The sequence below is a fragment of the Nocardia heshunensis genome, from assembly GCF_054782115.1.
Genome location: NZ_BAAGTC010000024.1, coordinates 1 through 56431, shown reverse-complemented (window position 1 = coordinate 56431; position 56431 = coordinate 1). Strand labels below are relative to the sequence as shown.

Here is a 56431-nt window from a genome sequence, read left to right as displayed (position 1 = left end):
GGAGGCGGCGCAGCAGCATAGGACCGAGCATGCGGCCAACTGGCATGCAATCGGTAGAGCCAGTTGCCAAATGCTGGACTTGTATCTGGATATATTGTTTCGTACTAGAAACCGCGCAACGCCGGAGTTACGACGCGCGGAGCGTCGTTGACCGATGACCGGACCAGCAGTAATTTTGGTTCTCCGATGCGCCGGCGTTCTTATCGGCGCGATGTGCGAGTCCGTGGCTTGGAGCGTCGGTGATACGACGCTGGAGGGCGTTATGCGGCGGGATGACGCATGGTTCGGGGCACCGGGGCGGGCAAAGACGGGGCACGCGAGGGGAATTCGGCACTGGTGGCGCATCGGGTTGATCGGCGCGGTCACCCTGCTGGCGGCGGCGGTCGTGGTGCCCAGCACGCACGCCGACATCCCCTACCCCGATGACGATCCGTTCTACACGGCCCCGATCTCGTTGGGAGAGTTCGACAACGGCGCGATTCTCGGCTCCCGGTCGATCGCGGTGTTCGGGCTCCCGCTTCCCGTGGCCGGCTGGCAGGTGCAGTACCGCACCACCGACTCCGCCGGGGCGGCGGCCGCCGACATGGCGACCGTGATGTCGCCCCTCACCCCCTGGACCGGCCCCGGGGATCGACCGCTGCTGTCGTATCAGATCGCCGAGGACAGTCTCGGAACCCGTTGCGCGCCATCGTTCGCGCTGCGCGGCGGCCGCGACTTCTCGATCGCCACCACCCTGCTCGACGTGCCGTTCCTGGCCGAGGCGCTGCGCCGCGGCTGGGCCGTGGTGGTCTCCGACTACGAGGGCCCGCAGTCGCGCTTCTTCGACGGCGTGAACTCCGGCCGGGCCGTGCTGGACGGCGTGCGCGCCGCCAAATCCTTTGCCCCGCTGGGCATTACCGAAGCCAGCCCGCTCGGCGCGTGGGGCTACTCGGGCGGCGCGTTCGCCACCCTGTGGGCCATGCAGCTGCGCGCGAGCTATGCGCCCGAACTGCGGTTCGCCGGTGTCACCTCGGGCGGTGTGCCGACGAATATCCCCGCCATCGCGCGTGGTGTGGACGGCAGCTATCAGGCCGGGCTGGCGGTGCTGATTCTGCTCGCCTTGGCGCGCAACGATTCCGGGTCCGGACTAGCGGACGATCTGAACGACAGCGGCCACGCACTACAGGCGTCGGAGGCCACGGCCTGCGGTGGTGATCTGGTATCGCGGCATCTCTACGGCCACGTGGACGACTACTCCGCGGTCGGCGACATCCTCGGCAGCCCGGAATTCCTGGCGGCCACCAATCGTGAAGAGCTGGGCGGCTGGGCCCCGGACGTGCCGCTTTACCTGTACCACAGCAACAATGACGACGTGATCCCGTCGGCCGGGTTCAGCGCCCTCGTCGACCGCTACTGCGCCCTGGGCGCGAACATCACGGCCGTGCATTCCGCGATCCCCGGCCACAATCCGGCGGCCATCGTGGAGGCGTGGGGAGCCATGAACTATCTGTCCGACCGCTTCGCGGGCGTTCCGGTGGTTGCCGGGTGCACCGTGCGGTGATTCAGCACGGTGCACCCGACGACTCGGGGGTTACCGGTCTTACGGGTGCGCCCACTTGGTGGTGCCCGGTGCGGCGGTCAACGTGCTGATCAGATCGACACCGGCGATCAGCAGCGCCGGGCCGCCCACCGCCAGGGTGCCGATGACCGCGCCGATGCCCGCTGCGAGCGGCACCGTCGCCAAACCGAAAGCGCCGCCGAGGAATCCGATGGCGCCGATGCCCGCGCCGATCGCCAGGCCGACGAAGCTACCGATGGCGGTGGCGATGCCGAACTGGCTGTTGAACGCCTGCATCGCGAGGGTGTTCTCCTCGAGAGAAGCGACCGGATGCAGCACCGGCGTGGCCGCGGCGACATCCTTGACCGCCGTCATGCTCAGCGTGGAGCCGTCCGCGCTGACATTGCTCGGCAGCGGGTAGCTGAAGCCGTCCTGCTCGAAGGAGAGCGGCAGGCTGAGCACGGTGGCGCCGGAGGCGTCCTTGATGTTCACGTCCCCACCGGTCAGCTCGAAGCTGCCGTTGGTGAGGGTGGTGACGACGGTGTTGCCGACCAGTTGGGCCTGGTAGCCGATGTCGGGAACCGTCGAATCAGCGTGGGCCACACCGGCTCCGGCGATGGCGACCGCGGTGACAATCGGCGCGGCGACTGCGGTGAACTTGCGCAGCATCATGGGTCTTCCAATCTTCATCAGGTTTTCGGGGCAACACATGGCTCGGCCGAAAGAATTCCCCCTTTGCGAAATAGCCGAGCCGTGTTGCGTTCAGCAACGCGTTCTACTGGAGATCACCGTAGCGCGTCACACCGACATACCGAATAATTTTCGGCTCGAGCGTCGTTAAAACAGCAGTTCGACACCCACACCCAGCGCGCACATCAAGGTCATCACCAACAGCGCGACCAGGTCGCCGCGGCCGGGAGCGCCCGGGCGTGCTGTCAATTCGCCGGTGCCGCCGCGGGTGGTGATGGCCTCGCCCAGTTCGGCCGCGCGGCGCGAGGACACCGCCATGCTCGCGGTCAGAATGTCGACCAGCGGATTCTCGACCGCGCGCTGCACCAGCGAATCCTTGGGCCGCAGCCGGCGGGCCGCGCGCAGCACCCGCATCTCCTCGAGCAGCAGCGGCAAGCCGCGCAGGGTCAGTGCGACCACCACGGCCCACTCGTCGACCGGGACGGTGTGCCGGACCCCGTTGCGGGTCCAGCCGATCCGTTTCAGCGGCGCACCGAGTTTCGCCAGCGCGGGCGCGATCTCACCCATCGGCGTGGTCCAGGCGAGCATGAACGACGAACCGAGCAGCAGGAATCCGAACAACACGACCTGGGCCGAGCGCAGGACGGCCGTCATACCCACGGGCGCGACGATGGCCATCCCGATCGCGATACCGGCCCACAGCCACCACGGGAAGCGCGGCAGGGTGCCCAGCGGCAGCCGCGCCAGCAGGAAGACCCCGACCAGGAACAGGGTGCCCAGGCCCAGCAGCCACCAGGACGGGATGAACATCAGCAGCAGGCTGAAGACGAAGACGCCGATCATCTTGGTACCGGCCCAGAGTCGATGCACCGGGCTGTCGGTGGGTACCTCGCGCAGGACGACACTGCTCATCGGACGCCTCCGCGGATATCGTGATTCGGGCTGTATTCCGTTGCCGGGGAGTCGTTGTCGACCAGTCGGCCGTCGCGCAGGTGCACGGTGCGGTCGCAGACCGCGGACATATCGGCGACGTCGTGGGAGATGACGATCAACGTCAGGCCCGAATCACGCAGCCGGGCAAGCAGTTCCACCACTCCGGCGCGGCCCTCCGGATCGAGTCCGGCCAGCGGCTCGTCGAGCACCACCACCTGCGGGTGACCGGCGACGAGCGCCGCCAGCACCACCCGTTTGGCTTGGCCGCCACTGAGTTTCTCCACCGATTGCGAGGCCAGTGCGCGGTCGAGTCCCACGGCGTCGAGGGCCTTGGCGACCGCGTAGGTGCCGCTCCCGCCCCAGTCTTCGATCTCCTCGCCGACGCTCTGCCGCTGCAACTGCAGCCGGGAATGCTGGAAAGCCAACTGCACGGCCCCGATTCGCTTGTGCACCGGGCGGGTTCGGGTGAAGTCGCGGAGTTCGCAGGTGCCCGCGGTGGGGACGGTGAGTCCGGCCATGATCCAGGCCAGCGTGGATTTTCCGGAACCGTTGCCGCCCACCACGAGTAGCGCCTCGCCGCGCCGCACGGTCAGGTCGATGCCGTGCAGGGCGGGCGCCTCCCACGGGGTGCTGCGGTTGTAAGTGTGTGCGACACCGCGCAATTCGAGGACCGGGTCGCCCATGGGCCGCCGTCGCGGATCGCGGACGGGTCGCGGCCAGGCGGGGAGGTGATCGACGGTGCGGCCTTCTCGAAGATGGATCACCCGATCGGCGGCGGCCGCGTCGGCCTCGTGATGGGTCACCAGCACCACGGCCATCGGATGCCTGCGCGGCAGGTCGGCCAGCAGCGCCACCAGATCGCGGCGGCCCTCGGGGTCGATCATGGAGGTGGCCTCGTCGGCGAGCAGCAGCGTGGGGCGGCGGGCCAGGGCGGCCGCCACGGCGAGCCGTTGCTGCTGACCGCCGGAGAGGGTGGAGGTTTCGCGCCCGCCCATCCCGGCCAGTCCGACCTCGGCCAGCAGGCCGTCGATATCGACGTTCGCGGCGTCCGCGGTGGGCAGGCCCCACACCACATCGTCGGCGACGAGGACGCCGAGGGTCTGACTCTCCGGGCGCTGCAACACCATCGCGGTGCCGCCGCGCACGCCCAGTCCCGCCGCGCCCGGCCGGGTGACCGTGCCGGAGGTGGGTGGGCGGCCCGCGAGCAGCCTGGTGAGCGTGGATTTTCCGGAACCGTTGTGGCCCACGATGGCCACGAATTCCCCGACCTCGATGGTCAGGTCGATGCCCTGCAACGCGTCGGTGCGCGCCTCGGGATAGCGGAAGGCGGCCTGCCGCAGGGTGACCGGCAGCGGCGCCACTGGCCGGTCGTCGGCGGGCGCGTCCAGCAGATCGTCACGGCCGGGCAGCCAGGCCAGCCGATCCAGCACCGAACCCAGCACGAACCACGAGAACACGCCGCTGACCAGCATGGCCGCGACGATGCCGCCGCCCACGAAGACCCACCACCAGTGCAGCACGGTGTCGGTGCTGCTCGCCGCGAACCGGCCGATCGGTTCCAGCGAGGATTGCCGCGCCGCAAGGTTTTCCACGCCCTTGGCGAGATTGCGGATGTTGTCGAACAACAGGTGCCGCGACTGCGCGAGCGCGAGCAGCATCCCGACCGTCAACGCCGCCATGATGGCTCCGGCCAGCGTCGAGAGCCCGATCACCGCGGGCAGCCCGCCGCGCCGCCGCTTGACCGTCCCGATGATCCCGCCGATCACCGCGACCCCGACCAGGTTCTCCGCCGACAGCAGCCCCGCCGCCACGAACGTCACCAACGTCCCCGCGATGGTGGTCGCCAACTGCGCGCGGAATCGATGCCGATGCGCCAGCAACCCCATCGGCACCGCCGCTACCAACTGCAGCGCCGCCGCGAACGGCACCAACGACCCGAGGGTCACCAGCCCGACGGTCGCCCCACCGAGCACCGCCCCCGCCGCCAGCTCGATCGGCCGCAACGGCCCGCTGGGCAACGCCCCCTCGGTACTTCTCCCGGCGCGGGCCACGCCGGCCTGGTCGGCCACGCCGCCGCGAATCCGGTACGAATCGGTCACGCCTACCAGTCTGCCGTGTCCCGCCCCCTCCCCACCGCCACCTCTCAACATCTCCACAGAGTCCGGACACGCCGATCACAATTGATCGGGCCGAACCGCCCACCCAGGCTTGCCATCAACCCAGACCGCAGGTTCGGGAATCCGGCCCTGCCTGATCCGCAGCCAGAGGCCCGCAGTGCTGACGGAATGATCGCGGCACATAGCCGTTGTGTCGGCGTGAACGATTGTGGGCTCCGGCCACTGGAACGGCACCGGACCGCAGCCCGCGATCAGATCGGGCCGCCAGTACTCGATCATCGGAAGCGGCCACCCCGGCCATCGGCCGACGGTGACAACGGGGTCGGGGACCCACACCGGTCCGTTCAGCCGCCAGCGTTGTAACCGTTCGTATGGAATGCCGGTCTCCACGGCGAATCGCCGCAATCCGAGGTAGTACCGGACACCCACATCAAGATCGGTTCGCGGTGGATGAACCGACGCTGACGTCGTTGTCAACGGATCCTCATCTCGCAGGGAGCATCCGGCGGAATGATCCACCGCGCGAAGGTTTCGTGCGGATCGACGGTGATCAGATCCGCCACCGCCACCAGCGTGGCGGGAGCGCTGCCGTCGACATGGTCGAGCGAAGGGATGATCACCGCCTCGACGCGACTTCTGGTGGCGATCACGATCAATCCGTCGATCGGATTCGCCATGACGTCCGTGAACACCACGATTCTCGTCACCGAGTAACCGAGACGACTTGCCAGACTACGGATTCGACACGAATCCCATTCCTGGCGAGGCCCGCTGATGTCCCGGCGGAGATAGCCCAGCGCGATCGGTTTCGATCCCATGCCAACAGCGTCGCCGTCGAACCGGTCTCGGCGCGGCACCGCTGAGGTTCCTTGCTCGACAGGAATGTCTCTTCTATGTCTCCTCGTGGGAGTAGGATTTCGCATATCACCGGTACTGCATCCCGAGGCGGCTCTGTGGGTACTGTTCTGAAAGCTCTACTGCAACAGCGTCATCTGCAGACCGTCACTGTGTTCAACCGGGAATACGACCGATTTGCGAAGAGGCTCGATCCCGAGTTGGTGGGGTGCGGCCCGAAGAAGGCACAGTTCTACCGATGGTTGGCGGGAGGGTTGACCACCCTTCCCTATCCGCACCACCGTCGGATCTTGCACGCGATGTTTCCGGACTGGTCGATAGATGAGCTCTTCGAACAGTATTCGGGCCCCATCAACGCTCTGGTGCCTCAGATTCCTCCGTCGCAGATGGCTGCGAAGGCCGGTTGCAGATCCGATGTCGCGGACATCGAGGCCGTGTTTCCCAATCGGATGGAATTCCTGCGCGCGCTGCCGCCACAGGAGCTGTTCAAGGAGGCGCGCCGAATCGACATGGTGGGGCTGTCCCTGAACCTACTGTGTCAGCAGTGTTCTGACGCCGACATACTGAGACTTGTGCAATCCGGGGCACACCTCAGATGTCTGTTCCTCGAACCGAGTGGCACTTACATCCGGCTTCGGGAGCGCGAGGAGGGGCATCCGTCGGGGGTTCTCACCAGCCTTACGGATCTGAATATGCGGACCCTCCGTCGGCTACGGGTGCGGGTTCCCGACAGTGCGACGGGTTCGATCGCACTGCGTACTTACGATGCCCCACTCCGATACAACATCACCATCGTCGACACGAATGTCTGTGTAATGCAACCGTATCTGCCGACCGCAAGGGGAATCGATTCCCCGGCGTTCGTGGCGCGCAAGTCCGGCATGCCGGGGATCTTCGACACGTTCGCGGCTGTTTTCGAGTCGATGTGGGCGGATGCCCGTGAGGAGTCGAGCGAATGAGAGAGAAGCCTTTTCTCCTGGAAGTTGCGCGTTCCGCTGTCGCGCTCGGAGGCAAGCTGTTGGGCACGACGGAACCAGGTGTGGTGAGCGCCAAGGGGGATCGTGACCTTGTGACCGAACTGGACGTCACGATCCAGCAGACGGTGCGCGCTTACCTTGCCGACGAGACCCCGGAGATCGCGTTCATCGGTGAGGAAGGCGGGCCTGACGGGCTGGAAGGCGGCACACAGGAGCTGTCCTGGGTACTCGATCCGATCGATGGAACATCGAACTTCATTCACGGTCTGCCGCTCTGCGCTGTATCCCTTGCCTTGGTGCAGCGGGGGATTCCGATTGTCGGTGTGGTCGGCGCGCCATTTCTCGGGCTCGAGTACTACGCCACCGAAGGGGAGGGTGCCTTCGTCAACGGTCGCCCGATGCAGAACAGTGGAGTCGAGTCGCTCTCGGGTGCGATCGTTTCCCTCGGCGACTACAGCGTGGGGGAGGGAGCGGCCGGCAAGAATCGAGTCAGGCTCGCAGTGACGGCCGGGCTTGCGGACAGGGTCGAGCGGATTCGTATGTTCGGTTCGGCGGCACTGGATTTGGTATGGGTGGCAGAAGGGCGTACCGATGCTTGCATTCTGTTGTCGAACAAGCCGTGGGACACCGCCGCAGGCGTCCTGATCGCGCGTGAGAGTGGAGCGGTGGTGACCGACTCGAACGGCACACCGCACAGCTCGACCGCCGTTCATACGATCGCTGCCACGCCATTGATTTCGGCCGCTCTGTTGGACCTTGTCGGGAAGGCGGCTATCGGGCGGGGGTGACCGTGTAGTCCGGGAGGTGGAGCTTCCTGGTGCGGCGGCGGTAGCTGCGGGTGGTGCCGGGCCAGTTGTTGGTGATGCGGCCCGACGGGGTGCGGTACCAGCTCGTGCAGAAATTCCACGGGGTGCGGGAAAGGCGTTGTTGGAGGGCCTCGTTGAAGGCCTGCTCGGTTTCGGGGCGGACCTCGAGGGCGGTGCCGGGGCGTTCGGCCAGGAGTTGGACGGCGTGGCGGATGTAGCGGGCCTGGGATTCGATCATGTAGATGATGGAGCCGACGCCGAGGTTGGTGTTGGGGCCGTAGACCATGAACATATTGGGGAATTCGGGGACGGACAGGCCCAGGTAGGCGTGGGCGCCGCCGTCCCACACATCGCCGAGCGCGCGGCCGCCGCGGCCGCGGATCTTCATGGGCCACAAGAATTCCGTGCCCTTGAACCCGGTGCCGTAGATGATGACGTCGGCCTCGTGCAGGACGCCGTCGGCGGTGCGGACACCCTCGGGGACGATTTCGCTGATGGACGTGGTCTCGACCGCCACATTCGGTTCGCACAGCGCGGGGTAGTAGTCGTTGGAGAACAGTCCGCGTTTGCAGCCGATCGGATAGTCGGGGGTGAGTTTGGCGCGCAGCACCGGATCGGTGACCTGCTCCTCGAGATGGTTCTCGGCGATCCGCGCGACCCCGCGCACGATGCCGGGGAACTCGACCAGCCCCAGCGCCACGAATTCGGCGATGATCCACCACGAGAACCGTTCGGCCACCGGCATTCCCGGGATCGAGACGAGCACGCGCTGATGGACCGGCTTGTAGTCGGTGTCGAATTTGGGCAGCACCCAGGCGGCGGTGCGCTGGAACACGGTCAACTGCGCTGCCTGCGGCTGGATTTCGGGAATGTACTGGATGGCGCTGGCCCCGGTGCCGATGCAGGCCACGCGGCGGCCGTCGAGTTTCACCTCGTGATCCCAGCGCGCGGAGTGGAAGGATTCCCCGGCGAAGCGCTCGATGCCGGGTATCGGCGGCATGGCCGGGCGCGAGAGCTGCCCGACCGCCGAGATCAGCACGTCGGCGGTGCGTTCCACGCCGTCGGCGGTGCGGACGGTCCACTGCCGGGCGGTCTCGTCGTAGTCGGCCTCGGTCACCTCGGCCCCGAACACGATGGACTCGGCCAGGTCGTGCCGCGTCGCGACCCCGTGCATGTACTCCCAGATGTCCGCGCGGGTCGAATAGCGCTGCCGCCACCGGGGTTTGGGTTCGTGCGCGAACGAGTACAGCGGTGACGGCACATCGCAGGCTGCCCCGGGGTAGCTGTTCTCCCGCCACACCCCGCCCAGGTCGGCCGCCTTCTCCAGGATGGTGAACTCCCGGAAGCCGTTGCGCTGCAACTCGATCGCCATGCCGAGTCCGCCGAATCCGGCGCCTATGATGATGACCGACGGCATTGTGGTGCTCCTCACATAGCAGACTCCTCTCACTGTAGGAGCGAGGTCCCGATTTCGTGGGCGACCTGATCGAGAATTTCGGCCATAATCAGGGGATGGGCACCGTGCAGGAGGCGAGCATCCGGGATTGGGATTTCCCCCGCGGCGTGGCGAGCGTCGCGCTCATGGTGGGGTTCGCGCGCGAGCACGGGGTGGTGACGGCCCGCATGCTGCACGGCAGCGGTCTCACCGAGAAGCAGCTCGCGGATCCGGACGCGCAGATCGACGCGCACACCGAGCTGGCGATCATCCGGAATCTGGTGCGTGAGCTGGGCGTGCGGCCGAATCTGGGGCTCGAGGTGGGGCGGCGGTATCGCATCTCCACCTTCGGCATCTTCGGCTTCGCCTGCGTCAGCAGCCCCACCCTGGGCGAGGCCATCGCTTTCGCGCTGCGCTTCCTGGAGCTGAGTTTCACCTTCTGCATTCCGGCGGCCCGCTGGCAGCCCGGCGAATTCGTGGTGCACGACGAGCGGGTGCCCGCGGATGTGCGGCGCTTCCTGGTGGAGCGGGATGTGACGGCCATGCATCAGGTGCTGTCGGATCTGCTCGGCCACCGGGTCGAACTGCTGCGCGCCGACTTCGCCTTCCCGGCCCCGCCCAACCTGGACCTGTACATCGAAATCTACGGCCTGCAGCCACATTTCGAGCAGCCGCACACCACCTTCGCCCTGGATCCGACCCTGCTCGAGCAGCCGCTGCCGCAGGCCAACGACCACACCTGGGCCATGTGCCTGGCCCAGTGCCGGGATCTGGTGTCGCGCCGCCGCGCCCGCACCGGCATCGCGGCCGAGGTGCGCGGGCGGCTGGTCCCGCGCGGGGGCGTGGACGGATTCGCGGTGCCACCCGGAATCGACACGGTGGCAAGGGATCTCAATATGAGCACCCGCACCCTGCGCCGTCACCTGGACACGGCGGGCACCAGCTACCGGCAGCTGCTGGACGAGGTGCGCCGTGCGCTGGCGGAGGAAATGCTCACCGCCACACCGCTATCGGTGAGCGATGTGGCGATTCGGTTGGGCTACGCGGAGGCGTCGACCTTCATCCACGCCTTCAAGCGCTGGACCGGCACCACGCCGTCGGTGTACCGGCGCGGCGCGGTGGTCACTCCGCCGCTTCGCTGAGCCGACCGGCCATCCCGATCGGGCGGAACATCGACAGCAGTCCGGCCTCGGTGATCGAGTGGAATACCAGCGAAGGGTCGGGCGCGAAGTCGATCGGCACGTGTCCCGGTGCGCGCGTTTCCCATTCGCAGCCGATGGTGGAGGACACGCTGGGCGCCACGATCAGCGGCTTGCCCGCGAACGCCGTCATCAGCCCGGCGTGCACGTGCCCGGTGAGCACGGCCGCGATGCGGGTGTCGCCGGACACGATCTCGGCGAGGCGTTCCGGATTGGTCAGGCGGATCGGGTCCACCACGGTGGACTGCACCGGCACCGGCGGGTGATGCATGGCGATCAGCACGGTGTCGTCGGCGGCGGTCTGCGCGAGGGCGTCCTCGAGGAAGGCGTAGGTCTCCTCGTCGAGGCGGCCCTCGGGCTTGCCGGGAATGCTGGAATCCAGCAGCACCACGGTCACGCCGTCGCCGCGGTGCACATTGTTGATGGGCGCGTAGCCGGGGTCCTGGTCGAAGAGGATCTGCCGCATATTGCCGCGGTCGTCGTGATTGCCGGGCAGCACCAGCACCGGAATCTCGGAGGTGAACGCCAGCCGGGCCTGCCGATATTCGTCGAGCTCGCCCTCGTCGGTGATATCGCCGGTGACCAGGATGAGATCCGGTCGCTGCGGCAGCTCGGCGAGGAAACCCATCACCCGTTCGGCGCGTTCGACATTGCGGGTGCCCATATTGAAATGGGTGTCACTGAGCTGAGCCAGCAGAACCATCGGCGTTCGCTTTCTGTGAAGGGCCGCATCGTCGCGCCCCGGCTGTGCCGCCGCACCGCGGTCACCTCATTGAGGCTAAATGACCTGCCCCGATGTGGATCGGTGAGACCCGCCACGCAATATAGCGAATTGCCATCACTGCGCGGTCGGGGTGGCCTGCGCCATGAGTTCGCTTGCGCTGCTCAATAGTTGCTGTGGTGCGTCGGTGAGCGTCACCGCACCCGGTTGCCAGAAGTCCGCTCCCGGTTCCGCCTCGAGTTCCAGTAGACCATTCGGACGCCAGGGCGCGTCGAGGGTCAAACGCCACGAATGCAGATGCGTGCGCGGAAATTCACCGGTGCGATCGAAGAGCGGATCGCCGACGATGGGATGGCCGATCCAGGCCAGGTGCACGCGAATCTGATGCCGCCGCCCGGTGAGCGGGCGCAGCGCCAGCACACTGTGCGACTCGGTGCGGGCGACGGTGACGAATTCGGTGACCGACGGATAGTTCTTGCCCGCGAGTACATCCGAGGCATCGACCTGCCAGGTGTCGGCGACACGGTGAATCGTTTCTCGGGGAGCCGCGATCCGCACCCGGTTCTTGCGTCCGACGCTCAACGGCAGATCGATGACACCACGGTCGGGCAGGTCGATGCCGGAGACGACCGCCAGGTACGCCTTCGCCACCGTGCGCTTGTTGAACTGCCGGGTGAGCGGCCCGTGCGCGGACAGCTCCCGGGCCAGCAGCACCAGCCCCGAGGTCACCTTGTCGATGCGATGCACCGGGTACAGCGTCTCGCCCTGTGCCGCCGCCATTTCCACGATGTCGGTGTCGTGACGTTCCCCGGTCACCGAGATTCCGGCGGGCTTGTTCAGGGCCAGCACCGCCTCGTCCTCGAGGATCAGGCACTGTGCGCGCAGTTCGGGCCACTCCATCACGTGGCCAGCCTAGTAAGTGGTCAGGCGGTGGCCTTTTCCAGCTCGGCGAGGCCCGCTTCCAGATGGTCGATCATGCGATCCAGGTCCGGCACCGTGCGGCGGCAGCCCACCAACCCGAAATCGAGGTTGTCGCCATTGGTGGTCAGCGTGATGTTCATGGCCTGCGATTCGAAGGGAATCGAGAGCGGATAGTTGGCGTCCAGCCGCGCGCCCTGCATGTAGACCGGTTTCCGAGGTCCCGGCACATTCGAGATCACCAGGTTGAACGGCATGCGCGGCAATGCTTCGAAGCCCGGTAGTAGTGACACCCCGAGCGGCGTCATCAGGGCGGCCGACAGCAGCATGGCCTCGAGCTTCGGCAGCTGCGTGAACACCTGCTTGGCCTCGCGCATGGAGGTGCTGATGGCCGCGAGTCGTTCCACCGGGTCCGCGAGATGCGTGCCCAGGTTGGCCAGGCAGGCCGCGACCATATTGCCTTCGGAGGTGTCGGATTCGGCATTGCTGCGAATGTTGACCGGCACCATGGCGATCAGCGGTTCGTCGGGCAGCGCGTCGCGTTCGAGCAGGTAGCTGCGCAGCGCCGCGGAGCTCATGGCCAGCACCACATCGTTGACCGTGGCGCCGGTGGCGGTTCGTACATTGTTGATCCGCTCCAGCGGCCACGACCGCACCGCGATGCGTCGGGCCCCGCCGATGGAGGTGTTGAAGATGGTGCGCGGCGCGGTCATCGGCATGGTGAGCCGACCCTCGATCGCGCCCCGCACCGGCGCGGCGATCGATCCGGTGGCGCGCAGGATGCGCGGCACCGAGCGCCGCACCTGCGCCCACGGGCTCTCGGGTTCGACGCTGTCGTCGCGCGGCACCGGCGGGGTGCCCCACGGCACCGACAGATTGGTGTCGAGCGGATCGTCGGTGAGGGTGCGCTGCAGCAGCCGCATGGCCGAGACGCCGTCGATGAGCGCGTGATGCATTTTCATGTAGATGGCGAAGCGGCCGTCGGACAGCCCCTCGATGAGGCGGCCCTCCCACAGCGGCCGATGCCGATCCAGCAGGATGCCGTGCAGCCGCTCGGTGAGATCGAGTAGATCGTCCAGGCCGCCGGGCGCGGGCAGGGCGGAGCGGCGCAGGTGGTAGCCCAGGTCCACGCTCTCGGCATGCGACCAGGCCAGGCTGGAGAAACCGCCCAGCAACCGGCTGGGCTTGCGCCGGAAGCGGGTGCGCACCTCGGTCTTCGCGGACATGGCCGCGAAGAGTTCGTGGGTGTAGTCGGGGCCCGCGTCGGCGGGCGGCTCGAACAGCTGCAGGCCGCCCACGTGCATGGGGTGTTCGCGGGATTCGATGGCCAGGAAAATGGCGTCGAGCGGATTGAGAAGATCCATGGGAGTCGCCTAAACCGGGTGGGCAGGGTTGAACCGGACGGCAAGAGATCTGCCCGAAGTTGATGACGGGTGCGGCGACACTGCCCCCCGCTGCGTGAACGTGAATCAAGTTATCACTCTCTGCGATTCGCCCGCAGCGAATGAGCGACAGCAAACCCCCGGCAGGCTTGCTAGCTGGCTGCCCTGTGGGCCTGTTCCCGCTCGGCCCCGGTGCGCGAGGCGAAGGCCATGCCTACGGTCGTGCGGCGGCCGTTCACGAAGGGGTGCACCCGGTGCAATGTGGTGTCCGTGCGCATCAGATACAGGTCGCCCGGATGCAGCTCCCAGGAGTGAATCGGGTTGCGCGTCAACGTCCGGTACACGTCGTCGTGGTCCCAGTCGCGGTGGGTGTGGGCCACCGTCTGCACGAAGCCGCCGTCGGCCAGCGGCGGGCACTCCACCACCAGGACGAGGGCGAAAGCGTAGTCGTCCCAGTGCCATTGGCCCGCGACATCGTCGTGGTGCAGGCGGTTGACCCGGTAGCGGCGGTCGTCGGTGCGGCCCAGCACGGGTTCGGCGGCGATGAGGGAGAGGTTGTGCCGCAAGGGTTCACAGTCGTAGAGCGCCGGGATGCAGGCGGCGTGCGCGGCGACCTCCGGTTCGACCAGTTCCACCTGCTGCCGGGCGCCGCCCTCGCCCTCGGGCAGCAGTTCACCCCACTGTCGGTGATGGTCGAGCAGGGTCAGCGCCTCGGCGGCCAGCACCCGTTTGACGCGATGCGGCAGCAGGAAGCTCAGGCGCGCTATTCCGGTCTCCGCCAACCGGTTCCGCGCGTGCGCCAGGGCGGAGGGATCCACCGCGCGCAGATGTTTGTGGGCCGACTCGATCGTGCTGTGAACCTGCACCGCGCACGTCCCTTCGAAAAGACCTGCCCTCGCCCGGGAGGGCTCGACTCCGATTGTAATTCGTTGCCCGGCAACGACTATGGAATCGGATTGCCGGTTGATCACGATCTGAAACGGGGTCGGCCGCACGGAATCGCCGAATCGACGCGTAATTGCCCGCCCGCACCCGGTCACGCGGTAACTTGATATTCGCTATGGCGGATTACGGGCATGAGCTGAGGTTCGGGATCTTCGTTCCGCCCGAGGCGGCGCGCGGGCGTTCGCTGCTGCGCCTGGTCCGCCAGGCCGACGAGTCCGGGCTGGAAGTGCTGGCGGTGCAGGATCATCCGTACCAGCCCGCCTTCCTGGACACCTGGACCCTGCTGTCCTTTCTGGCGGGCATCACCCGCAATCTGACCCTCATGCCCGCGGTGGCGAACCTGCCGCTGCGCCCGCCCGCCGTGCTGGCCCGCAGCGCCGCCAGCCTCGACCTGCTCAGCGGCGGCCGGATGGAACTCGGCCTGGGCGCGGGCGCGTTCTGGGATGCCATCGAGGCCATGGGCGGCACCCGCCGCACCCCCGGCCAGGCGCTCACCGCGCTACGCGAGGCAGTCGGCGTGCTGCGCGCCCTCTGGGGCGAGGGCGAACGCACCCACCTACCCGGCGACTTCTACCCGTTGCGCGGCGCGAAACCCGGTCCGCCCCCGGCACATCCGATCCCGATCTGGCTGGGTGTCTACGGCCCCCGCGCGCTGCGCATGACCGGCGAACTGGCCGACGGCTGGCTCGGCAGCGTCAGCTACGCCCCGCCCGAACACCTCGCCGACCTGATGGCCGCCATCGACACCGGCGCCCGCGAATCCGGCCGCATCCCGGCCCTCATCCGCCGCGCCTACGTCATCGACCCGACCATGACCCCACCCCAGCTCACGGATCTGGCGCTGTCCCACGGCATCAGTGAATTCCTGCTCCCGGTCGACCCGGACGGCGAGGGGCCCACCCACCACTTCGTCACGGAGACGGTCCCGGCGGTCAGGGCGGCCGTAGCAGCGGCCCGCGCACGGCACTGACCTCTCGTCATTCCGGCGTGCTCTTGGCCGGAATCCAGCCGGTTCGTGTGGATCCCGGCCAAAAACACGCCGGGATGACGGAGACTATCTAGCCCCGAAGAATCGGTTGTGCATGATCTGGCGCAGCGGTGACAGGATGCCGTCGAAGCTCACCCGGTCCGCGCGCACGGTATGCATGCTGGTGTCCCCGCGCTTGGGATCCTCGCAGATCACCCGCAGTTTCTTATTGCTGCTGCCGTGCCCCGCGCCCAGGGCCAGCGTGACCGTCCCGTCGGAGCCGACGGTGCCCCACGGACCGCTCACGTCCGCGGCCGCGATCTGGCACTTGTTGTCCGGCTTCTCGCCGGAGACGCGGGCGCTGATCTCGGAGCGGCCGTGGATGACGGCCTTGGGTTCGTCGGTGGCGGTGGCGGCGCCTGCGGCGAGCAGGGTGCCGAAGATGCCGACCACGGCGACGGTGGCAATCCTGGTGCGCAGTGAGCGAGACATGGTTCTGATAGTGAATCGCGACTTATGAGGTTTTCGTGACGTCGTTGGATGAACTGACGTTGAATAACGCGTCAAAATTGTTTGCGGCCGGTCTGTTTCACCGGACGTCGAGCGATCCCCCACGGTCGAAGACCCTAGCGGATCGACCGCCGCCCGCAATCTTCCATTTCGATCCCGGTACTGGTGATGCGGAGTGTTTTCCGCGAAGATCGGTTTGCTGTAGGTACGCTGTGCGCCGTTCTATGTGCCCCGATTGGTAGAGCTGGACGGAACCCCTCCCGAGGAGGATGTGGTGACAGCAGTTGCTCCAAAGCCCGAACACGAACTCGAATGGTCCCGGCCGTTCCCGGCGCGCAGTGGCCTCAAGGGCTCGTTCATCTACAAGGCGATCACCACGACCGACCCCAAGATGCTCGGGATGATGTATCTGACCACCGCCATCACCTTCTTCCTGATCGGTGGCATCATGGCGCTGCTGATGCGCGCCGAGCTGGCCCGGCCGGGGATGCAGTTCCTGTCCACCGAGCAGTTCAACCAGCTGTTCACCATGCACGGCACGATCATGCTGCTGTTCTATGCCACGGCGATCGTGTTCGGTTTCGCGAATGTGGTGCTGCCCTTGCAGATCGGCGCACCCGACGTCGCGTTCCCGCGGTTGAACGCGTTGAGCTACTGGCTGTACCTGTTCGGCGCGAGCATGGCCACCGGCGGCTTCCTCACCCCGGGCGGCGCGGCCGACTTCGGCTGGACCGCCTACACGCCGCTCTCGGACATCGTGCACTCGCCGGGCGTCGGAGGTGACCTGTGGATTCTGGGTCTGGCGGTCTCCGGTCTGGGCACCATCCTCGGTGGCGTCAACATGATCACCACCGTGGTCTGCCTGCGCTGCCCGGGCATGACGCTGTTCCGCATGCCGGTGTTCACCTGGACCATCCTGGTGACGAGCTTCCTCATCCTGGTGGCCTTCCCGATCCTGACCGCCGCGCTGTTCGCGCTGGCCTACGACCGGCACCTGGGCGGGCACATCTACGATCCGGCCAACGGCGGCAGCATCCTGTACCAGCATTTGTTCTGGTACTTCGGGCATCCCGAGGTGTACATCATCGCGCTGCCGTTCTTCGGCATCGTCTCGGAAGTCTTCCCGGTCTTCAGCCGCAAGCCGATCTTCGGTTACACCACGCTGGTGTACGCGACCTTCGCCATCGCGGCGCTGTCCATCGCGGTGTGGGCGCACCACATGTACGCGACGGGAGCCGTTCTGCTGCCGTACTTCTCGTTCATGACCTTCCTCATCGCGGTCCCGACCGGAGTGAAATTCTTCAACTGGATCGGCACCATGTGGCGGGGGCAATTGACCTTCGAGACGCCGATGCTCTTCGCGGTCGGCTTCATCGTGACGTTCCTCTTCGGTGGTCTGTCGGGCGTCATCCTGGCCTCCCCGCCGATCGACTTCCACGTCTCCGACTCGTATTTCGTTGTCGCGCACTTCCACTACGTGCTCTTCGGCACCATCGCCTTCGCCACGTTCTCGGGCATCTACTTCTGGTTCCCGAAGATGACCGGCCGCATGCTCGACGAGCGCCTGGGCAAGTGGCACTTCTGGACCACGTTCATCGGCTTCCACACCACGTTCCTGGTGCAGCACTGGCTGGGCAACAAGGGTATGCCGCGTCGCTATGCCGACTACCTGCCCGAGGACGGATTCACCACGCTGAACACCGTTTCCACCATCGGCTCGTTCATTCTGGGCGCGTCGATGCTGCCGTTCGTGTGGAACGTCTTCAAGTCCTACCGCTACGGCGAGGTCGTGACCGTGGACGACCCGTGGGGCTACGGCAACTCCCTGGAGTGGGCGACCTCCTGCCCGCCGCCGCGGCACAACTTCTACGAGCTGCCCCGGATCCGTTCGGAGCGTCCGGCTTTCGAGCTGCACTACCCGCACATGGTGGATCGCATGCGCGCCGAGGCCCACGTGGGTTGGGGCTCGAAGCATCACGCGGTGGTGGAGCACGAGAACGCCACCACCTAGCCTGTCCCGCACTGCTGCGCGGCGGTCGTCTTCGGACGGCCGCCGCTTTTTTTGGCTTGACACGATTCATAGATCGGAGATAATTTTAGGACCATAACAAGTTCAATCGAAAGGTCGTAGCAGTGCACAAGATTCAGTTCTCCGGTCGCCGTCCCGTCATCACCGACGTGGCCGAGCTGACGCCCGGCCCGGGGCAGCTGCTGGTGCGCACCGAGCTGGTGGGAGTGCATGTCGGCCTGCTGCGCATGTTGGAGCGCGGCGACGGCGGGCCCGACGGCGGCGAGATCGTCGGCACCGTCGTTGCGGCCGGACCGGACCTGACCGACTGGATCGGCAAGCGGGTCGGGGGAGTGGTCTTCGAGGGTGCGTATGCCGAATACGCCACGGCCATGCCGCCATTGATGACCGAGATCCCGGCCGGTGTGGCCACCGCCGATGCGCTGGCGCTGGTGCGCGGCGGCGTCATCGCGCTCGGTCTGCTGCGCACCGCGCGTTTTGCCGCCGGTGAATCGGTGCTCGTGACGGGCGCGGCCAGCGGCGTCGGCCACCTGGCGATCCAGCTGGCCAAGGCTCTCGGCGCGGCCCGCGTGATCGCGGCCGTCAGCACCGACGACAAGGCCGATTTCCTCCGCGACTGCGGCGCGGACGAGGTCGTCACCTACGACGAGACCTGGGCCGAAAAGGTGGATGTCATCCTCGACGGCGTGGGTGCGGACATGGTGCAGCGTGGGGTGGAAACCCTTGCCCCGCACGGCCGTCTGGTCGCCTTCAGCGCCTACGGCGGCAGCGTGGACGCCAACACCCTGCTCGGTGAGCTCAAGACGGTCACCGGATTCTCCATGGGCCTGCTCAGCCGCACCCGCGCCGACCTGCTCGACGCCTGGCGCACCGAGCTGTGGGAGCTGCTGGCCGCGGGCCGGATTCGCCCGCGCCACACCGTCTTTCCGCTGGTGGAGATGGATGCCGCACTGGACCTCGTGGCCACCCGCCGCAATCTGGGCCGGGTCGCGGTGAGCCCGGCGTGACGCCGCCGCATAGTTACCGCGCGGTTGGGGCAAATGACCGATACCGCTGCGCGGGCGCGGCGACTACCGTCGATGCCGGAAGCCGGTCTCACCGTCCGGCTTTCGTGCCCGGATTCCCTCTCCGGGCGTTGCCGGCCACTGCCCGGTCCGGCGAATGGCATCGGCCCGATACGGATCTCCTGTCCGTATCGGGCCGATGCCATTGTGATCGGAACTGATCAGGGCCGGGGCCAGGGTCGCCCGTCGAGGCGCTCGATATCGGTGTTGAAGCGGGCCAGGAAATTCGCGAAGGTCGCGACATCCTCGGATGACCAGTTGGCCATGACCCGGTCCAGGCCCTCGGTGTTCGCCCGCCGCTCGTCCTCCAGCGCGGTCTCGCCCGCCGCCGCGATCCGGAACTTCCGCGCGATGCCGCCGACCGGATCGGGGATGCGATCCACGAGCCCGCCGCGCAACAGCGCCGCGGTCTGCCGGTTGACCGTGGAGGTGTCGAGCCCGAACGCCTCGGTGAGCTCGCCGATGGACATCGGTCCGTCCACGGCCAGGCGGCTCAGCAGCACGTAGGCGCTGCGATCCAGGCGGCTGCCGTCGCGGCGGTAGCGGGCATTGATGGTGTAGCGACCGAGCAGCATGGTTTCGAATTCGACGCGGGCCGTGGGTTTTTCGGCGGGCTGTTCCATGCCGTCCTTTCGTCGCACAGAAGAATCTGTCTATCACGGGTGAGCTGGGTCACATCATCTATGTGCATTATGCACAGATTATGTAGCGTACACATGCATGTCCCAGCAGAACCCACACCGGCCCGGCGGCATCGTCGGCGTCCTCGCCCTGGCGGGCATCATCGCCGCCGTCATGCAGACCCTGGTGGTCCCGTTGCTGGGCGAACTGCCGCAGCTGCTGCACACCTCCGCGTCCAACGCCTCCTGGGTGGTGACCGCGACCTTGCTGGCCGCCGCCGTCACCACCCCGGTCGCCGGGCGGCTCGGCGACCTCTACGGCAAGCGGCTCATGCTGCTGGTCTCCACCGCCCCGCTGATCGCGGGCTCGGTGGTGTGCGCGCTCGCCGACTCGGTCGCGCCCATGGTCATCGGCCGGGGTTTGCAGGGCATGGGGATGGGCATTCTGCCGCTGGGCATTTCGGCCCTGCGCGATCTGCTGCCCGCCGAACGGCTGGGACCGTCGATCGCCATGGTGAGCGCATCGATGGGCATCGGCGGCGCGCTCGGCCTGCCCATCGCGGCGGCCGTTGCGCAGCACGCGGATTGGCGGGTGCTGTTCTGGGGCGCGGCCGGATTGAGCCTGCTCATCGCGATTCTCATTGCCGTGCTGGTGCCCGCCGTGCCGGTCAGCGCCACGGGACGCTTCGACGCGATCGGCGCGGTCGGGCTGGGCGCGGGACTGGTCTGCCTGCTGCTGGCGGTGTCCAAGGGCTCGACCTGGGGGTGGGGCAACACCACCATCGTGGGCCTGTTTGCAGCGGCCGTGCTGAGCCTGGCGCTGTGGGCGTGGTGGGAGCTGCGCACCGCCGACCCGCTGGTCGACCTGCGGGTGACCGCGCGCCCGAAGGTGTTGCTCACCAACGCTTCCTCGATGGTGCTCGGCTTCGGCATGTACTCGGCCTCGCTGATCGTGCCGCAGCTGCTGCAGCTGCCGAAGACGACCGGCTACGGGCTCGGCCAGTCGATGCTGGCCATGGGTCTGTGGATGGCCCCGGGCGGCGTGATGATGATGCTGGTGTCGCCGCTGGGCGCGAAGCTGTCGGCGGCGCGCGGCCCGAAGGTGACGCTGGTGTCGGGCGGGCTGGTGCTGGCGGCGGGGTACGCGCTCTCGACGGTGCTGATGGGATCCACCTGGGGACTGCTGGTCGCGGTCTGCGTCTGCAATTGCGGTGTGGCGCTGGCCTACGGCGCGATGCCCGCGCTGATCATGAGCGCGGTGCCGCTGTCGGAGACCGCCGCCGCCAACAGTTTCAACACCCTCATGCGATCCATCGGCACCTCGTTCTCGGCCGCGGTGATCGGCGCGGTGCTCTCGCAAATGAGCACGAGCCTGGGCGGGCGCACGATTCCGACCGAAAGCGGTTTCCGGACGGGTCTTTTCATCGGCTGTGGAGTGGCGCTGGCGTCGGCGGCCATTGCGGCGTTCATCCCGCTCGGAAGCGGTGGCCTGCGTGGGTCCGCGCGTGCGTCGGAGCGGCTGGCCGCGGCTTGATCGCTTGACCACATAACGCCTGGTCATTCGTCCATTTGCGGCACGAAGGGAATAGCAGCAGACTTGCTGCTTCGGTGCTGTACTGTCCGCAGTCGGAGCGCGAAACCGCCGCGTTCCGGCGCAATCCGCAGGTCTCGACTTCGGGAGGGACAATGCTCGCCGATTCTCCGGATGTTTGCGATACCGCACCGGGCTTCGCTGGCCGCACCGCCGAGTCCGCCGTCGGCGACTCCACCGATTGGCGGCGGCAGCTACGCCGATGGAACGACACCAGCTCCGCGGTCGCGCTGACGCTACCCCAGCTGCTCACCCGCGCCGCCTCCTACGATCCGGAGGCCGCGGCCGTACTGTGCGGCGGCGTCGCCCTCACCTACCGGGAGCTGACCGAGCGGGCGAACCGCCTGGCGCGCAGGCTCATCGGCGCGGGCCTCGGCCCGGAGGACGTGGTGGCGATCGCGCTGCCCCGCTCGCCGGAATGGGTGGTGGCGGTGTGTGCGGTCGCGCACGCTGGGGCCGCCTTTCTGACCGTGGACCCCGACGCCGCGCCCGTTCGCATCGCCCCGATCCTCGCCGATTCCGGTGCGGTCGCGGGGATTACGACCGAGCTGCGCCGGGACCTGCTGCCCGCCATGGCCTCCGGCGACTGGCTGCTCATGGATCCCATCGTGCCGTCGGACCGGTCCGACGAGCCCGAGCTGCTGGACGCGCGAGTGCGTGAGCTGATGGCCGGGGGTGCGCCGCTGCGCCGGACCAGCGGCGAGAGCGCGCCCGGCGCGGCCGGTGTCTGGTCGGCGCCACTGGCGGCCCCGGTCTCCGACGCCGAACGGGTGCGGCCGCTGCGGCTGGAGCATCCCGCGTACGTCGTCTATCCGCCCGAGTCGAGCGGAATCATGCGGGGCGCGACCATCACTCACGCCGGACTGGCCAACCTGGTGGTGACCCAGGCGCAGCGCTGCGACTCCGATCCGGACGCCCGGGTGCTGGCCGCCGCCACGCCCGGCCGCGACACCGCCGTCTGGGAGCTGTTGCTGGCCTTGGCATCCGGGGCGGCGCTGGTGGTGGCCCCGCCCGGCCCCTACGCGGGCGCGGACCTGTACGAGCTGATGACCGACGCGCAGGTCACCCACGCCGTGCTCACCCCGCACATTCTCGCCACCCTGCCCAGCGCCGAGCCGCTGCCGCAACTGCGCCTGCTCGCCACCACGGGCGCGGCCTGTCCGGCCAAACTGACCGGAATCTGGTCGGCCGGGCGCTCGTTCGTGAGCGGTTACGGCTGGCCGGAGGCTGGCCTGTGCGCCACCATGAGCCGCCCGCTGGACCCGGTCGCCCCGCACGCGGCCGTCTCCATCGGCGGCCCGGTGGTCGGCACCCGCTGCTATGTGCTGGACGAGAAGATGAACCCGCTGCCCCCGGGCGTCCTGGGTGAAATCTATGTCGCCGGTGCGGGTTTGGCGCGCGGCTACCGGCATCGCCCGGGCCTCACCGGCGCCCGCTTCCTCGCCGACCCGTACGGCCATCCGGGCGACCGCATGTTCCGCACCGGCGAGCTGGGCTGCTGGCGCGGCGACGGCGAACTCGACCACCACGGACGACTCGGCTCACAGCCGATCGGGCAGCAGGTGGCGCCCCGATACTCGCGGGTGGGATCGTCCGGGGCGTTGTAGGTGGTGGGGGAGGCTGTCGGCTAGGGCAAGGCGACGGTTCTGGAAACGGTGGCGGTGCTGTCCTGACGGAAGTAGCGGTCGTCCGGCAGTGGCGGCAGGGCGTCGAGATGGGAGTCGGGCAGCCAGGAGTTGTCGGCCAGCCGGAGGGCGAGCGGTCCGGGCGAGGCGATCAGATCCACGTCGATGCCTTCGGGCGGTACGGCGTAGAAGTGGAAACCCTTGGCGGGCACCGGCGTAATCTCGCGCCCGGCGATGCGCAGGGACGTCGGTGCGGTGTCCCAGTTCAGGTCGATGCGGGTCGCGGCACGCGGCGACGTGAGCCGCAGCCGGACCGTCCGGGTGCCGGAATCGGTGGTGTCGGAGACGATTTCGGCGGCGGGCGGCAGCAGCTGCTGGGCCGGGGCCGGACCGAGGAGGATGCGGGTCCAGTCGTCCGGCGGCAGCTCCGAGATCCACCGGGCTTGCCCATGATCCGCGTCCAAGGAATAGGCGAGCTGGGTGCGGCGCGGATGCTGATCGTCGAAGCGGTCGACGCCCAGCCCGGCCGTGCACAGCGCGGCGACCAGCAGCAGCGCCGTGAGCGGGATCGGCCAGCTCTGCCGTTTCGGCCACGACGGGGTCAGCACGAGCAGCAGCAAACCGCCGAACAGCACCGTGGCGGGCGCGGCCAGGAAGGGCGCGGTCCCGAGCCCGGCCCGGACTCCAGGCCAGGCGGTCGCGCCGAGGAAAACCGCGGCGGGAAACAGGAATACGGCCAGCATGGGCAGTCGCCAGCGCTCGGGCGTCACGAACGTGAGCGCCACTCCGACGGCAGCCGCCGACGTCGGAACGACGACCATCTGGGCTGCGGCGGGCGCGAAACCGGTGAACGCCATGCCGATCGCCGCGATACCGGTCAGCAGGCCGACCGGGGCGGCAGTGGGGCCGAACACCCTGCGGGCGAACGCATACCAGGCCAGCAGTACCGCGACCGACAACGTCAGCACGGCGAGATGGAAGAACTCGGGACGGAACGGGTCGACCCCGGCGCTCGCGTACTCCGGTCGGATGGTTTGCAACAACGCCCACAGGCCGTAGGTGGCTGCGACGGCCAGCGGCACCGTCAGCAGTGCGGTAATCGCCGCGAGCACAACGGCTTTGATGCTCGCCTCACCGGTGCAGCGCACCTGCCGGATCGTCCAGACCGCGGCGAACACCAGCATCACCGCCAGGGCGATGATCACCCAGATCGGCACGACGACCAGCGTGCCGAAGGGCAATGCGAAGTACGCGGGATTCGAGCGGTCGCCGGTGTCGCCGAGATCCCGTCGCCCGAATTCCCTGGCCTGGGCGAGGGTGTTCGCACCGAGTTGTTGCAGCGTAGCCAGATCCACGTGCTCCGGATCGTCCATGCGGCTGTGGTAGTAGGCGCTCTTGTCGGTGTACGCCCAGTCCAGCACGCGCAGCCCGCCCGGCGCGAAGGACGTGAAATCGGTAGTGCTGCTGGTGGCGTCGCCCGCGAGGGCAGTGGTCAGCGAATCGCTGGTGGGATTCGGCACGCCGTCGGCGATCGCCCGGATGAGCGCGCCCTCGGGCTTGGTGAGCCGCCACAGTAGGGGCGAGCCGCCCGCGCCGCGCGCATCATGATTGATGACGACACCGTGCTCGCGGTCGTACTTGCCCTCTGCCACAAAGGCTTCCGCGCCGAGCAGGCCAGGCTCCTCGCCATCGGTGAACAGCACGACCAGATCGTTGCGCAGCGCACTCGGCTCCGAACGCAGCGCCCGCACGGTCTCCAGAATGGCCCCGATTCCGGAGCCGTCATCGTTCGCGCCGGGCGCGGAGGGCACCGAATCATAGTGGGCCACCAGGTAAACCGTGCCGGTCGACGCATAGCCCGGGATCCGGCCGACGATGTTCTGGACCCGCCCGAGATTGATCTCCTCCTGGCCGGGCGCCACGGGGAAGCGTCCGATGCCGGTGCGGATCTCGGTGTCCACACCCCGGTCCCGCAGTTGCTGTGCGAGATAGTCGCGGACCCGGTCGTGCTCGGCGGTGCCGACCGGATGCGCCCGCGTCGCGATCTCCCGAATGTGAGTGAACGCCCTTGCCGCACTGAAGGTGTCGTCCGGGGCTCGCACGTCCCGGTATCCGTGCGGCTGCTGCGCCCACGCGGTGGCGACCACCACCGCGATCAGTAGTGCGAAAGCCAGGAATCCTCGAAGCCCGCGTCCCACCCGCATGCCCCGATCCTAGGCGGGTGAGCGTCGGGAGAGCTCAAGCCTGCTGGGTCGGCAGGATGATCGCCTGCCGCAGGTTCACCCGGGCCGGGCGGCTGGTGGTGTAGGCGATCAGGTCGGCGATGTCCTCGGGCTGCAGCGATTCCATGAACTGGAACATGCCGTCCAATTGGCCGCTGAGCTCGGCATTGTCGACGTGATTGCCGAGCTCGGTGTCGGTCAATCCCGGCTCGATATTGGTGACCCGCACCTTGCGCGGACCGAGCTCGGTGCGCAGGGTCGCCGAGAGCTGGGTGATGGCGGCCTGCGTCGCCCCGTACACCGCGTAGCTGGGGAACGGCACGTGTGCGCCGATGGAGGAGATATTGACCAGGTCGGCGCTGCGGCCCGCGTCGGCGGCGGCCAGCAGGTCGGGGACGAAGGCGCGGATCATGCGCAGCCGCCCACCCACATTCGTCTCCAGCATGCGGGTCCACTCGTCCTCACGGCCGTCGGTGATCGGGTTGGGCAGCATGACGCCCGCCGAGTTCACCACCAGATCGACCGGACCGAATGCGGCGTGCACGGCCTCGGCGGCCGCGGTGACGCTCGCGGAATCGGTGACGTCGACGGTGACCGCCAGTGCGGTCCCGCCCTCCGCCTCGATCTTGGCGGCCAGGGTCTCCAGCCGATCGGCCCGCCGGGCCAGCAGCGCCACCCGGGCCCCGTTGCGGGCCAGCAGCAGTGCGGTGGCCTCGCCCATGCCGCTGGCGGCTCCGGCGATGACGGCGGTCCGGCCGGTCAGGTTCTCGTAGCTCATGTCCGAAAGCTCCTTCGCTGTTTTGCTTGTGAACTCATCCTGCAAGCGCGCGAAGGGCCCAGCGAGGGCACCGGTTTTCCTGGGTCTGGCAGTACCAGGATGGTTTCGTAGGCTGGTTGCCATGCAGACCGACCTCGGCGATTTCCTCCGCTCCCGCCGCTCCCGCATCCGCCCCGAGGACGCGGGCCTGCGCGAATACGGCCGCCGCCGGGTCTCCGGTCTGCGCCGCGAGGAAGTCGCGCAATTGGCCGGCGTCAGCGTCGACTACTACATCCGGCTGGAACAGGGCCGCGGCAAACATGTCTCGGACGCCGTGCTCGACGCGGTCGCCCGTGCCCTGCGCCTGACCGATCCCGAACGCCTGCACCTCTACGCCCTGGCCCGCCCGAACGGCACCGTCGACGCCCACCCCACCACGACCACCGGCGTCTACCGCGACACCTTGCGCCCGGGCGCCCGTCTCATCCTCGACGCCCTCACCGCGCCAGCGTTCATCCTCGGCCGTCGCATGGACGTGCTGGCCTGGAATGCCATGGGCGACTTGGTCTCCGGCTTCTCCCGGGTCCCCGCCGCCGAACGCAACCAGGCCCGCTATCTCTTCCTAGAGCCCGCCGCCCCGACCTTCTACCCCGACTGGGAGAACGTCGCCGCCGAAACCGTCGCCTACCTGCGCCGCGACGCGGGCCTACACCCGGACGACCCGAAGGTCACCGCCCTGGTCGAAGAACTCTCCACCCGCAGCCCGGACTTCCGCCGCCACTGGGCGGCGCATCCCATCAAGGAAAAGACCTTCGGCGCCAAGCTGATCCATCACCCCGAGGCGGGCCCGCTCGACCTCGGCTACGAAACCCTGCTGCTCCCGGGCGATCCCGACCAACTCCTGGTCGTCTACACCGCCCCGCCCGGCTCCCCTGCCGCGGCCGCCCTGGCGAACCTCGCCGAACGGCATGCCGTGAGTGTGTGAATCTCAGCTCGAGGCAATGGTTTTGCGGTGCACCGGGCCGTGTGGCTCGGCGCAGTGCGGCTCGTGGTCGTGATCGTCTTCCGGGCATTCGTCGTGATCGGTGAAGTCGACCTGCAGCACCGCGTGATCGATGTGATGGGTCTCGGCCAGCATGTGGGCGACCGATGCGCGCACGGCCTGGCTGTCCGCGCCCGGCGCGACCAGGATGTGCGCCGAGAGTGACGGGACGCCCGAGGTGATTTCCCAGATGTGCAGGTCGTGCACCTCGACCACGGAATCGACATCCGCCATCTCGCGGCCGATAGCGACCGGATCCAGGTAGCTGGGCGCGGCCTCGAGGAAGATGCGGCCCGAGGCGCGGACCAGGCCGACACCGGCCTTCACCATGAGCACCACCACGATCAGGGTGGCGATGCCGTCCGCGCGGGCGAAGCCGGTGACCATGATGATCAGACCCGCGATGGCGGTGGCGATGAACGCGAACAGGTCGTTGAGGATGTGCTGGTACGCGCCCTCGACATTGAGACTGGTCCGGTTGGCGCGGCTGATCATCCAGCTGGCCAGCACGTTCACCACGATGCCGATCAGGGCGGTGACCAGCACCAGGCCACCGGTCACGTCGGGCGGGTCGATGAGGCGACGGATCGCCTCGTAGGTGAGCCAGGCGGCCAGGCCCAGCAGCGTCAGACCGTTGGCCTGCGCGGAGAGGATCTCGGCGCGCTTCCAGCCGTAGGTCATGCGGCCCTCGGCGGGCCTGGCGGCCAAGCGGATCGCCCACAGCGCCAACACGATCGAGGCCGCGTCGGTGAGCATGTGCGCGGCGTCGGACAGCAGTGCCAGTGATCCCGCGACGAGGCCGACCACGACCTCACCGAGCAGGAACACCACGATGACCGCCAGTGCGCCCGCCAGCCAGCGCTTGTCGCTGTCCGCGGTCGCGCCGTGCGAATGCCCGTGATCGTGCCCGTGCTCGTGCGTATGCCCGCCCATAACCCTCCTTGGTAGTGCCCGACGAACACCATATGCATGAATCGCTATGTATGCAATATTCAGCCTAGGAAAGGTCCCGGAAGGTCATGAGGAACCCCGCACAGGCAATGAGGAACAACGCCGTGAAACCGATCGCCCGCAGCCACGGCCAGGGCCAGTCCCGGACCCACAGCCCGGTGAGCATGACCCCGACCAGCATCAACGCCCCGTAGAGCGGTGTCCGCTGCGGATGGCGACCCATAACTCCTGCATACGCCTGTTTCGGTGATGAGTCATGCGCGCCGCGCTACAGCCAGGGGATCTCCTCGGCGGCATACCGGTAGGCACGGAAGATCGCGTTCGAGACGCCGGGGAAGACCGCGGCCGTATCGGCGTCCGGGTACTCGGTGAACGACGGCACCACGTACTCCCAGACGATCCGGCGGTCCCGGGTGACCTCGAAGATCCGCCCGAACGCCGCCTCGGTGACGAGGGTATTGCCGTTCGCCAGCCGCTGCGCCCCGCCCATGTACGGGGTGAAGAACGCCTCGCGGGGCGAATCCTGATACGTCCACACGAGTTCGCCGGTAGCCAGGTCGATTTCGAGGACGCGACTGTAGGTCACCGATTCGCCGGTGCGGAAGGTGCCGTTGTCCAGCAACAGGATTCGGCCGTCACCGACGGGTGTCGCGTGATGCTGCTGCGCCACGGTGCCGCGATCGGCGAGCAGCCGGTAGCCGCCGGTGCCGCGATCGATCACGATGACCGCCGACACGCTGCGCAGGCTCGCCACCACGGTGTTCTCGTCGAGCGGGTACACGCTGTTGATGAGCGGCCAGTGCTCACGCCAGTAATGCGGCTGCAGCACCGCGTCTTCCGGGTCCAGGTGCGCGGCGGCCTGCCACTCCCACCGCAGCGTGCCGTCGGCGTCGACCTCGCGAATGACGTCCGCCCACACCACGCCGTCGGCCTCACTGCCGGGCACGCCGCCGCGAATGCGGGCGGCCGCGGCACCGGTCAGCGGCTCGACCGCGGTGTAGAGGATGCGCCCGTCGTCGTAGTGGTGGGCGTCGTGGTGCTGCAGGTCGTCGCGATGCTCGGCGAGCAGAGTGCCGTCCGGGGCGTACTTGCCCAGCGAACCGCCGCTGTACTTGCGCCACATGGGAAACAGCACGCCCGCCGCGAGCGTCGCGCCGTTGTAGGCCAGCGTGCCGTCGGGCAGCAGCCGGGCGTGACGGCCGGGGCGGTGGGGCAACTGCCAGCGGTGCACGCGTTCGCCGGACAGGTCGACCAGATCGACGATGCCGTTCCCCGCCAACGGCGCGTACAGGGTGTAACCGGGAAAGGCCAGCTCAGGGTCGCTGCCGATGAGTCCGATGCCCCGGCGCTTGAGGGTGTTCTGCTCCACGATTTCCTCCAAATATTCAGACTCACTGAATATTCAGTAGATTGAATCCGGGCTGAAGGGTTCCGATCGGCTCGAGGCAAACCCTGGGCCCGGCACGGGCGCGGGCGAGAATGGCGGATCGGAGAAAGGCGAGGAGTGGATACCGAACACGGACGTTGGCGGCGACTGGGCCAGGTCGTGCACGCGCGGCGGCTGGACTCGGGGCTGACGCTCGCCCGGCTGGCCGAATTGACCGAGCTGTCACAGTCTTTCCTGAGCCAGTTCGAGAACGGGCACAGCAATTCGAGCCTGCGTTCCCTGCAACGCATCGCGGATGCGTTGGGCGCCACCGCGACCGAGCTGCTGGCCGCCGCCGACGAGGCCCCGCGCTCGCCGGTGGTGCGCGCCGACGAGGACACCCGGCTGCCGCAGTCCGATCCCGCCGACGGCTCGGTGCGGTCACTGGTACACGGGGAACGCGATCTGCGGGCCCTCGAGTTCACCGGCGGCGCGGCACATGGCGAGCGCGAATTCACCCACGCCAACGACGAATTGATCTATGTGGTGCGGGGCGCGATCACGGTGGTGGCCGCAGGCGTGGAGCACGAGCTCACGGCCGGGGACACCTTCTATTGCATGGCCGGCGTCTCCCATCGCTGGTGGGCGCACACGCCGCAGACCACGACACTGCTCGTGTCGGTCGCCGACACGCTGGCGATCCGCCGCCGTCCGCATCGAAAAGCCTAGAATCACAGGCGTGGACGCACTTCTCAGCACCATCGGCATTGTCGTGGTCATCGGCGTGGCAGGGGCCGCCTACGCGGCGTTCCTGGTGCTACGCGGCCGCAAATAGCCTCGCGGGCACCGGTTTCCGCCGCTCGCGGTCAGTTGGCGACCACCGGCCAGGGGTAGAAGGCCAGGTGGATGAGCAGCACCACGAGTCCGGCCAGCAGGATCGCCGCCACCGGGTGGGCGCGGCGTTCCAGATAGCCCACGGTGCGAAACAGCGTGGGGAACGGGACATCCCGGGTGAAGAACAGGGCCAGGATGCTCGGGACGATCACCCACATCAGGGCGATCAGACCGTAGAGCACGTACGCGCCCAGGTACGAGTGCGGATGCATGCCCCGATCCGCCGCGGCGAACAGGACCGCGAAGACGTAGGTCCCGACGGCTGCCAGCAGGTAGCCCGCGCCCAGTAGCGTGATCCGCGAATCCGTCTTGGTCACACGGCCGTTCACGGTGAGGGTGCGGCCACCGACGGTCTCCACGACCGGATCGGCCGACCTGGTGAATTGGGGGACCGCGTAATAGGCGAGCAAGACGATCACCGCCACCACGACCAGCCGGACCCACGCGTGCTGCGTTTCCAGGTGCCCGATCGTATTGGAGATGGTCGGCCAGCTCGCCAACCCGAATACCGAAGCGAGTTCGGACACGGCGATCGCCAGCCCTGCGAGGCCCCACATGCAATAGCCCCAGAATTCGAGCGAGCGTCCCGCCGCCGTGGGTACGGCGTCGCTGCCGACATCCTCTGTCATACTGCCGGTTTATCACCGAAAACTGGCTCTACCTGCATCCATACCCAGTCGATATCGGGTTGGAACGACCTCGACATCTCCGGGTACCGGATGGTCGGTCCGTCGTCAGGTCCGGTCGAAGAACGCCGCGATCGCCTTGGTGAAACCCGGTCCGTCCTCGAGCGGCAGAGCGTGACCGGCCTCGAACTCGAGGTACTCGGCGGCGGGAACGGCATCGGCGACCTCGCGCTGTTCGGCGATCGGAACGACCTGATCGTAGGCGCTGCCCAGTACCAGCGTGCGGGCGGCGATGCGGGGCAAGAGGTCTCGGATATCCGCCGAGCGGTCGGCGGCGATCTGAACCGCTTTACCCGGATCCAGCAGATCGGTGAAGGCGGCGACGGTTTGCTCGAAATCCTCGGCGCTCCACGCCGCGAGGGTCTCCGGGCGCAAGACCGTCAACGGCAGCAGGCGCGCGAGGGCGGCGGGATCGTTACGCAGCAGGTGCTGCCACAGATCGAACACGGCCGCCGCGCGGGTGCCCGTCACGGACCAGGGTGCGTGCAGCACAAGCGATTCCACCCGGTCGGGATGGCGGGCCGCGAGTGCGGCCGCCGTCACCGCGCCCAGTGAATGCCCGGCCAGCCGGAAGGCGGTCAGTCCGGCGTGGTCGGCGGCGGCCAGCACCTGCGCGGCCAGATCGTCGACGGTCACCACGTCGGGTGCGGTGGTGGCTCCCGAACCGGCGTAGTTGGGGGCGACCACCGTGTAGCGATCGCTCAGTTCGGCGATCGACTCCGCCCAGTTGGCCTCGGCATGGGCGAAGGTGCCGTGGACCAGCACCACGCCGGGACCGGTTCCGGTGACGAGGTATTCGACGGTGCTCGGGCCGTGGCTCAGGGCGACGGGTGCGAAGGGCATGAGTTTGTTCCGTTCTCGATCGGTCGGGCTGCCAGCAGCGTGCAGGTGCGGGCTGGCAGCCCGCTGTCAGGCGCGTGTCGCTATTTGCCGTCGGCGGTCAGGCGACCGGCGGTGCCCCAGCTGTCGGCGGGGGTCTCGTGGATCCAGACCTGCACGGCCTCGGCCGGGATCTGGTAGGCGTCGACGAAGGCGTCGGTAATGCGGCGCACCAGGTCGCGCTTCAGCTCGACGGTGCGGGGACCCTGCTGCACGGTGACGATCGGCATGACTGTTCTCCTTGCGAAAAATGATGGGGTGCAGGCCGTTTGCCTTTCCTGGCCTGAGAACAGTTCACCGGAATTCCGCGCCGCGACCAATGAGCAGGTCGCTAGCGCAGCGATAAGTGATCCTTATCGTGAAGTCGGCTCGGCGAGCAACGCCCCGAGCAGGCGCAGATTCGGCGAGGCGGCATCGGCGCGCACCGCCAGCGCGATCGGCAGGGTCATCCCCGGATCGGCGAACGGCAGGAAGGCGACCCGGGAGTTGTGCACCTGCCGGGCATTCGACTCGTAGACCACCGTCCACATGGGTGATCCGGAGCCGATCGCGGCCAGCGTGTCCTGCAGCGTGGTGGAGGTGGGCGCGGGCACCGGCTCGAATCCCGCACGCACACAGGCGTTCAGCACCAAATCCACCAGCGCGGGATGATTGCGTCGCTCGGTCAACCGCAGCGGCACCGCCGCCAGATCCGCCAGCCACACCGAATCCGCTTTCGCCAGTGGATGTTTCGCGGGCAGCGCGACCACCAGTGGGTCATCCCAGGCGGGCAGGAAGTCCAGCTCCGGACTCTCGCCGGGTTCCGGCGACCGCACGAACGCCGCATCCAACCGCCCGTCGGCCACCTGTGCCAGCCGCTCCCGCACCGGCATCGCCATCAACTCCACCTGCACCTGCGGCGCCTTCTCGGCAAACGCATCCAGCACCGCGTCCAACCGCTCCCCGAGCCCGGTCACCGTCCCCAGCCGGAACACCTCGGCCCGCCCACCCGCCAACTCCGCCACACTGGCCCGAGCCTGATCCGCCGCCGCCAGCACCGCTCGGGCCGCAGGCAGAAACCGCAACCCCGCCTCGGTCAACCGCACCCGCCGCGGCGACCGATCCAGCAACTGCACCCGCAGATCCCGCTCCAACCGCTGCACCTGCTGACTGACCGCCGGCTGCGCAATATGCAACCGCTCCGCCGCCCGCCCAAAATGCAACTCCTCGGCAACCGTCACGAAATACCGCAATTGACGCAACTCCACCGTTTCATCCAAACACCACGGCCCCGCTCACACGCTCACGGCATGCCGTTCGTCTTGGTGGATGGCAGATCCCTCCGCGGTGGGGAGGCATGACGGGTGTGGACGTCTTCTGGGCTCTGAGCTGGGCCAGAGCCGGTCGTCCGGAGTTCGGGTCGTACACGACCATGCCGGAAAAGTCGTAGCCGAGTCGATTCGCCAGCCTGCGGATCTGTGATTCGTCCCAGAGCTGGGAGATTCCGGATACGTCGGTACGGATGTACCCGAGAGCCGTTGGCCTGTAACGCATTACCGCCCTCCGCTTTCGTATCGATCGAGTGCCGTGGTTCCCTGAACCTCCAGGTAGAACCCGGCATTACCGTCCGGCTCGGAGCTGTCCGACTGGAGTTCGAGAACGCCGCCGGGAAACGGAAACAGCCGTGTGCGCGGCGCGATGCTCAGAGCGGGACTCGGCTCGGCAGCACTTGCCGCAGCTGTCGGAGTAGACGTCAAGACTGTGAATCGGTGGCTGGCGGGGCGAGTGCCGCATCGTCGAACCCGGCTCCAGGTGGCCGATGTGCTCGGGGAGACGGAAGAGGCATTGTGGCCGACTTCCCGGCCGGATACGCAACCAGGCGCACCTGCGACTGCCGAGGTACTGGCTGCTTACGCGCATCGCGCCGAGATACCGAGCGATCTCTGGGTTTCACTGGTGCACAAGGCGACCGAGCAGATAGACATCATCGGCTACGCCTACCCGTTCGTCTTCGAGCTGCTTCCCAAGGCCGCTGATCTCATTGCGGCCAAGACAAGTTCAGGGTGTGTGGTCCGGCTCGGGTTCGCCGACCCCGATTGTGATCACGTGATCGAGCGGGACCTGCTGGAGCAGATGGGAGGAACGCTAGCGGGCCGGATACGCAATGCGCTGTCCATGCTGGGACCCTTGGCCAGCACTCCGGGGTGTTCTGTGGGACTTCACGCGACGCACCTGTACAACTCGGTGTTTCGGTTCGACTCGGAGATGATCGTCACCCCGTACCTGTTTCGGGCCAGGGGTTATCAACACACTGCGCTATACCTGCGAAGGTTGTCTCCGCACGGCATATTCGAGTCATTTGCAGACCAGTTCGAGCAACTATGGGGCACGACCACTCCGTACACGACAACGCAAGGATTCGGCCATGGGCACACGCCGTGACTACTACCGAGACCCCAACGCACCCAAGCCGAACTCGCTCAAGCCCGGCGGGTCGGCGCTGGTCGTGGACGCGGGCGGCCGGGTGTTGATGCAGCGGCGAGGCGACTCGGGGAATTGGTCGTTGCCCGGCGGGATCATGGAGGTTGGGGAGACCCTGGAGCAGTGTGTGATCCGGGAGACTCACGAGGAGACCGGGCTGGATATCGAGATCACCGGGCTGCTCGGAATTTATACCGACCCAGAGCATGTCATCGAGTACTCGGATGGCGAGGTCCGGCAGGAGTTCGCGATCGTTTACCGCGGCCGGGTGGTGGGTGGCGAGATTCGGGTTTCGCACGAGTCGACCGAGGTTCGGTTTCTTTCCCTGGAGGAATTGGCGGGTTTGCCGGTGCATCCGACGGTTCGGTTACGGCTCGAGCATTATCGGGAGCAGCGGCACAGTCCGTGGCTGGGTTAGGGGCTCAGGCCAGATACTTTCCGTACCAGTCGATTACGCGCTTCCAGGCTTCGGCGGCGGCGGTTGGCTGGTAGCGGGCGCCGGTGTCGTTGAAGAAGGCGTGGTCGGCGTTGTCGGCGACGTAGGTGTCGTGGGGGAGGTGTGCCTGGTCGAGGGCGGATTCGGCGGCGGCGCGGGTGGCGTCCACGCGCGTGTCGAGGGCGCCGTAGACGGCCAGGACCGCGGCCTTGGAACCGGTGAACTGGCCGCCGTCGGGGAAGGGGCCGTAGAACGGGGTGGCGGCGGCGAGCTCCGGGGTGGCGGAGGTGAGCAGCAACCAGGTGAGGCCGCCGCCGAAGCAGAAACCGGTGGCGCCCAGCTTCTTTCCGGGGACGCGGCGACCGAGTTCGGCCAGGCCCGCGCGCAGGTCGGCGACGAAGCGGTCGTTGGGGATCTTGCTCAGCGCTGCGGTCGCGGCGGCGTCGTCGGTGAAGGTGGCGGTGCCGCCCTCCTCGGAGAGCAGGTCGACGGCCAGTGCGGAATAGCCGACACCGGCGAAACGGCCTGTGATGGAACGGATGTGGTCGGTGAGACCCTTGTTCTCGTGGATCACCAGCACGCCACCCTTGGGTGCGGACGCCTGCGCCCACGCCGCCTGCAAGGTGCGGCCGTCGGGGCCGGGCAGGGTGATCGCGGTGGACGGCACCGCTGTCGCCTTCCCGGGTGGCGGAGCCGACGGTGACGCGGAAGGCGCTGCCGTCGTACTCGGCGCGGCTTGCTTGGCCGATTCCCCGCAGGCCGCCAGCAGCGCGACCGCCGCGGGTGTGCCGATGCCCATCAGGCCCAGTCGTCGCAAGGCTTCCCGGCGGCTGAACAGGCCCTCCGCGTGGTCGGTGGCGATTTCCTCCGCGATATAGCGCTGCAGCGGCGTCATGGCCCTCAGCCTAGGCCGACGCTCGCTTCCGGTCTCGGCGAAAACCCTGTGGATATGCTCGAGCCGTCAAGCCCGAGGAACCATGGGCTCTTGTGCAAGCTAACGATTTGCATGCTTCGCGCGAATGTTCTTGTGGGCGAATCGAATTGCCGGCCATTCCCGATGACTGAAAGCGATGTGATCATGCGTGCGTTCCTTGCCACCGCGGCGGCCCTGCTACTCGTCGGCGCCCTGTCGGGTTGCGACCCGAACACCAGCACCCCCGGCGCGGCACCGACCACCCAGCCTGCTCAGGTGACCCAGCCTGCCCAGGGCGGCACCCCGCCCACCACCGCAGCCAAGACCACCACCCTCCCCAACCGCGACGACGTGAACGTCGACGCCCGCGACTTCGAAGCCCAGGGCCACTACTACTTCCAGTCGCCCAGCAAGAACATCAAATGCGGCATCTACGTCGACGACCTGCACACCGTCGGCTGCCAGCTGAAGAACGCCACCGTCATCCCCGCGGGCCTGGACTGCGCCAACAACCCCGCGCACGAGGTGGCCGCCAGCTTCCAGAACGGCAAGCCGCAATTCGTCTGCCTGAACCAGGGCGTCTTCGTCGGCCCGCCCACCGACGGTTCGACCGCCCCCGGCAATCACGAGGGCGGCGGCAAGATCCTGGAATACGGCCAGACCATCGGCGTGCGCGGCGTCATCTGCGAATCCATGACCTCCGGCGTCCGCTGCACCGTGGACGGCCACGGCTTCGTCATCGCCGCCGAGAGCCAGTCGCTGTTCTGAGTCCTACGATGGGCGGCGTGACCATCGATCCTTTGTCGGTGAACAGGCGAAACTGGGACGCCCGCGCGGGAATTCACGCCGCCAGCCGGTTCTATCGGGACCGGGATTCCGGCTACTGGTTCGCGCCCTTCGAGTGGGAGACCCTCGGCGAGGTCCGCGACCGCGACATCCTGCACCTGCAATGCCATCTGGGCACGGAGACGGTGGAGTTCGCGCGGCGCGGGGCCCGCGCGGTCGGCCTGGACTTCTCGGCGGAGTCGATCAAGCACGCCCGCGAATTGGCCGGGGACACAGTCGAATACGTCTGTGCCGACGTCTACGACGCTCGAACAGCCTTGCCCAGCAAGCAGTTCGACATCGTCTACACCGGCAAGGGCGCGCTCTGCTACCTGCCGGAGCTGACCCGCTGGGCGCAGGTGATCGCCGACCTGCTGCGCCCCGGCGGCCTGCTCTACCTGGTCGAATTCCACCCTCTGCTGCACGCCCTGGGCCCCACCCCGCCGCCCGGCGTGGACCCGGATCAGCTACTGCTGCACGACGATTACCTGTCCGGCCGCGGCCCACAACGTCGCGACAGCACCCACACCTACACCGACGGCCCGGACCTCACCACCGACACCACCGCCTACGAATGGCGGCACGGCCTCGGCGAGGTCATCAACGCCCTGCTGTCGGCCGGACTGTCCATCACCGGCCTCACCGAATCCGAGACACTGCCCTGGCCGCGCTGGCCCGGCATGGTGCAGACCGCCGACGGCTGGTGGCGGCTGCCGCCGCCGGCCCCGATCATCCCGGTGCTCTACGGCCTTTCGGCGGTCAAGGACCAGCGGGTCTCGACCTTCGCCAGCCGCCAGTAGAGCAGCGCGATCGCCCACACCGCGACGAACAGGCCGACGATCACGAATCCCACATTGTTGAGGTCGATCCCGGCGATCCACGCGGTGACCGGGTCGGTGAGATCCAGCTTGCTGTGCAGCACGCCGACCAGTTCGATGGTGCCGATGAGGAACGCCACCGCGATCGAGAGCCCGGTGATGGTCAGGTTGTAGTACACCTTGCGCACCGGATTCGAGAACGCCCAGTGGTAGGCGAAATTCATGAAAGTCCCGTCGAGCGTGTCGAACAGGCTCATGCCGGAGGCGAACAGCAGCGGCAGGCAGATGATCGCGTACCAGGGCAGTCCCGCGGCCGCCCCGGACCCGGCCATCACCATCAGCGTGACCTCGGTGGCGGTGTCGAAGCCGATCCCGAACAGCAGCCCGATCGGATACATCTGCCCCGGCCGGGTGATGGAACGGGTCAGCCGCCCCAGGATCCGATTGATGAAACCCCGGCTGTCCAGGTGCTTTTCGAGCTCGTGCTCATCGAACTGACCGGAGCGCATGGCCTTGAACACCCGCCAGATCCCGGCCAGCGCCACCAGGTTCAGCGCCGCGATCAGATACAGGAAGCTGCCCGAGCTGAGCGTGGCAACCAGGCCGAGATCCTTGCGGGTCGCGGAGTCGTCATCGGCCAGCGTGGTCGCGAACCGCGCCCCGGCCGCGATGCCCACCGCCAGCAGCACCACCACGGTCGAGTGCCCGAGCGCGAACCAGAAGCCCACGGACACCGGACGTTTCCCGTCGGCCATCAGCTTGCGGGTGGTGTTGTCGATGGCCGCGATGTGGTCGGCATCGAAGGCGTGCCGCATGCCGAGGGTGTACGCGGTGACGCCCAGCCCGACCCCGAACACCTGGGTGCCGACGGTGTAGTGCGCGGGCAGCACCAACGCGAACAGAATCCCGAATGCCACCACGTGCATGACGGCGATGGTTGCGAGCAGTCCGCCGGTGCGGAGCCAGTCGCGGCGTTCCCAGCGCAGCGCGGGAACAGGGTTGGGTACAGACACAGAGCAGCCTTCCAGCACCTCGTGGAACGGTTCAACGGTGCCGTGGCCGGTCTCCTGGCTGACGGGTCGAACACCGGCGCGCCTGGCCTTCCGGGACCGAGATCCCGTGACCCCTGCCCGCGAGGACAGGACGACGCACCGACTAACCGATCACAGTGGCGAGGGCCGTGCCGGAATTACACCGGCTTCCCGAACACCACGGCAGCCCTCACAGTAAGGGCCGCCGTGGTGTTGCGGACAGCCGGGCTCAGCCCAGCGTGATGACGGTCAGGCTGCCGTCCGCGTGCTGGGCGCGCAGCCGCTTCTTGTCGAACTTGCCGACGCTGGTCTTGGGCACTTCCGCGATGAAGGTCCAGTGCTCCGGCAGCTGCCACTTGGCGAACTTGGGGGCCAGGAAGTCGCGCAGCTCTTCGGGTTTCGCCTCGGAGCCTTCCACCAGCACGACCGCGACCAGCGGCCGCTCGTCCCACTTCGCGTCCGGGATGCCGATGACCGCGGCCTCCGCGACGGCCGGATGCCCGACCACGGCGTTCTCCAGGTCCACCGACGAAATCCATTCGCCGCCGGACTTGATCACGTCCTTGGACCGGTCCACCAGGGTCAGATAGCCGTTCGGGCTGATCTTGCCGACATCGCCGGTGCGCAGCCAGCCGTTGTCGAACTTGTCGGGATCGACCTCGGCACCGGTGGGGGAGTAGTACGACCCGGTGATCCAGGGTCCGCGAACCTCCAGCTCGCCCAGCGCTTCTCCGTCGTTGGGCAGCACGCTGCCGTCGTCGCCGACCAGTCGGGCCTGCACACCGGCGGGGAAACGGCCCTGCGTGTAGCGGTAGGCCCACGCCTCCTCGCCCTCGGCCCCGGCCGGCGGGTGGCCGACCGAACCCAGCGGCGAGGTCTCGGTCATGCCCCACGCGTGCAGCAGCTTCACATGGTGAAGCTCTTCGAAGGCCCGCATCATCGACGGCGGCACCGCGGCACCACCGACCACACACGTACGCAGGTACGAGATGTCCTGCGGCTGCGCCTGCAACGCGGCCAGCACGCCGCCCCAGATGGTGGGCACGGCGGCGGCGAAGGTCGGCTTCTCCTGCTCCATCATCTGCAGCAGCGGGGCGGGCTGCAGGAAGCGGTCGGGCATCAGCACATTCGCGCCCGACATGAGCGCCGCGTACGGGATGCCCCAGGCATTGGCGTGGAACAGCGGCACGATGGCCAGCACGGTGTCCGCGGCAGTGAAGCCCATGCCGTTGGGGGAGATCACCTGCATGGCGTGCAGCCAATTGGAACGGTGCGAGTAGACAACGCCCTTGGGGTCGCCGGTGGTGCCGGAGGTGTAGCACATGCCCGCCGCCGACCGCTCGTCGATGACCGGGAAGTCATAGCTGTCCGATTGCGCGGCAAGCAGTTCCGCGTACGCGTGCACGGTGACGCCCTCGGGCGCGGTCACGGTCGCGACATCCCCGTTGGCGACGATGACGTGGCGCACCGTCTTCAGATTCGGCAGGTACTGGTTGAACATCGGTACCAGCGAGCCGTCCACGATGACCACCTGGTCCTCGGCGTGGTTGGCCACGTACACCAGCTGCTCGGGGAACAACCGGATATTGAGTGCGTGCAGCACCGCGCCCATCGCGGGCACCGCGATGTAGGCGACCATGTGCTCGTTGTTGTTCCACATGAACGTGCCGACCCGATCGCCGACGCCGATGCCCAGGTCACGCAGGGCATTGGCGAGGCGGGCCGCATCCTGGCCGATCTCGCGATAGGTCTGGGTGCGCACGCCGTCGCCGGTCCAGGTGGAGACATGGCTGTCGCCCTGGAAGGTGGAGGCGTAGCGCAGCAGCGTCGCGAGTGACAGCTGCTCGTCCTGCATGGTGCTCAACATTTCCCAACCGCTCCTTGCATGTACCTACTGGAGAGTGAACTGAGTCACTAGCGGCGAGCCTAGCTGAATTCGGACACGGTCGGTCGGGGCCCTGCGACTTGCGGAATTACTCGAGCTGCGGGCGGCGGACCCCACCTCCGCCACCCGCAGCTCGTGCCGACCCGCCGCCGCCCAACACGACGACCTGCCGGCTCCGCGGTCCTGATCGGCATCGACGTGCTGTCGCAACCCCCTGCGGCTGCGCAGAATAGCCAATCACTAACCAGGACAAGCAAATTGGAGCAAGAACTTCCGTGAATATATTGAGTGTGACACCGGGTTGTCCAGTCGAGGACGGCGTCGCAGGTCAGACCCTACTCACTGGCTCGGACAGTGAGGTGTGAGCAAGGTGAGCGTGCGCTTGCTCACAAGCGGTGGCCGAAAATACCGATTGGCTGACCGGCGATGTCTGCCTGACCAGCGAGAACAGCCTCTAACGTAGCGGTTATGCAGCGAGAGCCGTCCATCCTGATCATCGGTGCCGGGTTCGCCGGACTGGGCCTGGCCCTGGAATTGCAGCGGCATGGTCTGACCAACTTCACCATCCTGGAGAAGGCCGCGGATCTCGGCGGCGTGTGGCGGGAGAACACCTATCCGGGGGCTGCCTGCGATGTGCCGTCGCCGCTGTACTCGTGGTCGTTCGAGCCGAAATCCGATTGGCCGCGCCGGTTCTCGCATCAGGCCGACATCCACGCCTACATGCGCACGGTCGCCGAGAAGTACGACCTGCCCGCGAAGATCGAGTTCGGCGCCGAGGTCGTCGACGCGGAATTCGATGAGGCGGGCGGCAGCTGGCGCGTGCGCACCGCCGACGGCGTCACCCACCTCGCCGACGTCCTCATCCCCGCGGTCGGCCAGCTCTCCCGCCCGGCCCTGCCCAACCTGCCCGGCATCGACACCTTCACCGGCGCGGCGTTCCACTCGGCCGAATGGGATCACTCGGTGGATCTCACCGGTAAGCGGGTGGCCTGCATCGGCACGGGAGCCAGTGCCATCCAATACATTCCGGCCATCCAGCCGCAGGTCGAGCACCTGACCCTGTTCCAGCGCTCGGCCGCCTGGGTGCTGCCCAAGTTCGACACCGAGTACACGCCGCTGCATCACGCGCTGTTCAAGCACGTGCCCGGCACTCGGCTGGCCGAGCGGTTCGCCATCTGGAGTTTCTTCGAGGTAATGGCGTTGGCGCTCACCGATGTTCCGGCCATCAAGACGCCGGTGATCGCCATCGCCGACCGGCACCGCGCCAAGCAGGTGCCGGATGAATCCTTGCGCGCCAAGCTGACTCCCGACTACGCGGCGGGCTGCAAGCGCGGGCTGTTCTCCAACGAGTACTTTCCGGCGCTGGCCCAGGACAATGTCAGTGTCGAGACCGCGGCCATCGAGGCGGTGACCCCCAACGGGATTCGCACCGCCGACGGGGTGGAGCACGCGGTCGATGTGATCGTCTACGGGACCGGGTTCAAGGGCACCGAATTCCTCGCGCCGATGAATATCTATGGCCTGCACGGCCGCAAGCTCGCCGACGAATGGTCGCCGCAGGGCGCGCGGGCCTTCCTCGGCATGTCGGTGCCGGGCTTCCCGAACCTGTTCATGATGTACGGGCCGAACACCAATGTGGGCTCGGGCTCGATCATCTACATGCTGGAGTCGCAGGCCCGCTATATCCGGCAGGTGATCGAATACCTGGGTGCGCGGCCCGGCCGGTTCCTGTCCGCGCGGCCGGAGGCCGAGCAGGGCTGGGACGACTGGCTGCAGCGGCGGTTGCAGGACACCCCGTGGAACTTCTGCTCGAGCTGGTACCGCAATGCGTCGGGCCGGATCACCAACAACTGGCCGGGCGCGACGGTGCTGTTCCGTTGGAAGACAAAAATTTTCGAGGCATCGGACTACGACGAGGGGCAGGCGGCGAAGGCATAGGTCGAATCTATGGACGCCTAGAAAATTGCCTGCTACCTGCGAGATCGCGGTGGGCGCAGGCTGAATACATGATCCGCCAACGCTCTCGCCCCACCTTCCTGGAATGGCTCGGCTACACCGTCGGCCGCCCCATGCCCGACGACCTGCGCGCCTGGGTGCTGCGCGACCTCACCGGAAAGCACGCCTACGCAAGACATCTCGCCCGCGGCATGGTCCCCTTCTTGCCTCTCTACGCGGCCTTCCTGTTCGCCTTCCCCGGCCCCGTATGGCTCCGCCTGGCGATGACAGCCCTGGCCCTGATCCTCGGCCTGTTCTACTGCGCCGCCTACATGGCCCCCAATCGCGCCCACCGCCTGGCTCAACACCACCTCCCCGCGACCCTCGACGCCCCCGGCATCCTGCACGCCACCCCCGCCGAGCGAGCCCGCTACACCGCCAACCACCCGCACTGACCGGCCCACCCCCACGGATGCGGCCCCCGGCCCCTCCGCCAGGTAGACTCCCCGACGACCAGGCCGGTCACCCCGACCAGCCCTCGTAGCTCAGGGGATAGAGCACCGCTCTCCTAAAGCGGGTGTCGCAGGTTCGAATCCTGCCGAGGGCACAGCTGGGAAGAAGCATTTCCGCAGGTCAGGTTTGTTCCCTAAATTGCAAGGGAATCGGCGCTAACACAAAACCCCAGGTCGCGTGTCGCAGGTTCGCGCCCTACGGGGGTTGCTGTCAGCTAGCACCCCAGCTCAGAGCACCTATAGTGCGGCATAGTCAGCAGATGCTCTTCGAGATGATCACGACGTATTGATCTTTGCCGTGCGGTGTGACCGTTTCACACCGTGCGATCAGCGAACGGTCGCGCGACCCTGGTGGTCTGGTGCATGTCCTGTGCGGCGTCGTGGATCGGACCGGTTGCGCGGGAAAGGTTTTGTCCTGTCCGTTGATTGGTGTTCGCGATGATTTCCGCGGCGATGCCGATAGCGGTTTCGGCAGGAGTGCGGGCGCCGAGGTCCAATCCGATCGGGGAATGCAGGTGGGCCAGTCGCTCCGCGGGCACGCCGATCTCGCGCAGTTGGTCCAGTCGTTGCTGGTGGGTGCGCCGCGATCCCATCGCGCCGACATAGTCGACGCCCAGACCGAGCGCGAGCTGAAGCAGCGGGATATCGAATTTCGGGTCGTGGGTCAGGACACAGAGGACGGTTCTGGTGTCGATGTCGATGCCGGTGGCGGCGAGGTAGCGGTGTGGCCAGTCGACGACGATCTCGGCGTGTGGAAACCGTTCGGGCGTAGCGAATGTGGCTCGTGCGTCGCAGACGGTGACGCGGTAGCCGAGGAAGTCGCCGATTTCGCTGAGCGCGGCGGCGAAGTCGACCGCGCCGAAGATCACCATTCGCGGTCGGGGAGTTCGGACGTGGATGAACAATGTCAGCCGCGTAGCCAGAGCGCAGGCATCGATGTCGAGGTATCCGCCCGCCCCGGCTTCTAGTCGGATGCCTGCCGCCTCGATTGCGGCGCTGTCGACCTCGGCGTCGCCCAGCGACCCGCTAGGTGCCGTGTGTGCAGGCACGTGGATCATGCGCCCGAGCAGTTCGGCCGGTCCGTCCACGATCTGGGCGATGGCGACGGATCGATCGTGCGCGACATCGTCGAGGGCCGCCGCCAGCTGCGGCGTGGCAGCCGGGTCGATTCGATCCACCAGCACGTCGATCTCGCCGCCGCAGGTCAATCCGACGGCGAAGGCATCGGTGTCGGAGTACCCGAACCGAGTCCGTTTCGGCGTGCCGTCGATGTCGAGTACGTGTCGGCACAACTCGTACACGGTCGCCTCGACGCAGCCTCCGGAAATGCTTCCCGCTACGCGGCCATCGGAGCCGACGGCCATCGAGGTCCCTGGCGGGAGCGGGGCGCTCCCGCGTACGCCGACCACGGTGGCCAGGGCGAACGGCAGGCCGTGGCGATGCCAATCGGCCAGTGTGGCAGCGATATTCAGCACGTGCGGGTCTCCAGGTTCAAGGTGTTCGGGTCCGGTTCAGAGCAGCTGCTCGGCGGCGATGGGGAGTTCGCGGATTCGTCGTCCGGTGGCGTTGAACACGGCGTTGGCGATTGCGGGGGCGACTCCGACGAGGACGACTTCGCCGAGTCCCTTCGCGCCGACGGGATCCACGGCCCTGTCGTCGCCGTCGAGGAAGACGGCGCGCAGATCGGGGATGTCGGCGTTGACGGGAACGAGGTAGTCGGCCAAGCTCGCGCTGACAATGCGGCCGTCACGCGGGTCGGTGACAGTGTGTTCGAGCAGTGCCGCGCCGATCCCGCCGGTCATGCCGCCGAGTGCCTGACTGCCGGCGAGTTTCGGGTTGACGATTCTGCCCGCGTCGTAGACGCCCAGCATGCGGCGCACCCGAACCAGACCGAGCCGGGAATCGACGGCGACCTCGGCGAACACCGCACTGTAGGCCGACTTCGACAGCAACTGGATGTCGAACTTGTACGACTCCGGGAAGGTCGGGAACGGGGTCGTCAACGATGGAACGAAGACCCCGGGCGCGGTCAATGCGAGACGTCCATGACGGGCCAGCAGGTCCCGATACGACTCACCGCGTTCGGGAGCCCCTTCCACCTGGAGTCGGCCGTCGATCACCACGATCGTCGTGGGGTTGGCCAGAAACAGCGGCGAGCCGAGATCGGCGACGGCCAGGGCGATGGCTTCGATTCGGACTGCGTCGCAGCCGTTCTGCACGGCGGATCCCAGGCTCGCCATGGTTTGGGAGTTGCCGACCGGGGGTGCCGCGGGCATGTCCGAGTCGCCCAGCTGGAACCGCACCTTGTCGATGGGCAGTCCGAGCGCGTCGGCCGCGACTTGGGCCATGGATGTATAGCTGCCGGGGCCTATCTCACTGGTGGCCGCCTCGATGAGAGCGGTGCCGTCGGCGTCGAGCCGGACGTTGCACTGCGAGGTCATGGTGGTGGTCGTGTGTACGCCTGCGGCCATGCCCATACCGATCAGCCAGTCTCCGTCGCGAGTCGTGCCGGGTTCGGGATTGCGTTGATCCCAGCCGAATTCGCGGGCCCCGACCGCGAAGCATTCGAGCAGTCGGCGCGTGGAGAACGGGCGGCCGGTGGCCGGGTCGGCCGAAGGCTCGTTGCGGGAGCGCAGTTCGATGGGGTCGATGCCGAGTTGGTGGGCGAGTTCGTCCATCGCGGATTCGATGGCGAAGGCGGCCGAGGTGAATCCGGGAGCACGCATCCAGGTGGTGGCGTTCACATCCAGCGGCACCGTCGAATGCGTCTGGTGGACATGGGGTATCGCGTAGAGCATCTGCCCGGAGACGAGGATGTCCTCCGCGAACTTCTCATACGTCGCGGTTTCCGTCTTGACCTCGTGCACCGCGGCGGTCACCCGGCCATCGGCCTGTGCGCCGAGACGTAATCGGTACTGCGACGCGGGCCGGTATCCGGTGCCGTAGTAGAGCTGTCGGCGGGTTAGCACGAGCTTGGTGGGCCTGCCCGTGACGCGGGCGGCCAGCGCGGCGATGACGACGTGCGGCCAGGTGCGGATGGCGCTGCCGAACGCGCCGCCGACAAACGGCGAGATCACCCGGACCGAGGTGGGCAGGATGGCGAAGACCGACGCGAGCTCGAGTTGCACACCCGACACGAACTGGGTCTTGTCCCAGACCGTCAGGTCATTCCCATCCCAGCGCGCGATGGTGGCGTGGGGTTCCATCGGGTTGTGATGGTTGCGCGCGGTCCGATACTCGGCGTCGAGCCGCACCGGCGCATCCCGCAGCGCCTGCGCCGCGTTGCCGCGATCGTAGACGTCGGGCGGGTCCGGGCGAGCAGCGCTCAGGTCGGTCGACGGCTGTTGCGAAGAGCACTCGACCTTCACCAGATAAGCTGCGCGCCTGGCAGTTTCGAGTGTCTCGGCGACCACCACGGCGACCGGCTGACCGTGAAAGAGAATGGCGTCGTCCTGGAAGACCCGCAGCCGCTGCCCCTCCGGATTGACCACCGACCCCGGCCAGATGTAGGGCAGCCGCGGCGCGTTGAGGTGACTGATCACGGCCAGCACACCGGGCTGCGCGAGAGCCTGCGTCGTATCGATGCCCGTGATGCGCCCCAGCCCGACCGGGCTGTCGACTACGACCGCGTGCACGACACCCTCGACGGCGTGCTCGGCCGCGTAGGTGGCCTTCCCGGTCACCTTCAACACGCCATCGGCCCGGCTGACCGGTTTGCCGACGTACCGCTGCGCCTGGGGACTCAAAGCCCACCTCCCACGATCCTTAGCTGACGCTCGACCGTCCGAACGAGCAGATCCGCCTTGAACCCGTTCTGCGGCAACAGCTGCGCGCCGTCGGCGGCACGCGAGGCCGCGTCCGCCCACACAGTCGGTTCCGCCCGGCGACCGATGAGCGCCTGCTCGACCCCCGGCAGCCGCCACGGCACCGTGCCGACGCCGCCGACGGCGATCTTCGCGGTGCGGATCACACCGTCGGGTATGTGCAGCGCCACCGCCGCGGAGGTCAATGCGAACTCGTAGGATTGGCGATCGCGCACCTTGAGGTATCCGGACTGCAGATCCGGCGGATAGGCGGGGATCTCCACGGCCGTCACGAGCTCACCCGACCGGAGGTCGTATTCACGCTCCGGGGTATCGCCGGGTGGCAACAGGAAGTCCGAGAAACGCACGGCGCGTTCACCATCCGGCCCATGCAAGCGAACGATCGCCTCCAACGCCGCGAACGCGACGCAGACATCGGAAGCATGGGTCGCAATACAGTGCTCGGACGTGCCGAGGATGGCATGGCCCCGGTTGATACCGTCCACGGCCGAGCAGCCTGTGCCGGGGACACGTTTGTTGCACGACGCCGAGACGTCACGGAAGTACGCGCACCGAGTGCGTTGCAGGATGTTGCCGCCGATGGTCGCCATGTGGCGCAGCTGAGCGGAGGCGCTGCGCTCCAAAGCCTGCGCCACCACGGGAAATCGGTCGCGCACGTCCGGATGCGCGGCGGTGTCGGCCATCGTGGCGAGCGCACCGATGCGCAGGCTTCCCTCGCCGGTGAACGCGATCCCGCGCAGTGGCAACGCGGTGATGTCGACGAGAGCCTCGGGTTGTTCGACGTGGTGACGCATCAGATCCACCAGGGTGGTTCCACCGGCGATGAAGCGACCTCCCCGACGCCCCGCTTCCAGCGCGGCCGCCACGTCGGCGACGGTGGTCAGCGTGAATGATCGCATCCGCGCCGCCTCAGCGCGCCGAAGCGACTTGGTCGACCGCGTCGACGATTCTCGGATAACAGCCGCACCGGCAGATGTTGCCGCTCATCCACTCTCGGATCTCCTCCCGAGAATTGGTGTGCGCCTCCGCGATACAACCGATTCCCGACATGATCTGACCCGATGTGCAGTAGCCGCACTGGAACGCGTCATGCTCGATGAACGCCTGCTGCAACGGATGTAACTCGGCGTCGGTGGCCACACCCTCGATCGTGGTGACCGACTTCCCGTCCAGACGCGCGGCCAACGTGAGACACGCGTTGACTCGACGATCATCGACCAGGACCGTGCACGCACCGCAGGCGCCCGCGTCACAGCCTTTCTTCGTCCCCGTCAGGTCGAGGTGCTCGCGTAGCAGATCGAGCAGCGAGGTCCGATTGTCGACCGTAACCGTCTGCGCGACACCGTTGACGGTGATCGACACCGTACTGGTCGGCGGTGCCGTCACGGTATCCCCGACAGCCCGGCCCACGGCCAGCCCGGTGGCGACGGCCGCACCGCTCACCACGGCCGATACAGCGACGAAGGTTCGCCGCGAAACCACCAACGACGCGGACCCACCCTCGGCAAGCAGTGATGGCGGGGCGGCAGCAGCTCGGGATGCGGTCGGCATGGGTGCACTCTCGGCTCGAGGGAACATCGATGTTTACCGAACAGCCGGCACGAATGGCCGCTGCGAGAGCTCCAGCAGGATCGGAGCACGAGTCTTCATTTTCTCGGCGCGACGCTAACACGAACACCGGTCAGAACAATGCCACCGCACCGCGACCGACACGATCTCCTACCTTGTCGGCCAGTGGCGGCCGACGCCGGGAAGCCGTGATGGCGAGCACCATGTGAAGTGCGGCATACCGAATGACTTGGCTGTTTGTGCATGCTCCCAGTTCGCTGCCCGAATGTTTCCCTGTTTGGCGGATGCCCGGAGTTGCGGGATCGTGTCAGCATTGCTCGTCGACTGTGGAGCTCGGGTGCAGGTTGGGCGTGTTCGATGATTCAAGGGGGCAGCCGCGAATTCGCCGAATCGATCGTGCTCGCCGTCCGTGGCTTCGCACTTCGATGTGGCGGGTGCGGGGATTGATGCGCGGCAACCTCCGCACCCGTTTCCGTGATCGATTCCGCGCACCGTGTTTTCAGCGAAGAGCAATGACCCAGATTCCCCTCGGCAAACGAGCTGCCGTCGTCGTCACCGTCCCCCTCGCCCGGTATGCGTCCGGAGGATTCGAATGGACGCTGGCGGTCGAGTACCTCCCGAGTATCGATACCCTGCACATGCGTCGCTGGCTGGAGCGACACCGGATCGGAGCTCTCTCCTGCACTCCGGGATTCGTCATACCCGCCAGCCGTTGGAAATCCAGCGATCGGGTACCGCATCGCGAACTGTGCGTCCCTCGCGCCGAGTACGCGCAATTCGTCACCGCGATCGCGACCCTGCCCACACCATGACCGCATAATTCGCGACTGTCGGCTCGCTCCACCACCGCAATTCCATCCCCAATGAATTGAATTGGCTGTGCGCGTTGTTGCAGCGGGCATTTCGCATACATCCTCCCCAGCAACGCCCATCCCGAACAGGTGGTGCTACTGCACGGTCGCGGCGGCAATGGCCTGGGCAACGTGGGTCCGATGGCGACAGCACTGGCGGCACAGGGCTACTGCACGTACGCACTCACCTACGGCAAGGTCGACGAGGCTTTTCCCATCGGCGGCACCGTCGACATCGACGAGTCCGCGCACGAGATCGCGACATTCATCGACAAGGTGCTCGCTTCGACCGGAGCGAGCAGCGTCGACGTCGTCCGACACAGCGTCGGTCTTCCCCAGCTGACGGATCCCCGCCACGGCGTCATCACACAGTCACCGGGGCGGCGTCCTCATCGTCTTCGCTGCTCGCATCCAGCTCTCGTCCCAGGCCACGGCAGGCGGCGAGTGGATCGAAGTCCGGTCCCCACGTTTCGAGGCGTGCGGGGTCGGCGAGAACGGCGCCGCCCCGGACTTCGGTCATCAGGTCACGGCCCAGGATGGCGCTCGCCGCATGCACGCCGCTGAGCATGGAGCCCTCGGTGGCGGGCCCCCAGGCGGTACTGGTTCCAGCCAGGAACAGGCCCGGGATGGGAGTGCGCGAGCGGGGGCGCAGCGGACCGAATTGGCTGATGCGCGGCTCGAGGCCGTAGGAGTTGCCGCCGGTGGTATTGGTGTAGCGCTCTTGCGTTGCGGGCGTGGCCAATTCGCTCCACCGCACCTTCGCCGACGCCCCGGGGAACGCCTGCTCCACCCGGTCGAGCAGGCCCGCGGTGATGATCTCCTTGATATCCCGATAGGCGGCGTTGGACCGGTATCGACCCGAGCCGATGTCGGCCGCGGTCACACCCCAGAGCGCGGGATCCGAGGGGGCCAGGGTCTGGGCCTCGATCGCGGCGTGCCCGGCCGGGGCACTGAAGCGGTTGTCGGGATCGCGGCGGGTGGAGGACTGGATGTAGGCGACCTGCCGCCGCGCGAAATCCTGTGCCCAGTCCCGTGGTTCGCGTCCGCTCGCACCAGTGAGCACCTGCGAGCTCCAGCGGTGCAATGACCGCAGCGAGGACACACTCGACCAGGTGTCGGCGGGGATGGTGTAGAAGTTCGTGTTCGTAGTGTCGGCGAGATCGACTTCGATTCCGAAGTAGCCGTTGATGAGTGGGGCCGCCATCTTGAACTGCTCGGTGCGGAACACCGCCCAGCGCGGCAGGTTCTCGTAGCCGACCAGGTCGCGGTAGGTCTTCTTGATGTCGATCGCCGACACCACGGCAGGCGCGGTCAGCGTCTCGCCGCCGGGGAGCCGCACGCCCCGAACCTTGCCGCCCTCCACGACAATTCGCTCCACTGCCTGCCGGGTCCAGATTTCCCCGCCGTGGCCGCGGATCACCGCCGCGAAGGCCGCGGCCAGCATCTGCCCGCCGCCGCGGGGGAACCACGCGCCCTTGCCGACGTAGTTCTGCAGGAAGCCCGCGGCCAGCGCCACCGGCGCGGCCTGCGGGGTCGTCGCCGCGGCACCGTCTTGCAGCGATAGCGCCAGCATGGTGCGCGGCTTCAAACCGCAGGCCAGCATCAGCGCGATGTGCGGGGCCATCGCCCACGGCGCGGCCGTGCCCCACGAGACCGCGGCGCGAGCCATCGCGGCGGTGGAGGCGGGAGTGCTGCTGCGATCGATAGGTTCACCGATCCGCCGCATGACGCCCGCGTAGCGACGCAGCCCGCGCTCCTCTCCGGGGAAGGTGGCGAGCAGGCTTTCGAGGTAGTTGTCCCAGCCGACCGGCACCCGGAACTCGAGATCAGGCGCGATGATGGTGTCGAAGCCGTCGCGGTCCAGCGGCAGCCATTCGACGCGGTCGGCGACGCCCAACCCGCGCAGCAAGGTCGGCACATTGCCCCCGGGACCGCAGTCGCCGATGTAGTGCACGCCGACGTCGAACTCCCACTTGCGCTTTCGCCGGAACACGTGCGAGCTGCCGCCAAGTACCGAGTACCGCTCCAGCAGCAGCACTCGCTGCCCGGCGGCGGCCAGATATGCGGCGGTCGACAGCCCGCCCAGCCCCGCGCCGATCACGATCGCGTCCCAGCCTCCACGCTGTACGTCAGATGCCATTGCCCTACCCCTTCGAGAGCCGCACTGAGCGGGTCCGAGAATTTATGGTTTCTCGCATAGTAAAGCCCTGGAGAAGAGGTCCTTCAATGCGCATTTGGCGTGTCTCACATCACTACTTCCGGCAGAAATCGCCCCAAACATGCACGTACGGCCGGTCGGTCCCATATTGGCGAATATGGATCACCCCATCCAGCACCCAAGCAAACTATGCTTTTCTGCATACTTATTGCTCACATCGAAGGTGGAAGAGATGGCCGCGCGTAACGCGACCCGAGCGAAGATGCTGCTCGGCGGCGTCGAACTGCTACAGCGACGAGGGGCCGCCGGTGTGACGATCGACGCGATCCTCTCGCGCACCGGGGCCCCGAGAGGCTCTGTCTACCACCACTTTCCGCGAGGACGCCGACAGATCCTCGCCGAATCTCTCGACCTGGCGGGCGACACCATCGCCGCCATCATCGAGCAGGCGTTGCGCGACGGCCCGATCGCCGGCATCGACCGCTTCGGCGAGTTCTGGAAGGCCCTCCTGGAGGCCAGCGACTTCACCGCGGGATGCCCCGTGGTGGCGGTGGCCGTCGGCGGCAGCGACGACGACCGCGAACTCGGCCCCAAGGTCGCCGCCATCGTCGAGCGCTGGCGGGCTTCGATGCTCGCAGCCCTCGTCGCCGCCGGTGTCTCCGAAAAACGCGCCGCACCCCTGGTGAATTTCGGCTTGGCCGCCACCGAGGGCGCGGTCGTCCTGTGCCGTACCGATCGCTCCACACAGCCGCTCGACGATGTGATGAACGAGTTCAAACGCCTGCTCGGTACCATCATTCCGTGAAATGGCAGGCATCTCGACAACAACAGCCGCCCGGAACCTGAGTGCGGGACACTTCCGCCCGGAGATCAATACCGCGGCCACTAGCGCCGACTGCTCAGGTCGAAGTCGGCTTCGATGACCAGTCGGCCAGCAAGAAGATGCTGGTCGGTACTGTTCCCATCTATATCGTGCCCCGCCGAGGGCGCTCGTGGGACCGTCATCCGCCCAGGTCAGGCAATGGTTCCGATTCGCGAGCCACTGTGTGTAGCCAAGAAACCGCAGGTCGCGTGTCGTAGGTTCGCATCCTACGGGGGTTGCTGTCAGCTAGCACCCCAGCTCAGAGAGCCTATAGAGCAGCATAGTCAGCAAGGAAGTGCGCTCGGCAACTTGATCTTCCACCGAGTGGCGCTGGCCAGTTCGGTCAGCGCGCCTCGCGGCAAGACAGTGCGTTCGTCCTTCCTGGCAAGGTCCGAAGAGCAGTGCGAGGATCGGTCGACATGAGCGCGGAAATCTTTGCCGGGTCTTGGGAAGTGCGGTTGTTGGCGGCCGACTCAGATGACCTCACCGGACTGGCAGCCGTGCATCTGGCGACACGACGTTCGGCGTACGCCGATCTGCTTCCTCGCGCCGTGCTGAACGATATGACCGCAGCTGCGCTGGCGGAGGAGTGGCGGAATCGTCTGGCCGGCACTCCACAACCACACCGCACCATGGTTGCCGTACGCAATGACATCAGCCGGAAAGTGGTCGGGTTCGCACACGTCTGCACGACACCGGATGGCCTTGGCGAGTTGTTCGCAATTCATGTGCATCCCGAGGCGCAGGGAGCAGGTGTCGGCCGACGCCTACTTCTCACAGCGATCGAGTCGATCCGTGACTTCGGTTATGACCGTGCACGCCTATGGGTTCTCGAAGGAAACAACCATGCTCGCTCGTTCTACCTGCGACAGGGCTGGCATCCTCGACCGGACCTTCGCCGCCACGAAGATATCAACGGAGCAACCGTCCCGGAGATCGCCTACGAACGCACCTTGCCACCGAGATAGCCGGTCCGAGCGATGAGGGGGCCAGTGCCGATGCCGAGCCCGCCCTCGGTACTCGTGGCCGATTCGAACCGCGCGCCACGCGGCATGAGCGCGCGTGCCGACCAGTGCGTTGTAGAAGGTCAATCCTCGGTGGGCTGCTGGTGGCCGTGTTCGAGCTTGGTACCTGATTGATCGAGGACTGCAACGTCGGTCCACGATGCCGTCCACACGAAGATTCCGAAGTCGTACCAGGACACATCGAAGTCTGCGTCACCGATCACGTGCTCTGCGCGATCGGTTTCACCGAACTCGATGGTGAACGCATCCCCTGGGCGCATCCAGTACTCCTCCGCGAAAGGCTCAACACAAAGCAGGAATGGCCTATCCGCGTGTGGGTTCGTGAATCTGATCTTTGGCACGGCCGAAGCGTATTGGAGCAAAGGGCATGCCACCGCTTCGTCGCGTAGTCGGCAGATACGAACGTTCCGTCGGCCTCAGATCGGGTCGTGCCGTTGATCTTTGCTCTGTCCGCAGTGGCCGGTTCGGTCAGCGCTGTCCGCGGCATTATCGCGCGTTCGATGCAGGCCGAACTTGCGCCATCCGGCCGATCCGGTGAGTGTGGTACACAGCCATGGCGCGTTGCCTGGCTGCCAGGCGCAGGCATTGTTGCGCCTCTTTGGCATGCCGTCGGCTCACTATTTGCTGGGGGCCGGGCACGTATCCGTCAACCCGGTTGATGGACCATCCGCGGTGATGGTCGTGACAATTCTGCCGCCGAGGTCCGTAGCAACGATCGAGGTGCCAACTGAATTTGGGCCAAGCCATTCGGACGTGCGTACGTTGATCGGACACTTACTAACCACAGCATCGTATGAAATTTTGACCGTTTGGATTGGGTTGTGTGCAGAAGGTAATATTTGCCGACCTGTCCGGAGGAGGCTGGGAAAAATGTTTCCATCCACGGAGCCCATCGGGATCATTGTATATTCCGAGCACTTCTGACCTGATGCGTTCGCCAACTTTGAAATCACACCATCTTTCAAAATGAAGTAATCGCAAAAGTCATCGCGGTTTTTCGGCATTGTCAATATTGCTGCAGAATGTTCAGAGTTTAGCTCAAGGGTTTCAAACTCGTGGGAGCCGGATATCTGCTCGAAGGCAGCAATCAGTGTGCGCACGCCAGACGGTGATAGCGCATCGATATCTGACGGGACCGTGATCGACGTCGGCGGGACACCGGGTGTAGGCGACGGCAAAGCTTGCTGGTTGGGCCTTGATGTTGTCGGCCATAGTGCGACCGTCAAGCCGAGCGCAACGGTCAGCGTCATAGCAACCGCGGCCGCGACATAGAGTCGCCGACCTTTCAGGCTCGATAACCTCCAGGTATGCGGTGGCTTCACAGAGGTGAACGTCGGCGAATTCCCGGTAAAGTCGACGCGCCTGGAAAGCGAGCGCGAAGATTCCGGTATCTGCGAGAGGTTCGGCTGGCCAGTCGACACCGCGATCGTGACAGATGGGTCGAGTGCCTGTTGGACAGCTTCGGCCAGTTTCCTGCAGTTGGCATAACGGTCAGCCGGGTTCTTTGCCATGGCGGTGGCGATCACGGAATCTAGTCCGGCCGCCAAGTCGGGCCGCATCTGCCGAACCGAAGGAGGCGACTCGTGAAGGTGCGCGGCGATGACAGCGGCTTGGTCGTCACGCTGGAATGGTTGTCGACCTGTCAGCAGTTCGAACAAGGTGCAGCCGAGCGAATAGATATCAGAACGATTATCCGCCGAATAGTTCTGAAATCTTTCAGGTGCCGTGTACGCGAGTGTGGCGACTACTCCTGAGATCGTGGCCGTCTCGGCCAGGCTACGGGCGATTCCAAAGTCGGTGAGGATGGCGCGTTCACCGTGGCGTGGATCTGACTCTACGAGAATGTTGGAGGGTTTCACGTCGCGATGCAGCACCCCATTCGCATGTGCGAAATCTAGGGCATGCGCGGCGTCGGCTATCAGGGTTGCTACTTGAGGTGCGGGAAGTCCACTAGGTGTTCGCTTGAGCAGCGCCGCGGCATCACCCCCGGCAACAAAGCGCATCGACAGCCATAACTTTGAATCGTCCGGACTGCTACGGTCGTAAACCATGGCGATGTTCGGGTGGTCGAGCATCGCAACCAGTGCCGCTTCACGCTCGAACCGAACACGGATCATCGGATCGGCCGCGAAAACGTCGCCGAGAACCTTCAGTGCCACACGACGTTCCAGTCGGGGGTGACGAGCGAGGTATACCGAGCCCATCCCCCCAGTGCCCAGAAGGCGCTCGATTGTAAACCCGGCAAAATCCGCCCCCGCCTGCAGCAATGTGTCGACTCCTATCCGTGCATCAGGCGCGGAATAACGTTGCACCCCAACGGGATAGTACTGGAATCTGGTCGTCCGCGATCGATGTGGACCCGACATGCGGGCATCGGCAATGCAGGATGTTGAGATGTCATGTGGCTGAGGCCATGAACGCTNGCGGCGATCTGTACGTCGCGCAGGTCGACTCCGGCGTCGAGCATGGTGGTGACGAAGGTGTGGCGCAGCATGTGGGGATGCATACGCGGCAGCCGGACCACCGAGACGTCCGCCAGCCGCCTCAAGCGGCGGGTGGCGCAGTGGCGGTCCATCCGCCTTCCTCGCAGGTTCAGCAATATCGGCCCCTGTATTCGGCCGTCGACGGCGCGGTCGATCGCGCGCCCGACGGCGGGCGGCAACGGAATCAGCGCGATCTTCGAACCTTTGCCGATCACGTGCAGGACGCGGTGGCCGTGTTCCTCGCCGAGATCGGTGATATCGCACCGGCATGCCTCGCTGATGCGCAGGCCGAGGAGTCCGAGCATGGCGACCAGTGCGAAATCCGGTGGGTTGTCCGAGTCTCGGGATGCGACGAGCAGGGCTTCGAACTGTAGGTGTGAAAGTCCCAGTGTCGGAGACTCGTTCGACACACGCGGCCGGCGAACATACTCGGTGGGCGAGTGCTCGAGCAGGCCGTCGATCACGCAGGTGCGGTAGAACCCCGCTACTACAGCCAGGCGGCGGGCGATGGTGGCGGGCTTGAAGTGGCGCGTCTCTCGCATCCACAGCGAATAGTGCTCGACCTCGGTCCGTGTCACCGTCAGGGGCGTCAGTTCTCGCTCGGTGCACCACGAAAAGTACAGGCGCAGATCCGATCTCGTATGGACGCGCGAGACGATGGAGAACCGTGCCAGATAGGCGAGGGACGCCAGCCGCAGGACGAGATCATCACCAGCGAACGAGACGTCCAGGTCGGAGGAAGTACTCATCCCTCACGATGGCCCTGGATGGACAACTCACCGAAGCCAGACACGAACCGCGGAGCGCATGCCTCGCGGCCACGGCAGAACATCCTGCATTGCCGATGAGCGTTTGGTCGTGTAAGCCTGGCTGATCATGGGCCACAACGGTTTTTGAGCTGGCGCTTCTCGGCGTTTGCCTGGATTGGGTGTCGATGGCGAGAGAGGGTGTCATCGGCTGGCCGGTGGGTTTGACCATTGGTGGCATTGGTGACCTCAAGCTGCGGCCGGTGCCCTTGCGGACCGATTGCGGACCACAGAGGCACCGGCTCGTGACAATGGGAACGCAGCTATCTGGCGTCGGCGTCCGGGTCCGAATCCAACGCCCCCATGGGCGTATCCAACGC

Annotated in this window: 52 protein-coding genes, 1 tRNA gene, 1 pseudogene and 1 riboswitch (1 of these 55 cut by a window edge); of the genes and pseudogenes, 22 read left to right on the top strand and 32 right to left on the bottom strand. The window is 66.9% G+C overall.

The window, feature by feature from the left end; translation table 11 throughout:
* On the bottom strand, positions 1 to 19 hold the start of the coding sequence (yczE, locus tag ACYVN4_RS39250; RefSeq protein WP_460728383.1) for a membrane protein YczE. Its footprint begins 620 nt before the window's first position; only the first 19 of its 639 coding nucleotides appear in the window; it begins with the start codon at positions 17 to 19; its stop codon lies off the left edge, out of view.
* Between the two features lie 192 nt (positions 20 to 211).
* On the opposite strand from yczE, the gene ACYVN4_RS39245 reads away from it, so the two are divergent.
* Positions 212 to 1540: a lipase family protein gene (locus tag ACYVN4_RS39245; RefSeq protein ID WP_460728311.1), complete on the top strand. Its 1329-nt coding sequence runs from the start codon at positions 212 to 214 to the stop codon at positions 1538 to 1540.
* A 39-nt stretch (positions 1541 to 1579) separates the two neighbouring features.
* On the opposite strand, the gene ACYVN4_RS39240 is transcribed toward ACYVN4_RS39245, so the two are convergent.
* The 4 genes from ACYVN4_RS39240 to ACYVN4_RS39225 all read right to left on the bottom strand — a co-directional run bounded on the left by ACYVN4_RS39240 (position 1580) and on the right by ACYVN4_RS39225 (position 6095).
* Positions 1580 to 2209: an ammonium transporter gene (locus tag ACYVN4_RS39240; protein WP_460728309.1), complete on the bottom strand. Its 630-nt coding sequence runs from the start codon at positions 2207 to 2209 to the stop codon at positions 1580 to 1582.
* A 165-nt stretch (positions 2210 to 2374) separates the two neighbouring features.
* A complete protein-coding gene (locus ACYVN4_RS39235; protein ID WP_460728308.1) occupies positions 2375 to 3139 on the bottom strand; it encodes an energy-coupling factor transporter transmembrane component T family protein in 765 nt (254 codons plus the stop codon).
* Entirely contained in the window at positions 3136 to 5211 is a 2076-nt protein-coding gene (locus ACYVN4_RS39230; RefSeq protein WP_460728381.1) for an ABC transporter ATP-binding protein, read from the bottom strand. The genes ACYVN4_RS39235 and ACYVN4_RS39230 overlap by 4 nt, the downstream gene beginning before the upstream one ends.
* Before the next feature lie 539 nt (positions 5212 to 5750).
* The gene (locus ACYVN4_RS39225) at positions 5751 to 6095 is read right to left on the bottom strand and encodes a hypothetical protein (RefSeq protein ID WP_460728306.1); all 345 of its coding nucleotides are present in this window, start codon (positions 6093 to 6095) and stop codon (positions 5751 to 5753) included.
* 135 nt (positions 6096 to 6230) lie between these two features.
* On the opposite strand from ACYVN4_RS39225, the gene ACYVN4_RS39220 reads away from it, so the two are divergent.
* Positions 6231 to 7091 carry a DUF5919 domain-containing protein gene (locus ACYVN4_RS39220; protein ID WP_460728304.1) on the top strand — a complete coding sequence of 287 codons (861 nt, stop codon included), beginning with the start codon at positions 6231 to 6233 and terminating at the stop codon, positions 7089 to 7091.
* On the top strand, positions 7088 to 7897 hold the full coding sequence (locus ACYVN4_RS39215) for an inositol monophosphatase family protein (RefSeq protein WP_460728302.1): 810 nt from the start codon (positions 7088 to 7090) through the stop codon (positions 7895 to 7897). Before ACYVN4_RS39220 ends, ACYVN4_RS39215 begins: the two co-directional genes overlap by 4 nt.
* Here the strand turns inward: ACYVN4_RS39215 and ACYVN4_RS39210 are convergent.
* Positions 7881 to 9332 carry a flavin-containing monooxygenase gene (locus tag ACYVN4_RS39210; protein WP_460728379.1) on the bottom strand — a complete coding sequence of 484 codons (1452 nt, stop codon included), beginning with the start codon at positions 9330 to 9332 and terminating at the stop codon, positions 7881 to 7883. The genes ACYVN4_RS39215 and ACYVN4_RS39210 overlap by 17 nt on opposite strands.
* A 95-nt stretch (positions 9333 to 9427) precedes the next feature.
* On the opposite strand from ACYVN4_RS39210, the gene ACYVN4_RS39205 reads away from it, so the two are divergent.
* Complete coding sequence (locus ACYVN4_RS39205) at positions 9428 to 10492, top strand: AraC family transcriptional regulator (RefSeq protein WP_460728300.1); 1065 nt, start codon at positions 9428 to 9430, stop codon at positions 10490 to 10492.
* On the opposite strand, the gene ACYVN4_RS39200 is transcribed toward ACYVN4_RS39205, so the two are convergent.
* The 4 genes from ACYVN4_RS39200 to ACYVN4_RS39185 all read right to left on the bottom strand — a co-directional run bounded on the left by ACYVN4_RS39200 (position 10473) and on the right by ACYVN4_RS39185 (position 14436).
* Complete coding sequence (locus tag ACYVN4_RS39200; RefSeq protein WP_460728298.1) at positions 10473 to 11252, bottom strand: metallophosphoesterase; 780 nt, start codon at positions 11250 to 11252, stop codon at positions 10473 to 10475. The two genes, ACYVN4_RS39205 and ACYVN4_RS39200, sit on opposite strands and share 20 nt — an antisense overlap.
* Positions 11253 to 11387: 135 nt before the next feature.
* A complete protein-coding gene (locus ACYVN4_RS39195) occupies positions 11388 to 12170 on the bottom strand; it encodes an RluA family pseudouridine synthase (RefSeq protein WP_460728377.1) in 783 nt (260 codons plus the stop codon).
* A 23-nt stretch (positions 12171 to 12193) separates the two neighbouring features.
* Entirely contained in the window at positions 12194 to 13552 is a 1359-nt protein-coding gene (locus ACYVN4_RS39190; protein WP_460728296.1) for a WS/DGAT/MGAT family O-acyltransferase, read from the bottom strand.
* Between the two features lie 170 nt (positions 13553 to 13722).
* Entirely contained in the window at positions 13723 to 14436 is a 714-nt protein-coding gene (locus ACYVN4_RS39185; protein WP_460728294.1) for a HalD/BesD family halogenase, read from the bottom strand.
* Positions 14437 to 14630: 194 nt separating this feature from the next.
* Between ACYVN4_RS39185 and ACYVN4_RS39180 the strand changes: the two genes are divergently transcribed.
* Positions 14631 to 15485, top strand: coding sequence for an LLM class flavin-dependent oxidoreductase (locus ACYVN4_RS39180; RefSeq protein WP_460728292.1), 855 nt, complete (start codon positions 14631 to 14633; stop codon positions 15483 to 15485).
* Positions 15486 to 15569: 84 nt separating this feature from the next.
* On the opposite strand, the gene ACYVN4_RS39175 is transcribed toward ACYVN4_RS39180, so the two are convergent.
* On the bottom strand, positions 15570 to 15974 hold the full coding sequence (locus ACYVN4_RS39175) for a hypothetical protein (protein WP_460728290.1): 405 nt from the start codon (positions 15972 to 15974) through the stop codon (positions 15570 to 15572).
* A 292-nt stretch (positions 15975 to 16266) separates the two neighbouring features.
* Between ACYVN4_RS39175 and ctaD the strand changes: the two genes are divergently transcribed.
* Positions 16267 to 18003 (top strand): aa3-type cytochrome oxidase subunit I, encoded by a 1737-nt coding sequence (gene ctaD / locus ACYVN4_RS39170; RefSeq protein ID WP_460728288.1) that lies wholly within the window; start codon positions 16267 to 16269, stop codon positions 18001 to 18003.
* Between the two features lie 122 nt (positions 18004 to 18125).
* Positions 18126 to 19028, top strand: coding sequence for a quinone oxidoreductase family protein (locus tag ACYVN4_RS39165; protein ID WP_460728286.1), 903 nt, complete (start codon positions 18126 to 18128; stop codon positions 19026 to 19028).
* Between the two features lie 218 nt (positions 19029 to 19246).
* On the opposite strand, the gene ACYVN4_RS39160 is transcribed toward ACYVN4_RS39165, so the two are convergent.
* A complete protein-coding gene (locus tag ACYVN4_RS39160; protein WP_460728375.1) occupies positions 19247 to 19708 on the bottom strand; it encodes a MarR family winged helix-turn-helix transcriptional regulator in 462 nt (153 codons plus the stop codon).
* A gap of 97 nt (positions 19709 to 19805) precedes the next feature.
* Between ACYVN4_RS39160 and ACYVN4_RS39155 the strand changes: the two genes are divergently transcribed.
* Positions 19806 to 21239, top strand: coding sequence for an MFS transporter (locus ACYVN4_RS39155; protein ID WP_460728284.1), 1434 nt, complete (start codon positions 19806 to 19808; stop codon positions 21237 to 21239).
* A gap of 152 nt (positions 21240 to 21391) precedes the next feature.
* Complete coding sequence (locus tag ACYVN4_RS39150) at positions 21392 to 22903, top strand: AMP-binding protein (RefSeq protein WP_460728282.1); 1512 nt, start codon at positions 21392 to 21394, stop codon at positions 22901 to 22903.
* A 20-nt stretch (positions 22904 to 22923) separates the two neighbouring features.
* Here ACYVN4_RS39150 and ACYVN4_RS39145 read toward each other — a convergent pair whose 3' ends face one another.
* Both ACYVN4_RS39145 and ACYVN4_RS39140 read right to left on the bottom strand, forming a co-directional pair.
* Positions 22924 to 25125 carry a M20/M25/M40 family metallo-hydrolase gene (locus tag ACYVN4_RS39145; RefSeq protein WP_460728280.1) on the bottom strand — a complete coding sequence of 734 codons (2202 nt, stop codon included), beginning with the start codon at positions 25123 to 25125 and terminating at the stop codon, positions 22924 to 22926.
* A 34-nt stretch (positions 25126 to 25159) separates the two neighbouring features.
* Positions 25160 to 25921 (bottom strand): SDR family oxidoreductase, encoded by a 762-nt coding sequence (locus ACYVN4_RS39140; protein WP_379354090.1) that lies wholly within the window; start codon positions 25919 to 25921, stop codon positions 25160 to 25162.
* A gap of 121 nt (positions 25922 to 26042) precedes the next feature.
* Between ACYVN4_RS39140 and ACYVN4_RS39135 the strand changes: the two genes are divergently transcribed.
* On the top strand, positions 26043 to 26885 hold the full coding sequence (locus ACYVN4_RS39135) for a helix-turn-helix transcriptional regulator (protein ID WP_460728278.1): 843 nt from the start codon (positions 26043 to 26045) through the stop codon (positions 26883 to 26885).
* A 3-nt stretch (positions 26886 to 26888) separates the two neighbouring features.
* On the opposite strand, the gene ACYVN4_RS39130 is transcribed toward ACYVN4_RS39135, so the two are convergent.
* From ACYVN4_RS39130 to ACYVN4_RS39120, 3 genes are all read right to left on the bottom strand, one after another.
* A complete protein-coding gene (locus ACYVN4_RS39130) occupies positions 26889 to 27875 on the bottom strand; it encodes a cation diffusion facilitator family transporter (protein WP_460728276.1) in 987 nt (328 codons plus the stop codon).
* Between the two features lie 64 nt (positions 27876 to 27939).
* Entirely contained in the window at positions 27940 to 28116 is a 177-nt protein-coding gene (locus tag ACYVN4_RS39125) for a hypothetical protein (RefSeq protein ID WP_460728274.1), read from the bottom strand.
* Between the two features lie 45 nt (positions 28117 to 28161).
* Entirely contained in the window at positions 28162 to 29262 is a 1101-nt protein-coding gene (locus tag ACYVN4_RS39120) for an aryl-sulfate sulfotransferase (RefSeq protein ID WP_460728273.1), read from the bottom strand.
* Between the two features lie 135 nt (positions 29263 to 29397).
* Here ACYVN4_RS39120 and ACYVN4_RS39115 point away from each other — a divergent pair, with 135 nt between their 5' ends.
* Positions 29398 to 29988 carry a helix-turn-helix domain-containing protein gene (locus ACYVN4_RS39115; RefSeq protein WP_460728271.1) on the top strand — a complete coding sequence of 197 codons (591 nt, stop codon included), beginning with the start codon at positions 29398 to 29400 and terminating at the stop codon, positions 29986 to 29988.
* Between the two features lie 137 nt (positions 29989 to 30125).
* On the opposite strand, the gene ACYVN4_RS39110 is transcribed toward ACYVN4_RS39115, so the two are convergent.
* From ACYVN4_RS39110 to ACYVN4_RS39095, 4 genes are all read right to left on the bottom strand, one after another.
* Positions 30126 to 30782 carry a hypothetical protein gene (locus ACYVN4_RS39110; protein ID WP_460728269.1) on the bottom strand — a complete coding sequence of 219 codons (657 nt, stop codon included), beginning with the start codon at positions 30780 to 30782 and terminating at the stop codon, positions 30126 to 30128.
* A 105-nt stretch (positions 30783 to 30887) separates the two neighbouring features.
* Positions 30888 to 31682, bottom strand: coding sequence for an alpha/beta fold hydrolase (locus ACYVN4_RS39105; protein WP_460728267.1), 795 nt, complete (start codon positions 31680 to 31682; stop codon positions 30888 to 30890).
* Between the two features lie 80 nt (positions 31683 to 31762).
* Positions 31763 to 32038: a 4-oxalocrotonate tautomerase DmpI gene (dmpI, locus tag ACYVN4_RS39100; RefSeq protein ID WP_460728265.1), complete on the bottom strand. Its 276-nt coding sequence runs from the start codon at positions 32036 to 32038 to the stop codon at positions 31763 to 31765.
* Positions 32039 to 32071: 33 nt separating this feature from the next.
* A complete protein-coding gene (locus ACYVN4_RS39095; protein WP_460728263.1) occupies positions 32072 to 32965 on the bottom strand; it encodes a LysR family transcriptional regulator in 894 nt (297 codons plus the stop codon).
* Between the two features lie 544 nt (positions 32966 to 33509).
* Here ACYVN4_RS39095 and ACYVN4_RS39090 point away from each other — a divergent pair.
* Together ACYVN4_RS39090 and ACYVN4_RS39085 are read left to right on the top strand one after the other, a co-directional pair.
* Positions 33510 to 34139 (top strand): hypothetical protein, encoded by a 630-nt coding sequence (locus tag ACYVN4_RS39090; RefSeq protein ID WP_460728261.1) that lies wholly within the window; start codon positions 33510 to 33512, stop codon positions 34137 to 34139.
* Positions 34123 to 34596, top strand: a complete 474-nt coding sequence (locus ACYVN4_RS39085; protein WP_460728259.1) for an NUDIX domain-containing protein — start codon at positions 34123 to 34125, stop codon at positions 34594 to 34596. Before ACYVN4_RS39090 ends, ACYVN4_RS39085 begins: the two co-directional genes overlap by 17 nt.
* A 4-nt stretch (positions 34597 to 34600) precedes the next feature.
* On the opposite strand, the gene ACYVN4_RS39080 is transcribed toward ACYVN4_RS39085, so the two are convergent.
* A complete protein-coding gene (locus tag ACYVN4_RS39080) occupies positions 34601 to 35509 on the bottom strand; it encodes a dienelactone hydrolase family protein (RefSeq protein WP_460728257.1) in 909 nt (302 codons plus the stop codon).
* A gap of 183 nt (positions 35510 to 35692) precedes the next feature.
* Here ACYVN4_RS39080 and ACYVN4_RS39075 point away from each other — a divergent pair, with 183 nt between their 5' ends.
* Together ACYVN4_RS39075 and ACYVN4_RS39070 are read left to right on the top strand one after the other, a co-directional pair.
* The gene (locus ACYVN4_RS39075) at positions 35693 to 36295 is read left to right on the top strand and encodes a DUF6636 domain-containing protein (RefSeq protein WP_460728255.1); all 603 of its coding nucleotides are present in this window, start codon (positions 35693 to 35695) and stop codon (positions 36293 to 36295) included.
* 8 nt (positions 36296 to 36303) lie between these two features.
* Complete coding sequence (locus tag ACYVN4_RS39070; protein ID WP_460728253.1) at positions 36304 to 37152, top strand: class I SAM-dependent methyltransferase; 849 nt, start codon at positions 36304 to 36306, stop codon at positions 37150 to 37152.
* Here ACYVN4_RS39070 and nicT read toward each other — a convergent pair.
* Positions 37095 to 38183 carry a Nickel transporter NicT gene (nicT, locus tag ACYVN4_RS39065; RefSeq protein ID WP_460728251.1) on the bottom strand — a complete coding sequence of 363 codons (1089 nt, stop codon included), beginning with the start codon at positions 38181 to 38183 and terminating at the stop codon, positions 37095 to 37097. The genes ACYVN4_RS39070 and nicT overlap by 58 nt on opposite strands.
* 27 nt (positions 38184 to 38210) lie before the next feature.
* Positions 38211 to 38399: riboswitch (cobalamin riboswitch) on the bottom strand.
* 31 nt (positions 38400 to 38430) lie between these two features.
* Entirely contained in the window at positions 38431 to 40068 is a 1638-nt protein-coding gene (locus ACYVN4_RS39060) for a long-chain fatty acid--CoA ligase (RefSeq protein ID WP_460728249.1), read from the bottom strand.
* 486 nt (positions 40069 to 40554) lie between these two features.
* On the opposite strand from ACYVN4_RS39060, the gene ACYVN4_RS39055 reads away from it, so the two are divergent.
* The 3 genes from ACYVN4_RS39055 (at position 40555) to ACYVN4_RS39045 (ending at position 42628) form a co-directional block, all read left to right on the top strand.
* Positions 40555 to 42024 (top strand): flavin-containing monooxygenase, encoded by a 1470-nt coding sequence (locus ACYVN4_RS39055; RefSeq protein ID WP_460728247.1) that lies wholly within the window; start codon positions 40555 to 40557, stop codon positions 42022 to 42024.
* A 68-nt stretch (positions 42025 to 42092) separates the two neighbouring features.
* Positions 42093 to 42476 carry a DUF5313 family protein gene (locus ACYVN4_RS39050; RefSeq protein WP_460728245.1) on the top strand — a complete coding sequence of 128 codons (384 nt, stop codon included), beginning with the start codon at positions 42093 to 42095 and terminating at the stop codon, positions 42474 to 42476.
* 79 nt (positions 42477 to 42555) lie between these two features.
* A tRNA-Arg gene (locus ACYVN4_RS39045) sits at positions 42556 to 42628 on the top strand.
* Positions 42629 to 42847: 219 nt separating this feature from the next.
* Here the strand turns inward: ACYVN4_RS39045 and ACYVN4_RS39040 are convergent.
* The 4 genes from ACYVN4_RS39040 to ACYVN4_RS39025 are packed head-to-tail and all read right to left on the bottom strand — an operon-like array spanning position 42848 to position 47908.
* Positions 42848 to 44008 carry an XdhC family protein gene (locus tag ACYVN4_RS39040; RefSeq protein ID WP_460728243.1) on the bottom strand — a complete coding sequence of 387 codons (1161 nt, stop codon included), beginning with the start codon at positions 44006 to 44008 and terminating at the stop codon, positions 42848 to 42850.
* Between the two features lie 36 nt (positions 44009 to 44044).
* Positions 44045 to 46279, bottom strand: coding sequence for a xanthine dehydrogenase family protein molybdopterin-binding subunit (locus ACYVN4_RS39035; protein WP_460728241.1), 2235 nt, complete (start codon positions 46277 to 46279; stop codon positions 44045 to 44047).
* Positions 46276 to 47256, bottom strand: coding sequence for an FAD binding domain-containing protein (locus ACYVN4_RS39030; protein ID WP_460728239.1), 981 nt, complete (start codon positions 47254 to 47256; stop codon positions 46276 to 46278). Before ACYVN4_RS39030 ends, ACYVN4_RS39035 begins: the two co-directional genes overlap by 4 nt.
* A gap of 10 nt (positions 47257 to 47266) precedes the next feature.
* Positions 47267 to 47908, bottom strand: coding sequence for a (2Fe-2S)-binding protein (locus ACYVN4_RS39025; protein WP_460728237.1), 642 nt, complete (start codon positions 47906 to 47908; stop codon positions 47267 to 47269).
* Positions 47909 to 48438: 530 nt separating this feature from the next.
* Here ACYVN4_RS39025 and ACYVN4_RS39020 point away from each other — a divergent pair.
* Entirely contained in the window at positions 48439 to 48738 is a 300-nt protein-coding gene (locus ACYVN4_RS39020) for a hypothetical protein (RefSeq protein ID WP_460728235.1), read from the top strand.
* Between the two features lie 129 nt (positions 48739 to 48867).
* A pseudogene (locus ACYVN4_RS39015) lies at positions 48868 to 49101 on the top strand (esterase/lipase family protein); the annotation flags it as partial.
* 40 nt (positions 49102 to 49141) lie between these two features.
* Here the strand turns inward: ACYVN4_RS39015 and ACYVN4_RS39010 are convergent.
* The gene (locus tag ACYVN4_RS39010; protein ID WP_460728233.1) at positions 49142 to 50917 is read right to left on the bottom strand and encodes a phytoene desaturase family protein; all 1776 of its coding nucleotides are present in this window, start codon (positions 50915 to 50917) and stop codon (positions 49142 to 49144) included.
* Positions 50918 to 51092: 175 nt separating this feature from the next.
* Between ACYVN4_RS39010 and ACYVN4_RS39005 the strand changes: the two genes are divergently transcribed.
* Positions 51093 to 51740: a TetR/AcrR family transcriptional regulator gene (locus ACYVN4_RS39005; protein ID WP_460728231.1), complete on the top strand. Its 648-nt coding sequence runs from the start codon at positions 51093 to 51095 to the stop codon at positions 51738 to 51740.
* A 476-nt stretch (positions 51741 to 52216) separates the two neighbouring features.
* Positions 52217 to 52765 (top strand): GNAT family N-acetyltransferase, encoded by a 549-nt coding sequence (locus ACYVN4_RS39000; protein ID WP_460728229.1) that lies wholly within the window; start codon positions 52217 to 52219, stop codon positions 52763 to 52765.
* Positions 52766 to 52884: 119 nt separating this feature from the next.
* On the opposite strand, the gene ACYVN4_RS38995 is transcribed toward ACYVN4_RS39000, so the two are convergent.
* The 3 genes from ACYVN4_RS38995 to ACYVN4_RS38985 all read right to left on the bottom strand — a co-directional run bounded on the left by ACYVN4_RS38995 (position 52885) and on the right by ACYVN4_RS38985 (position 55847).
* Positions 52885 to 53082 carry a hypothetical protein gene (locus ACYVN4_RS38995; RefSeq protein ID WP_460728227.1) on the bottom strand — a complete coding sequence of 66 codons (198 nt, stop codon included), beginning with the start codon at positions 53080 to 53082 and terminating at the stop codon, positions 52885 to 52887.
* A gap of 357 nt (positions 53083 to 53439) precedes the next feature.
* Positions 53440 to 55089, bottom strand: a complete 1650-nt coding sequence (locus ACYVN4_RS38990) for a serine/threonine-protein kinase (protein WP_460728225.1) — start codon at positions 55087 to 55089, stop codon at positions 53440 to 53442.
* Positions 55090 to 55100: 11 nt separating this feature from the next.
* Complete coding sequence (locus tag ACYVN4_RS38985; protein ID WP_460728373.1) at positions 55101 to 55847, bottom strand: tyrosine-type recombinase/integrase; 747 nt, start codon at positions 55845 to 55847, stop codon at positions 55101 to 55103.
* Between the last annotated feature and the right edge of the window lie 584 nt (positions 55848 to 56431).

Coding starts and splice junctions, on each gene's coding strand:
- ACYVN4_RS39245 (WP_460728311.1), top strand. CDS start 212: ATGTGCGAGTCCGTGGCTTGGAGCGTCGGTGATACGACGCTGGAGGGC.
- ACYVN4_RS39240 (WP_460728309.1), bottom strand. CDS start 2,209: ATGATGCTGCGCAAGTTCACCGCAGTCGCCGCGCCGATTGTCACCGCG.
- ACYVN4_RS39235 (WP_460728308.1), bottom strand. CDS start 3,139: ATGAGCAGTGTCGTCCTGCGCGAGGTACCCACCGACAGCCCGGTGCAT.
- ACYVN4_RS39225 (WP_460728306.1), bottom strand. CDS start 6,095: ATGGGATCGAAACCGATCGCGCTGGGCTATCTCCGCCGGGACATCAGC.
- ACYVN4_RS39215 (WP_460728302.1), top strand. CDS start 7,088: ATGAGAGAGAAGCCTTTTCTCCTGGAAGTTGCGCGTTCCGCTGTCGCG.
- ACYVN4_RS39210 (WP_460728379.1), bottom strand. CDS start 9,332: ATGCCGTCGGTCATCATCATAGGCGCCGGATTCGGCGGACTCGGCATG.
- ACYVN4_RS39205 (WP_460728300.1), top strand. CDS start 9,428: ATGGGCACCGTGCAGGAGGCGAGCATCCGGGATTGGGATTTCCCCCGC.
- ACYVN4_RS39200 (WP_460728298.1), bottom strand. CDS start 11,252: ATGGTTCTGCTGGCTCAGCTCAGTGACACCCATTTCAATATGGGCACC.
- ACYVN4_RS39195 (WP_460728377.1), bottom strand. CDS start 12,170: ATGGAGTGGCCCGAACTGCGCGCACAGTGCCTGATCCTCGAGGACGAG.
- ACYVN4_RS39190 (WP_460728296.1), bottom strand. CDS start 13,552: ATGGATCTTCTCAATCCGCTCGACGCCATTTTCCTGGCCATCGAATCC.
- ACYVN4_RS39180 (WP_460728292.1), top strand. CDS start 14,631: ATGGCGGATTACGGGCATGAGCTGAGGTTCGGGATCTTCGTTCCGCCC.
- ACYVN4_RS39175 (WP_460728290.1), bottom strand. CDS start 15,974: ATGTCTCGCTCACTGCGCACCAGGATTGCCACCGTCGCCGTGGTCGGC.
- ACYVN4_RS39160 (WP_460728375.1), bottom strand. CDS start 19,708: ATGGAACAGCCCGCCGAAAAACCCACGGCCCGCGTCGAATTCGAAACC.
- ACYVN4_RS39155 (WP_460728284.1), top strand. CDS start 19,806: ATGTCCCAGCAGAACCCACACCGGCCCGGCGGCATCGTCGGCGTCCTC.
- ACYVN4_RS39150 (WP_460728282.1), top strand. CDS start 21,392: ATGCTCGCCGATTCTCCGGATGTTTGCGATACCGCACCGGGCTTCGCT.
- ACYVN4_RS39145 (WP_460728280.1), bottom strand. CDS start 25,125: ATGCGGGTGGGACGCGGGCTTCGAGGATTCCTGGCTTTCGCACTACTG.
- ACYVN4_RS39140 (WP_379354090.1), bottom strand. CDS start 25,921: ATGAGCTACGAGAACCTGACCGGCCGGACCGCCGTCATCGCCGGAGCC.
- ACYVN4_RS39135 (WP_460728278.1), top strand. CDS start 26,043: ATGCAGACCGACCTCGGCGATTTCCTCCGCTCCCGCCGCTCCCGCATC.
- ACYVN4_RS39130 (WP_460728276.1), bottom strand. CDS start 27,875: ATGGGCGGGCATACGCACGAGCACGGGCACGATCACGGGCATTCGCAC.
- ACYVN4_RS39125 (WP_460728274.1), bottom strand. CDS start 28,116: ATGGGTCGCCATCCGCAGCGGACACCGCTCTACGGGGCGTTGATGCTG.
- ACYVN4_RS39110 (WP_460728269.1), bottom strand. CDS start 30,782: ATGACAGAGGATGTCGGCAGCGACGCCGTACCCACGGCGGCGGGACGC.
- ACYVN4_RS39105 (WP_460728267.1), bottom strand. CDS start 31,682: ATGCCCTTCGCACCCGTCGCCCTGAGCCACGGCCCGAGCACCGTCGAA.
- ACYVN4_RS39085 (WP_460728259.1), top strand. CDS start 34,123: ATGGGCACACGCCGTGACTACTACCGAGACCCCAACGCACCCAAGCCG.
- ACYVN4_RS39080 (WP_460728257.1), bottom strand. CDS start 35,509: ATGACGCCGCTGCAGCGCTATATCGCGGAGGAAATCGCCACCGACCAC.
- ACYVN4_RS39075 (WP_460728255.1), top strand. CDS start 35,693: ATGCGTGCGTTCCTTGCCACCGCGGCGGCCCTGCTACTCGTCGGCGCC.
- ACYVN4_RS39070 (WP_460728253.1), top strand. CDS start 36,304: ATGGGCGGCGTGACCATCGATCCTTTGTCGGTGAACAGGCGAAACTGG.
- ACYVN4_RS39060 (WP_460728249.1), bottom strand. CDS start 40,068: ATGTTGAGCACCATGCAGGACGAGCAGCTGTCACTCGCGACGCTGCTG.
- ACYVN4_RS39055 (WP_460728247.1), top strand. CDS start 40,555: ATGCAGCGAGAGCCGTCCATCCTGATCATCGGTGCCGGGTTCGCCGGA.
- ACYVN4_RS39050 (WP_460728245.1), top strand. CDS start 42,093: ATGATCCGCCAACGCTCTCGCCCCACCTTCCTGGAATGGCTCGGCTAC.
- ACYVN4_RS39030 (WP_460728239.1), bottom strand. CDS start 47,256: ATGCGATCATTCACGCTGACCACCGTCGCCGACGTGGCGGCCGCGCTG.
- ACYVN4_RS39025 (WP_460728237.1), bottom strand. CDS start 47,908: ATGCCGACCGCATCCCGAGCTGCTGCCGCCCCGCCATCACTGCTTGCC.
- ACYVN4_RS39020 (WP_460728235.1), top strand. CDS start 48,439: ATGACCCAGATTCCCCTCGGCAAACGAGCTGCCGTCGTCGTCACCGTC.
- ACYVN4_RS39010 (WP_460728233.1), bottom strand. CDS start 50,917: ATGGCATCTGACGTACAGCGTGGAGGCTGGGACGCGATCGTGATCGGC.
- ACYVN4_RS39005 (WP_460728231.1), top strand. CDS start 51,093: ATGGATCACCCCATCCAGCACCCAAGCAAACTATGCTTTTCTGCATAC.
- ACYVN4_RS39000 (WP_460728229.1), top strand. CDS start 52,217: ATGAGCGCGGAAATCTTTGCCGGGTCTTGGGAAGTGCGGTTGTTGGCG.
- ACYVN4_RS38995 (WP_460728227.1), bottom strand. CDS start 53,082: ATGCGCCCAGGGGATGCGTTCACCATCGAGTTCGGTGAAACCGATCGC.